Annotated in this window: 46 protein-coding genes (1 of these 46 running past the window's edge); 43 read left to right on the plus strand and 3 right to left on the minus strand. The window is 40.2% G+C overall.

Annotation, left to right across the window (positions count from 1 at the left end; genetic code table 11):
• The 10 genes from BUA88_RS10745 to BUA88_RS10790 form a co-directional block, all read left to right on the plus strand.
• On the plus strand, window positions 1-861 hold an 861-nt coding region (locus tag BUA88_RS10745; protein WP_072917666.1), incomplete at its 5' end, for a polysaccharide biosynthesis protein.
• A gap of 45 nt (window positions 862-906) precedes the next feature.
• Window positions 907-1,305, plus strand: a complete 399-nt coding sequence (locus BUA88_RS10750; protein ID WP_072917670.1) for a DMT family transporter — start codon at window positions 907-909, stop codon at window positions 1,303-1,305.
• Window positions 1,298-1,639 (plus strand): EamA family transporter, encoded by a 342-nt coding sequence (locus BUA88_RS10755; protein ID WP_072917675.1) that lies wholly within the window; start codon window positions 1,298-1,300, stop codon window positions 1,637-1,639. Before BUA88_RS10750 ends, BUA88_RS10755 begins: the two co-directional genes overlap by 8 nt.
• Window positions 1,640-1,665: 26 nt before the next feature.
• The gene (locus BUA88_RS10760; RefSeq protein WP_072917680.1) at window positions 1,666-2,286 is read left to right on the plus strand and encodes an acetyltransferase; all 621 of its coding nucleotides are present in this window, start codon (window positions 1,666-1,668) and stop codon (window positions 2,284-2,286) included.
• Between the two features lie 137 nt (window positions 2,287-2,423).
• Entirely contained in the window at window positions 2,424-3,698 is a 1,275-nt protein-coding gene (locus tag BUA88_RS10765) for an O-acetylhomoserine aminocarboxypropyltransferase/cysteine synthase family protein (RefSeq protein ID WP_072917684.1), read from the plus strand.
• A 192-nt stretch (window positions 3,699-3,890) separates the two neighbouring features.
• Window positions 3,891-5,300 (plus strand): MBOAT family O-acyltransferase, encoded by a 1,410-nt coding sequence (locus BUA88_RS10770; protein ID WP_242939610.1) that lies wholly within the window; start codon window positions 3,891-3,893, stop codon window positions 5,298-5,300.
• Between the two features lie 14 nt (window positions 5,301-5,314).
• Window positions 5,315-6,382, plus strand: a complete 1,068-nt coding sequence (locus BUA88_RS10775; RefSeq protein WP_072917692.1) for a hypothetical protein — start codon at window positions 5,315-5,317, stop codon at window positions 6,380-6,382.
• Window positions 6,379-7,047 (plus strand): ABC transporter ATP-binding protein, encoded by a 669-nt coding sequence (locus tag BUA88_RS10780; RefSeq protein ID WP_072917696.1) that lies wholly within the window; start codon window positions 6,379-6,381, stop codon window positions 7,045-7,047. Before BUA88_RS10775 ends, BUA88_RS10780 begins: the two co-directional genes overlap by 4 nt.
• Complete coding sequence (locus BUA88_RS10785; RefSeq protein ID WP_072917701.1) at window positions 7,044-8,333, plus strand: ABC transporter permease; 1,290 nt, start codon at window positions 7,044-7,046, stop codon at window positions 8,331-8,333. Before BUA88_RS10780 ends, BUA88_RS10785 begins: the two co-directional genes overlap by 4 nt.
• Window positions 8,330-9,469 (plus strand): ABC transporter permease, encoded by a 1,140-nt coding sequence (locus tag BUA88_RS10790; RefSeq protein ID WP_072917706.1) that lies wholly within the window; start codon window positions 8,330-8,332, stop codon window positions 9,467-9,469. The genes BUA88_RS10785 and BUA88_RS10790 overlap by 4 nt, the downstream gene beginning before the upstream one ends.
• Here BUA88_RS10790 and BUA88_RS10795 read toward each other — a convergent pair.
• Window positions 9,374-10,246: an AraC family transcriptional regulator gene (locus tag BUA88_RS10795; protein WP_083572492.1), complete on the minus strand. Its 873-nt coding sequence runs from the start codon at window positions 10,244-10,246 to the stop codon at window positions 9,374-9,376. The genes BUA88_RS10790 and BUA88_RS10795 overlap by 96 nt on opposite strands.
• A gap of 251 nt (window positions 10,247-10,497) precedes the next feature.
• On the opposite strand from BUA88_RS10795, the gene BUA88_RS10800 reads away from it, so the two are divergent.
• The 13 genes from BUA88_RS10800 (at window position 10,498) to BUA88_RS10860 (ending at window position 30,468) form a co-directional block, all read left to right on the plus strand.
• Window positions 10,498-12,747, plus strand: coding sequence for a glycogen/starch/alpha-glucan phosphorylase (locus BUA88_RS10800; protein ID WP_072917710.1), 2,250 nt, complete (start codon window positions 10,498-10,500; stop codon window positions 12,745-12,747).
• A 162-nt stretch (window positions 12,748-12,909) separates the two neighbouring features.
• On the plus strand, window positions 12,910-13,389 hold the full coding sequence (locus BUA88_RS10805) for a hypothetical protein (protein WP_072917714.1): 480 nt from the start codon (window positions 12,910-12,912) through the stop codon (window positions 13,387-13,389).
• Window positions 13,390-13,509: 120 nt separating this feature from the next.
• The gene (locus tag BUA88_RS10810; RefSeq protein WP_072917719.1) at window positions 13,510-14,361 is read left to right on the plus strand and encodes a VanW family protein; all 852 of its coding nucleotides are present in this window, start codon (window positions 13,510-13,512) and stop codon (window positions 14,359-14,361) included.
• Window positions 14,362-14,441: 80 nt separating this feature from the next.
• On the plus strand, window positions 14,442-16,064 hold the full coding sequence (locus BUA88_RS10815; RefSeq protein ID WP_072917723.1) for a GGDEF domain-containing protein: 1,623 nt from the start codon (window positions 14,442-14,444) through the stop codon (window positions 16,062-16,064).
• A 77-nt stretch (window positions 16,065-16,141) separates the two neighbouring features.
• Window positions 16,142-16,708 carry a thymidine kinase gene (locus BUA88_RS10820; protein ID WP_072917727.1) on the plus strand — a complete coding sequence of 189 codons (567 nt, stop codon included), beginning with the start codon at window positions 16,142-16,144 and terminating at the stop codon, window positions 16,706-16,708.
• A 101-nt stretch (window positions 16,709-16,809) separates the two neighbouring features.
• Window positions 16,810-18,777 carry a hypothetical protein gene (locus BUA88_RS10825; RefSeq protein ID WP_072917731.1) on the plus strand — a complete coding sequence of 656 codons (1,968 nt, stop codon included), beginning with the start codon at window positions 16,810-16,812 and terminating at the stop codon, window positions 18,775-18,777.
• Complete coding sequence (locus BUA88_RS10830) at window positions 18,770-19,585, plus strand: ABC transporter permease (protein ID WP_072917734.1); 816 nt, start codon at window positions 18,770-18,772, stop codon at window positions 19,583-19,585. Before BUA88_RS10825 ends, BUA88_RS10830 begins: the two co-directional genes overlap by 8 nt.
• A gap of 237 nt (window positions 19,586-19,822) precedes the next feature.
• Entirely contained in the window at window positions 19,823-20,638 is an 816-nt protein-coding gene (locus tag BUA88_RS10835) for a glycerophosphodiester phosphodiesterase (protein WP_072917738.1), read from the plus strand.
• Between the two features lie 179 nt (window positions 20,639-20,817).
• Window positions 20,818-22,125, plus strand: coding sequence for an ABC transporter ATP-binding protein (locus tag BUA88_RS10840; RefSeq protein ID WP_072917740.1), 1,308 nt, complete (start codon window positions 20,818-20,820; stop codon window positions 22,123-22,125).
• A gap of 16 nt (window positions 22,126-22,141) precedes the next feature.
• Entirely contained in the window at window positions 22,142-22,630 is a 489-nt protein-coding gene (locus tag BUA88_RS10845) for a hypothetical protein (protein WP_072917743.1), read from the plus strand.
• Window positions 22,631-22,633: 3 nt separating this feature from the next.
• On the plus strand, window positions 22,634-26,164 hold the full coding sequence (locus BUA88_RS10850) for a rhamnan synthesis F family protein (RefSeq protein WP_072917746.1): 3,531 nt from the start codon (window positions 22,634-22,636) through the stop codon (window positions 26,162-26,164).
• Complete coding sequence (locus BUA88_RS10855; protein WP_072917749.1) at window positions 26,164-28,611, plus strand: glycosyltransferase family 2 protein; 2,448 nt, start codon at window positions 26,164-26,166, stop codon at window positions 28,609-28,611. Before BUA88_RS10850 ends, BUA88_RS10855 begins: the two co-directional genes overlap by 1 nt.
• Before the next feature lie 192 nt (window positions 28,612-28,803).
• Complete coding sequence (locus BUA88_RS10860) at window positions 28,804-30,468, plus strand: methyl-accepting chemotaxis protein (protein ID WP_072917753.1); 1,665 nt, start codon at window positions 28,804-28,806, stop codon at window positions 30,466-30,468.
• A 54-nt stretch (window positions 30,469-30,522) separates the two neighbouring features.
• Here BUA88_RS10860 and BUA88_RS10865 read toward each other — a convergent pair whose 3' ends face one another.
• Window positions 30,523-32,136, minus strand: coding sequence for an LTA synthase family protein (locus tag BUA88_RS10865; RefSeq protein WP_083572494.1), 1,614 nt, complete (start codon window positions 32,134-32,136; stop codon window positions 30,523-30,525).
• Window positions 32,133-33,206 (minus strand): acyltransferase family protein, encoded by a 1,074-nt coding sequence (locus tag BUA88_RS10870; RefSeq protein WP_072917757.1) that lies wholly within the window; start codon window positions 33,204-33,206, stop codon window positions 32,133-32,135. The genes BUA88_RS10865 and BUA88_RS10870 overlap by 4 nt, the downstream gene beginning before the upstream one ends.
• A 154-nt stretch (window positions 33,207-33,360) precedes the next feature.
• Here BUA88_RS10870 and BUA88_RS10875 point away from each other — a divergent pair, with 154 nt between their 5' ends.
• The 20 genes from BUA88_RS10875 to BUA88_RS10965 form a co-directional block, all read left to right on the plus strand.
• A complete protein-coding gene (locus tag BUA88_RS10875; protein WP_072917761.1) occupies window positions 33,361-34,434 on the plus strand; it encodes an acyltransferase family protein in 1,074 nt (357 codons plus the stop codon).
• Window positions 34,435-34,442: 8 nt separating this feature from the next.
• Entirely contained in the window at window positions 34,443-36,284 is a 1,842-nt protein-coding gene (locus BUA88_RS10880; protein WP_072917766.1) for a glycosyltransferase family 2 protein, read from the plus strand.
• Between the two features lie 90 nt (window positions 36,285-36,374).
• Entirely contained in the window at window positions 36,375-37,799 is a 1,425-nt protein-coding gene (locus BUA88_RS10885) for a sugar transferase (protein WP_072917770.1), read from the plus strand.
• Window positions 37,799-39,196, plus strand: a complete 1,398-nt coding sequence (locus BUA88_RS10890) for a glycosyltransferase family 2 protein (RefSeq protein WP_072917774.1) — start codon at window positions 37,799-37,801, stop codon at window positions 39,194-39,196. Before BUA88_RS10885 ends, BUA88_RS10890 begins: the two co-directional genes overlap by 1 nt.
• A gap of 137 nt (window positions 39,197-39,333) precedes the next feature.
• Window positions 39,334-40,881, plus strand: coding sequence for an LCP family protein (locus BUA88_RS10895; protein WP_083572495.1), 1,548 nt, complete (start codon window positions 39,334-39,336; stop codon window positions 40,879-40,881).
• Window positions 40,882-40,908: 27 nt separating this feature from the next.
• Window positions 40,909-42,741, plus strand: a complete 1,833-nt coding sequence (glmS, locus tag BUA88_RS10900; protein ID WP_072917779.1) for a glutamine--fructose-6-phosphate transaminase (isomerizing) — start codon at window positions 40,909-40,911, stop codon at window positions 42,739-42,741.
• Between the two features lie 113 nt (window positions 42,742-42,854).
• Window positions 42,855-44,231 carry a S1C family serine protease gene (locus tag BUA88_RS10905; protein ID WP_072917783.1) on the plus strand — a complete coding sequence of 459 codons (1,377 nt, stop codon included), beginning with the start codon at window positions 42,855-42,857 and terminating at the stop codon, window positions 44,229-44,231.
• A gap of 279 nt (window positions 44,232-44,510) precedes the next feature.
• Window positions 44,511-46,697: a coiled-coil domain-containing protein gene (locus BUA88_RS10910; protein WP_072917787.1), complete on the plus strand. Its 2,187-nt coding sequence runs from the start codon at window positions 44,511-44,513 to the stop codon at window positions 46,695-46,697.
• Between the two features lie 13 nt (window positions 46,698-46,710).
• Window positions 46,711-48,576, plus strand: a complete 1,866-nt coding sequence (locus BUA88_RS10915; RefSeq protein ID WP_072917791.1) for a hypothetical protein — start codon at window positions 46,711-46,713, stop codon at window positions 48,574-48,576.
• A 22-nt stretch (window positions 48,577-48,598) separates the two neighbouring features.
• Window positions 48,599-49,474 (plus strand): hypothetical protein, encoded by an 876-nt coding sequence (locus BUA88_RS10920; protein ID WP_072917796.1) that lies wholly within the window; start codon window positions 48,599-48,601, stop codon window positions 49,472-49,474.
• Between the two features lie 68 nt (window positions 49,475-49,542).
• A complete protein-coding gene (locus tag BUA88_RS10925; protein WP_072917800.1) occupies window positions 49,543-49,980 on the plus strand; it encodes a VanZ family protein in 438 nt (145 codons plus the stop codon).
• Window positions 49,981-50,059: 79 nt separating this feature from the next.
• A complete protein-coding gene (gene arcC, locus BUA88_RS10930; RefSeq protein ID WP_072917803.1) occupies window positions 50,060-50,992 on the plus strand; it encodes a carbamate kinase in 933 nt (310 codons plus the stop codon).
• A gap of 95 nt (window positions 50,993-51,087) precedes the next feature.
• Complete coding sequence (locus BUA88_RS10935) at window positions 51,088-52,176, plus strand: glycosyltransferase family 2 protein (protein WP_072917806.1); 1,089 nt, start codon at window positions 51,088-51,090, stop codon at window positions 52,174-52,176.
• Window positions 52,177-52,239: 63 nt separating this feature from the next.
• The gene (locus tag BUA88_RS16355; protein WP_015550308.1) at window positions 52,240-52,377 is read left to right on the plus strand and encodes a hypothetical protein; all 138 of its coding nucleotides are present in this window, start codon (window positions 52,240-52,242) and stop codon (window positions 52,375-52,377) included.
• 67 nt (window positions 52,378-52,444) lie between these two features.
• Entirely contained in the window at window positions 52,445-53,272 is an 828-nt protein-coding gene (locus BUA88_RS10940; protein WP_072917810.1) for a DUF4422 domain-containing protein, read from the plus strand.
• Between the two features lie 58 nt (window positions 53,273-53,330).
• On the plus strand, window positions 53,331-54,167 hold the full coding sequence (locus tag BUA88_RS10945; protein WP_083572496.1) for a metallophosphoesterase: 837 nt from the start codon (window positions 53,331-53,333) through the stop codon (window positions 54,165-54,167).
• Window positions 54,168-54,187: 20 nt separating this feature from the next.
• A complete protein-coding gene (gene rfbD / locus BUA88_RS10950; protein WP_072917813.1) occupies window positions 54,188-55,048 on the plus strand; it encodes a dTDP-4-dehydrorhamnose reductase in 861 nt (286 codons plus the stop codon).
• A 22-nt stretch (window positions 55,049-55,070) separates the two neighbouring features.
• Window positions 55,071-55,949: a glucose-1-phosphate thymidylyltransferase RfbA gene (gene rfbA, locus BUA88_RS10955; RefSeq protein WP_072917816.1), complete on the plus strand. Its 879-nt coding sequence runs from the start codon at window positions 55,071-55,073 to the stop codon at window positions 55,947-55,949.
• A 21-nt stretch (window positions 55,950-55,970) separates the two neighbouring features.
• Window positions 55,971-56,546: a dTDP-4-dehydrorhamnose 3,5-epimerase gene (gene rfbC / locus BUA88_RS10960; protein WP_072917821.1), complete on the plus strand. Its 576-nt coding sequence runs from the start codon at window positions 55,971-55,973 to the stop codon at window positions 56,544-56,546.
• Between the two features lies 1 nt (window position 56,547).
• Window positions 56,548-57,671, plus strand: the 5' portion of a protein-coding gene (locus BUA88_RS10965) for a nucleotide sugar dehydrogenase (RefSeq protein WP_072917824.1). The gene runs 115 nt beyond the window's last position; the window shows 1,124 of its 1,239 coding nt (coding positions 1-1,124); it begins with the start codon at window positions 56,548-56,550; the stop codon falls past the right edge of the window.

Here is a 57,671-nt window from a genome sequence, read left to right on the forward strand (position 1 = left end):
TCAAAGGTAAAGTTCTACATTGGTAACGTCCGCGATATGCGCTCTGTTCAGGATGCTATGCCAGGCGTAGATTTCATTTTCCATGCAGCAGCACTTAAGCAGGTTCCATCTTGTGAGTTCTTCCCAATGGAAGCTGTTCGTACAAACGTAGAGGGTACTGATAATGTACTTCACGCAGCTGTAGAGGCTGGCGTTCAGCGTGTTGTTTGTCTTTCAACTGACAAGGCTGCTTACCCAATCAATGCTATGGGTATTTCAAAGGCTATGATGGAAAAGGTAATCGGCGCAAACGCTCGTGTAGCTGCAGGCAAGACTACAATCTGTACAACACGTTACGGCAACGTTATGTGCTCTCGTGGTTCGGTTATTCCTCTTTTCATCGACCAGATTAAGGCAGGAAATCCAATCACAATCACAGATCCAAACATGACTCGTTTCCTTATGAACCTTGATGAGGCAGTTGCTCTTGTTATGTTCGCATTTGAGCACGGCGAGCCAGGTGATCTTTTCGTTCAGAAGTCTGATGCTTCTACAATCGGAGATCTTGCAAAGGCTGTTCAGCAGCTCTTCGGCGATACAGGCACAAAGATTATCGGTACTCGTCACGGCGAGAAGCTCTTCGAGACACTTATGACAAATGAGGAGTGTGTTCGTTCAGTAGATATGGGCAACTACTACCGAGTTCTTCCAGATGGTCGTGATCTTAACTACGACAAGTTCTTTGTTAACGGCGAGGTTCACACAATGGCCTCTGATGCATACACATCACACAACACACAGAGACTCGATGTACAGGGCACTGTAGACAAGATTATGACTACAGACTATGTTCGTGAGATGTTGGCAAACTGGAATAAATAGCCTTCCCCTTGAGGGGAAGGTGCCCGAAGGGCGGATGAGGTGTAAATGAAAAAAGAAAATATTAAATGGTTTATCATTCTTCATATAATTATTGTTATCATTTCAGCCAGCAGTATTATTGCTAAGGCTGCAGGAAAGTATCCATTTCTTAGTTTTAAGTGGATTCTGCTTTACGGCTGTGTTGTTGCTATCCTTGGATTTTACGCAATCGCATGGCAGCAGGTAATCAAGCATCTACCTCTGATTGTGGCCTACGCCAACAAGGCTGTTACTACAATCTGGGGACTTGTGTGGGGATTAATGATTACACATGAGCAGATTACTTTACAGAAGGTCATCGGCGCAGCTATTGTAATCGTCGGAGTATATTTTGTAGTATCTGGCGACGAAGATGTGTCAGGTAAATCTGAAGAAAAGATTGAGGAGGTAAAGAATAATGCTTAAGTATGCACTTGTTATGCTTACAGGCACATTCATTGCTTCCTGTTCGCAGATTATTTTAAAGAAGGCAGCTGAGAAGGAGTATCCTAGCAAGATCGCTGAATACATGAATCCAATGGTTATCGGTGCATATTTCTTCTTTTTTGGCGCATCACTATGTTCAGTACTTGGTTACAAGGTTGTTCCACTTTCAATCGGACCAATCCTTGAGGCAACAGGTTACATTTGGGTAGCTATTTTAGGAAAGATTTTCCTTAGCGAGAAGATTAGCAAGAAGAAGGCTCTTGGCCTTGTGATTATTATTGTAGGTATTATCGTGGCAGCTATGGGAGCTTAAACTCCGGTAGATGAGGTGTAAATAGTATGAAGAGTATCGCAATTATGGGTGCCAGCGGGCACTGTAAAGTACTTGCAGACATGGCGCTTCTAAATGGTTATGATGACATTGTTTTCATCGACAAGAATCCAGAAATCGATATGCTTGCTGAATATCCAGTGGCAGATGAGGACACCGATTTAGATTATTACATCGAGCATCACTATGATTTTATAGTGGGTATCGGTGATGGCAAAATCAGACGAAAAGTTCAGGAGATGCTTGAGGAGAGAGGCGCTGATATTGTAAGCCTCATTCATCCATCAGCTGTAGTTGCCTATGATGTGAAAATTGGTGAGGGCACAGCAGTTATGGCTGGCGCAGTCATCAATCCAAGCACGGTAATTGGTAAGGGCTGCATTATCAACACATCTGCCTCTGTAGATCACGACAATGTGATTGGAGATTATGTTCATGTTTCTGTAGGTGCTCACACAGCAGGCACTGTCACAGTAGGAGACAACAGCTGGCTAGGAATCGGCACCATTGTCAGCAACAACATCGACATCTGCGCTGACACCTTTATCTGCGCCGGTGGAGTAGTAGTAAAGAATCTCACAAAGCCTGGCAAGTACGCGGGTGTACCAGTTAGGTTTGTGCCGATTTAATAGGGGAGAGCCTGTAGGAATAGAAATATGGTAGATAACTAAGTTTTTGTAGTTTTAATTTATTCTTTAATGTGCTAAAGTATAAGGAGCTTACGTATATTCGTAGGCTCCTTATTTATGTATAGGAGGATAATGAAATGAGTAACGGAATTGGAACAAAATGTGTGCAGGCTGGATATACTCCAGGAAATGGCGAGCCTCGTCAGATTCCTATCGTACAGTCTACAACATTTAAATATGATACAAGTGAAGACATGGGTAAGCTTTTTGATTTAGAGGCTAGTGGATATTTCTACACACGTCTTCAGAACCCTACAAATGATTATGTAGCTGCAAAGATTGCAGAGCTTGAGGGTGGTGTGGCAGCAATGCTTACTTCATCTGGTCAGGCTGCAAACTTCTTTGCACTTTTCAATATTTGCGAGTGCGGTAGCCACATCGTAGCATCTTCATCAATCTATGGTGGTACTTTTAATCTTATTGCTGTTACTATGAAGAAAATGGGAGTAGATGTGACATTCGTTTCTCCAAAAGCTACAGAGGAAGAGCTTAATGCTGCTTTTCAGGATAATACTCGTGCGGTATTTGGCGAGACAATCGCTAACCCAGCTCTTACAGTTTTAGACATTGAGAAATTTGCCAAGGCAGCTCATGCGCATGGTGTTCCACTTATCGTAGATAACACATTCCCTACACCTGTAAACTGCCGTCCAATCGAGTGGGGTGCAGATATTGTTACACACTCTACTACAAAGTACATGGATGGACACGGTGCTGCAGTAGGTGGATGTATTGTTGATTCTGGAAAGTTTGACTGGATGGCTCACGCTGATAAGTTCCCAGGTCTTTGTACTCCAGATGACAGCTACCACGGCATCACATACGCTGAGAAGTTTGGCAAGGAAGGTGCTTTTATCACAAAGTGTACAGCTCAGCTTATGAGAGACTTTGGATGCATCCAATCTCCACAGCATGCTTTCATCTTAAATCTTGGTCTTGAGTCACTTCATGTACGTATGCCTCGCCACGTTGAGAACGGTCTTGCTGTTGCTAAGTTCTTATCTGAGCAGCCAGAGGTTAAGAAGGTTACATATCCAGGTCTTGAAGGTGATGAGTATTATGAGATTGCACAGAAGTATCTTCCAAAGGGAGGTTGTGGTGTAGTTTCATTCGAGCTTGAAGGTGGCAGAAAAGCTGCTGAGAGCTTTATGAAGAAGCTTAAACTTATCGCTATTGAGACTCATGTAGCTGATGCTAGAAGCTGCTGCTTAAACCCAGCAACATCTACACATCGTCAGATGACAGACGAGCAGCTTGAGGCAGCAGGCATCCCAGCAGGCCTTATCAGAGTTTCATGTGGTCTTGAGGATAGCGCTGATTTGATTGCTGATATTGCACAGGCTTTGAAATAGAAAACATTTGATGTAAAATATAATACGTAGAATTACAAGGAAGGTAGTATTACCTTCCTTGATTTTTTGAGGTGAAAAATGCTTTTCAATTCTTATATATTCATTTTTCTATTTTTGCCAATATGCATAATCGGGTATTTTCTTATCAATAAGACAGGAAGGTACCGCCTGGGGCATGCCTTTTTGCTGGGGATGTCACTGTGGTTCTATGGCTATTTCAACCCAGCGTATCTGCTGATTATTATCGCAAGTGTATGCATCAATTTCACATTCTACACGCTGATGAAGCGCATGCAGAAGCAGACTATGCTTGAAGCAGTTACGGAAAATGATGAGCTTCAGAATCTGGCAAGTGCGTCAATTGGTCACCTGAAGAAGTGTAAGCCAGTGATGGTGTTGGCTGTGGTTGTGAATCTTGGAATCATTGGATATTTCAAATACATGGATTTCTTCATTGAAAATGTGAATGCCATTGTAAAGACTGACTGGCCACTTATGCACATTGTGCTACCTCTTGGTATCAGCTTTTTCACATTCCAACAGATTTCCTTCGTGGTGGACACCTACAGAGGCGAGGTGCCAACTTACGATTTCCTAACATATGCCTGCTATGTTACCTTCTTCCCACAGCTGGTGGCAGGTCCTATTGTTACACATGATGAGATGATTCCGCAGCTGATGAATCCAGCTAAGAAGCACGTAGATTGGAACAACATGGCCATGGGATTTTACATGTTTGCCATGGGTTTGGCAAAGAAGATTTTGATAGCCGATGTATTTGGAGTGGCTGTTAACTGGGGCTATGAGAATGTGCCTGAGCTTAAGGCTACAAATGCTATTCTTATCGCTATCGCCTATTACTTCCAGATTTACTTTGATTTCAGTGGATACTGCGATATGGCTATCGGACTGGGCAAAATGCTGAACATTGAGCTACCAGTAAACTTTGACAGCCCATATAAATCTCTTTCTATTGTAGAGTTTTGGAAGAGATGGCATAAGACTCTTACAAGATTCTTCACCCGCTACGTTTACATCCCACTTGGTGGAAATCGTAAGGGGAAAGTGCTGACACTTGTGAATATCTTCATCGTATTTTTCTTGAGTGGATTGTGGCACGGCGCTGCCTGGACTTTTGTGCTCTGGGGCGTGATGAATGGAATCTTTGTCATCATCAATAGAATCTTTAAGAAGCAGTTTGATGCAATGCACCCAGCACTTGGGTGGATTATCACACAGACATTTACCTGCCTTGCTTGGGTATTTTTCAGGGCTGAGACTATCAGTGATGCAATCATGGTGATTAAGCAGATGCTTTATGTGGATTTCACAAACATCGATGTGAATATCTTATATGCCTTCCAGACATCACCACTTAAATATCTGTTTGATGGTACGTCAGTGACACACTCACTACCATTTATATATGTTGGAATCTACTATTTCCTTGCATTGATACTGGTGCTTGGATTTAGGAATTCTCATGAGAGAATGATGACGTTTAAGCCAAACGTGAAGAACATGCTGTGGACGGCAGTACTGATGGCGGCAAGCGTACTATCGTTTAGCGGAATAAGTACGTTTTTGTATTTTAACTTTTAGGAGATTTGACAGAATTGAAATCTAGAAACTGGATAATAGGTTTGCTTCTTGCAGTGGCGCTGATTTTAGGCGCGGTAGCTTCCGTGATCATATATGTGGATCCATATTTTCACTATCACGGCCCACAGGCAAATCTTTACTATGAACTAAATAACGAGCGTAGCCAGAATGATGGTATCATCCGCCATTTTAAATATGATGGGATGATTATCGGCACATCTATGGCTGAGAATTTCAAGACCAGCGAAGCAGAGGAGCTTTGGGGCACGGACTTCATTAAAGTGACTTTCGCCGGTGGTACCTACAAGGAACAGAATGATAACATAGCAAAAGCTATCAAATATAATCCTGATTTAAGAACTGTTATACGCTCACTGGATTACGCATATCTTATGGATGGTGCCGATAAAGTGAGAGATGATTTAGGAGACTATCCTGAGTATTTATATGACGAGAATCCATTTAATGATGTGAACTACATCTTTAATAAGGACATCTTTTATAAGATCTGCCTGCCTATGTTGGATGATGCAAGACACGGAAAGCCTGCAGGTATCACATCCTTTGATGACTACGCAAACTGGATGGAGGGTAAGGAGTTTGGGCCTGAGGCTGCACTTATTGGGAGAACAGAATACAAGGAACCAGCTCAGAAGCAGCCATTTGTTGATGAAGTAAAGGAGATGGTGAAGGCTAACATTACTCAGAATGTGACAGACCTAGCCAAGGCAAATCCTGATGTAGACTTTTATTATTACATCACTCCATATTCAGTGGCATGGTGGGGTTCTCAGAAGGAACTGGGAGTGATGGAGCGATGGTTTGCTGTTGAGCAATATGCCATCGAGCTTATGCTTGAGTATGACAACATCCACCTCTACTCATTTAATAATGAGTTCGACATAACAACAAACCTTGATAACTACAATGATGAGTGTCATCATGGTGATTGGATAAACTCACAGATTCTTGGCTGGCTTTACAGCGGTACAGACCAGCTGACAAAGGATAATTACAAGGATTATATTGCAGTGGAAAAGGATTTCTATACTACATTCGATTACGAGGGGCTTTTAAAATGATTGAAATCAAGGGAGTAACTAAGAATTATGGAAAGCATCAGGTTCTGCAGGGCGTAAGCTTTACTGTGAAGCCTGGAGAGATAATAGGAATATTGGGAGCAAATGGCAGCGGTAAAAGTACGCTGCTGTCCATTCTTGCGGGATTAGAGCAGCCAAATGGCGGCTTTTTTTGTATTGATGGGAAAGATTTACTGAAGGATTCCAAGCTAAGAAATAGGACGCTGGCATATGTTCCCCAGGAAAATCCTTTGATAGAGGAGCTTAATGCCTGGGACAACCTTAGAATGTGGTATAGCAGAGGGGAGCTTGATAAGGAGCTGAAGAATGGAATGTTGAAGCTTCTTAGAATAGATGAATTTCTGAAGGTTCCTGTCAGCAAGATGTCTGGTGGCATGAAGAAGCGTCTTACTATAGGTTGTGCTATGAAGGGCGGTCCTAAGCTTATGCTTTTGGATGAGCCTACATCGGCTCTTGATATGGTGTGTAGAAATGAAATCTACGACTATTTTGAAAACTTTAGAAGCAGTGGCGGTTCCATGATTATTTCCACACACGAGCTTCAGGAAATCGAGCTTTGTAATAAGTGCTATATTTTAAAAAATGGGGTGCTTCACCCATATATTTATGATGGTGACATACAGCATTTGATTGGGATACTGGAATGATTAGATTTGGGGATTATTTTATCGTACAACTGAAAAGAGTGCTGAAGCTATTGCCTGGAATTCTGATTATGACAGTAGTGGTGGGGCTTGTTGTGGGTGCTATCGGATACGCTGTGGTTAATAGTGATAGCTACAAGGATCAGCAGATGAGATATAAGCTTGGCATTGTTGGGGATAATCAGGATGACATGCTTACTATGTGCGTGAATCTTCTTGAGAACAATGATGACAGCAGATTCATGCTAGATATCATTCAGTTTGATGATGAGGAACTTGCCAGGGCTGCGCTTCGCAACGGAGAGGTTTCAGCATATGTATTGATAACCGACAAATTCGTAAATTCGTTGAATGCATTATCAAATGATATAAGTTTAGAATATTTTGCCACATCTGGCCAAAGAGGGATAACTGGCGTAATGATGGATGAACTAGCTGATATTGCGTCTGAATTGGTTGTAAGTTCAGAAAAAGGATTATTAGCGCTTGAGGAAGAGATGAGAAATGCAGGATTTCCTTCAGAGGCTATAAACCCTCAAATTGACCAGCTTTTACTGCTATATGTAGGGGCTATGTTGGCCAGAGGAGATATGGCAGAGTTTTCTGAATTAGGTCTTGCCAACGGTCTTACAACGCCAGAATATTACAGCATTTCGTTGAGTTTATTTTTCTTGCTTTTAATGTCATTTTGTAGTGTCAGTTTCTTCCTTGGCAAGAAAAAAGCTACCTATCAATTTATCACTGCTAAGGGGCTTGGAGCAGCCTGGCAAATCCTGGCAGAATTTCTTGCCTACTTTTTAATGAATCTTTTTTGCGTGGAATTGATTCTATTTTTTGTAAGAAGACTTTCAAAAATGAGAATTATCCCTTCACAAAATGGCAAAATAATAGGGGATACAGCGATAATTAAATCAGAGATTAATATTATTGCGGTAGCGATTTTGTTCTCAGCCATGGGATTTTTCATTTTTGAACTGGTTACAGGGGTTATAAACAAGTTTTTGGCGGCATTTATTCTCTATATTGGCATGGCGTATATTTCAGGATATTTTTATCCAAAGTCATTTTTCCCAGATATGCTCCAAAGGATTGGAAGGATTCTTCCGACAGGTGTGGCATTCACATACATGGAAGGACTACATCGTGAATCATTTTCATCCCTGGTTTCAAGCAAGATGATAGCAGGGGAATATATCAGTATTCCAAAATACATTTTCATAATTGCCATTTATGTGGCGGTTTTTGTATCAGGTTCAATTTATATTAGGGGACGAAAAATCAGGAAATGAGATATCTACTTTTGCTGAAAAGGTTTTTCAGAAAGAAAAGTTACATATTGATGCTTCTTTTGGTGCCACTCATGGTATTTCTTCTGAAGACAGTGGGGCATGGACAGAATAGTGTCATGTCCATTGGAGTCTTTATACCAGGAGAAGATGCCAGCTCTCAGGCATTAAGAGAAAAGCTTGAACATGAAACTGGTGCTATTCAATACTTTTTTTATGATTCTAAAGAAGAGTTGCAAACTGATGTGGCAAATCAGACGCTCACAGAAGGCTGGCTCGTGCCGGAAGATTTAGATTTAATGGTGCAGCAGCTGGCATCAAATCAATTTCCGTCAGAGCGTGTGCAGGTGATAATACGAGAATCGGGACTTTCTCACCTGCTTGGAAAAGAGATTATCTGCAGCAGAATCTATCCATCAGTGGCAAAGCAGCTTCTGATTAACTATGTACGTTCTAGCTTTTCGCAAGGACAGCTTTCTGCGGATGAGCTAGCAAAATTAGAAAAGAGTTTCGATGCTTATGGTCTTTCTGGCAGCCTTTTTAAAGCAAGCTATATGGATTCTTCTGAGATGAATGATACTCCAGTAATCCTAATGCCACTTCGAGGAATTCTTGCTATGTGGCTGATGCTTTGCGGAATAGCTACCTCTATGTACTATCTGGAGGATCAGGAGAACGGTCTTTTCATCTGGTGGCATACGAAGATTAGATTTTTCAGAGACCTTGGCTATTATGCTGTGGCTTTTTTTGCTCCATCTATTATTACTGTAATCAGCCTTATCTATAGTGGTAGCTTTACAACCTTGGCAAAAGAGCTTCCTGCCTTGGTTTTATATGCATTGTCAACTATTTTTTTCTCTATGGCTTTACGTCTAATTGGACCTGGCAAGAAGTTTTTAGGAATGTTAACTCCAGTTTTAATTATACTATCTACATTGCTATCGCCAGTGTTTGTAGACCTTAAGCAACTAAGGCAAATTCAAAAATGCTGCCCGGCATTTCATTACCTGAGCAGCATTCATGATTCGTATTATTTAGTTACCTTACTTATTTATACGATACTCCTTGGGGGTCTTGTTGTACTTCTCCTTAAATTTTCTATTAAAGTGCGACAGGTTCTCAAAGCCGACCTGCTGTGAAATATCAAGAATATTATCTTCTGTAGACAGAAGCAGGCGGGCAGCCATGGATAATCTGTAATCATTTAAATAAGTAATAAAGCTGACACCGAAGGTATCTTTGAAAAATCTCATAAAGTGGGATTCTGAGAAGCCGGCCCTGTCAGCCATTTCAGCTACAGTCATTTGCTCACTATAGTGAAGCTCTACATATTTAATAACAGGCTTCAGCTTGTCGATTCTGCGGATGCTTGAGGCATCCCTTTTTTCTTCATATAAAGTAACTAGATCAAAAAGCATTAGATAAAGGTTTCCCTTTATGGCTAAACCCCAGGCGCCCTCACGGTGGCCGGAAATATTGTCATTGCTATCTAAATACTTTCGTACACTCTCGTAGCCAGGGACTCCCTGCTTAAAAATCTTAGGAACTTGTACTGCATTTTCAAAAAACGGAAGCAGAAAAGTATCATAGAAGTCATCCATAGAAGAGGAGAAAATCTTTCCATCGAAAAGAATATTCTCATATTCCATGGAATCATCTTTGTTCTGAAAGATGCCATGAACGATGCCAGGAATAATAAATGCAATATCCCCACTGTTCACTGTATGTTCATCTCCATCGATTACAATAACCCCTGAACCCTTCTTTATATAAATGAATTCCACATCCTCGTGCCAGTGAAGTGGCACACTTTCAAAGTCTAGTGGGATGGTACAAGGGTAAGTGTTATACGCTATGTTGTAGTCAAAGTGACTAACGTTTTCATGTATGGCTTGATACTCGTTTATATTAATCATAGCAGAATAGTATCACTTTTTAGCAGTATTACGCAAGAATAATCGTAAGAAACCGCAGTATACTCTTAGTGAATTAAGATTGAGAAACAGAGATGCACTTATAATCTTGGCAAGCGCGAGCAAGGGGGCACCATACAGTACATGGGATGGGGCCCACGCCGGCGGGGGGACCCATGTGCTGATATGGGGGATGCCTTGCGGGAGCATGTAAAACTAGGAGGTGCATCTCATGATTAACAAGGAGGATAAAAATGACAGCAAATGAGTACATCAAGGTAAGATTTGGTCGCCACATGGACCAGTGTACAAATGAGGAGATTTACATCGGTCTTTTGGAGTATGTAAAGGATAAGGCCAAGGACAGAGAAATTAAGGGCGGAAAGAAGAAGCTCTACTACATCAGTGCAGAGTTCCTTATCGGAAAGCTTCTTTCAAACAACTTAATTAACCTTGGTCTTTATGATGAGGTTAAGGCAGAGCTTGAAGCTTGCGGAAAGTCACTTGCAGAGATTGAGGAAATCGAGGTTGAGCCTTCACTTGGTAACGGTGGTCTTGGAAGACTTGCAGCTTGCTTCCTTGATTCAATCGCAACACTTGGTCTTAATGGTGATGGCGTAGGTCTTGCATATCACATGGGCCTTTTCAAGCAGGTGTTTGAGAACAATCTTCAGAACGAGGTTCCAAACCCATGGATGTCTGAACACAGCTGGATGACAAAGACAGACAAGACATACAAGGTAGATTTCGGCGGATTCAATGTTCAGTCAAGAATGTACGATATCGACGTAACAGGTTACGATTCAGTATCTACAAAGCTTCACCTTTTCGATGTTGAAACAGTAGATGAGAGCATTATTAAGGATGGAATCAACTTCGATAAGGGTGAGTTCACAAAGAACCTTACACTTTTCCTTTATCCAGATGATTCAGATGATAATGGTAGATTACTTCGTGTATATCAGCAGTATTTCATGGTAAGTAACGCAGCTCAGCTCATCTTAGATGAGGCAGTTGAAAAGGGTTCAAACCTCTACGACCTTGCTGATTACGCAGTTATTCAGATAAATGATACACATCCATCAATGGTTATCCCTGAGCTTATTCGACTCCTTCAGATTCGTGGGCTTACAATGGACGAGGCTATTGATGTGGTTTCTAAGTGTACTGCTTATACAAACCACACAATCCTCGCAGAAGCTCTCGAAAAGTGGCCAATCCACTTCATGATGAAGGCTGTTCCACAGCTCATGCCTATAATTCGCGAGCTCCACAACAGAATCGCAAAGAAAGTAAGTGACCCAGACGTAGCCATTATCAAGGACGACCTTGTACACATGGCACACATGGATATCCACTATGGTATCTCAATCAACGGTGTTGCTGCACTTCACACAGAGATTCTTAAGGAGACAGAGCTTAACAAGTTCTACAAGCTCTACCCAGAGAAGTTCAACAACAAGACAAACGGTATCACATTCCGCCGTTGGTTATTATATTGCAACCCAGAGCTTGCAAAGCTTATCGAGGAGCTTATCGGACCAGGCTTCAAGAAGGACGCTACAGAGCTTAAGAAGCTTGAGCAGTTTATGAATGATGATGCAGTTGTTCAGAAGTTCCTTGATGTAAAGAACACAAGAAAGACAGTTCTCAAGAACTACCTTGCAAAGACACAGGGAATCGAAATCGACGACAACTCTGTTTACGATATTCAGATTAAGAGACTTCATGAGTACAAGCGTCAGCAGATGAATGCACTCTACGTAATTAATAAGTACTTTGAGATTAAGGAAGGCAAGAAGCCAGCTCGTCCAATCACTGTAATCTTTGGTGCAAAGGCAGCTCCAGCTTACGTTATCGCAAAGGATATCATTCACCTTATCCTCTGCTTACAGGAAATCATCGCAAAGGATCCAGAGGTAAGCCCATACCTTAAGGTTGTTATGGTAGAAAACTACAACGTAACACTTGCTGAGAAGCTTATCCCAGCTTGCGATATTCACGAGCAGATTTCACTTGCATCTAAGGAGGCATCTGGTACTTCTAATATGAAGTTCATGCTTAACGGTGCAGTTGCTATCGGTACAATGGATGGTGCAAACGTAGAGATGCACGATTTTGTAGGTGATGATAACATCTACATCTTCGGCGAGGATTCAGACACAGTAATCAAGCGCTATGCAGACGCATCTTATGTATCACGCGACTATTATGAGAAGGATGCTAACCTTAAGAAGTGCGTAGACTTTATCGTATCTGACAAGCTTATGGAAGTAGGTCAGAAGGAGAACCTTGAGCGTCTTTATAATGAGCTCCTTAACAAGGACTGGTTCATGACATTCCCAGATTTCAAGGATTACTGCGAGACAAAAGAAAAGGCTTACAAGGAATTCGAGAACCGCACAGAGTGGGGCCGCAAGATGATTAAGAACATCGCCAACGCAGGATTCTTCTCAAGCGACCGTACAATTGCTCAGTACAACGAAGATATCTGGAAATTATAAATAGCTAGTAGCTATCAAGCTCTGTGTATTGCACAAGGAGCCAATCTCGCGACGGTGCAATATCCAGGCTTGAGAGCGTAACTAGCGGTTGAAATAGTACTGGAGACATGTTAAAATACCACTTAGTGTGGCCCTAGTGGGCTTAGGTAGGAGGATATTTTAATGAGCACAGGAATTATCGTTTTGCTTGTAATCCTGGTAGTAATGATTGCAGCATTGGTTGCTCTTTACTTCATGGGTAAGAAGGCACAGACACGTCAGGAAGAGCAGAGAGCTCAGATGGAAGCTGTAGCACAGCAGGTGTCTATGCTTATCATTGATAAGAAGCGCTTAAAAATGAAGGATTCAGGTCTCCCAGAGGCAGTTATCTCAGCTACACCATGGTATGCTAAGAATTCTAAGATACCAGTTGTTAAGGCTAAGGTTGGCCCACAGATGATGACACTCATCTGCGATGCAGAGATTTTCGACGAGATGCCAATTAAGAAGGAAGTAAAGGCTACAGTTTCTGGTCTTTACATCACAAAGGTTCGTGGTCTTCGAGGTGGAAACGCACCAGTTGATACTAAGAAGAAAAAGGGCCTCAGAGCATGGGCATTAAACAAGCGCAAAGAGCTTGAAGCTGAAAGCAAAAAGAAGTAAAATTTAATTTGATATTTGAATCTTTAGAAAAGTGTGTCTTTTATGTGACACACTTTTTTATTTTAGTGAAAAATGTTAGACTATTCTTGATATTTGTTGGCAATTAAGGGGGAAAAGAGAATGAAGAAAATACAATTGCGAGTTGTCTTGTCCGTTATGGTTTTCGGCGCTGTGCTGGCACTGTCTCCCAAGCTAACTGCAAAGGCGGCTTATAATGATGAACTTTTGGCATGTTCTAAGATTTTTGATGCTGATTATTATGCAACCATGTATCCAGATGTTGGGGCGGCATCTAACGGTAACAAGCTATGGCTTTTAAACCATTATTTGCGCTGTGGAATATATGAGGGAAGAAATGCATCTGCAACCTTCAATGCCACAGATTACAAGAATAAGAATGCTGATTTGGTAGCGATTTATGGAGATTATCTGCCAGGCTATGTATTCCATTATGCTAATGCTGGATTCGCAGAGGGCAGAGATGGAACACCAGCTACAGGTACTGAATTAGAAGTTCCAGCAACCTATAAATTGCTGGGCACATACGCCACAGAATATGATCCTGAGGCAGCCCGTGGTACAAACATCCAGATTGCAGCATCACATGTAAATGGAACTGTTGTGGCTCCAGGCCAGACCTTCTCAGCAAATAAGGCAATCGGCCCTAGAACCTATGCAAACGGATTTGTTGATGCTCCAGTATTCATTAATAAGGAACATGCAATTGGAGTCGGCGGAGGTGTTTGTCAGGTATCATCAACAATTTATGCTGCTATGAAGGTAGCAGGAATTAACGCTACAGAAAGACACCCGCATTCTCTCCCAGTGTATTATTTACCAGAGGGATGGGATGCGACAATTTCAGGAAACTCTTTAGATTTAAAATTTAAAAATACATATGGCAAAAATGTCGTAGTTTACGAAATTGCAGGTGGTGGCATACTTACTGCGGCGTTATATTTAGAAAACTAATTCAAAAATGTGGTGGAAATATAACTTAGTCTATGGTATACTATCCGAGTTATTTGGATTTATACGCGAGGATGATAGTTTTGAATGATGTTTTATTAAGCAAAAAATCACCAGAAGTGGTGGAGCTTATTAAACAGATGGAGGCTGTTCGCAAGAAAGATAACGAGAAATATGTTGATCTTGCGTGCGATTTGTTTGATATGGCTCAAGAGGAGGGCAACGAAGATTTGCGTAATTTTGCCAGTTGTACACTTGGCGATGCGCTTTGTCAGAATAACGAGTTCTCTCAGGCAGTTTATTATCTTTCTGCAGGATTGCAGGGTATAATAAACACTGATGAATATCGTTTGATTTGTCGTTGCTACAATGAAATGGGAATCATTATGCGGAGTGAGGGCCATTTCATTACAAGTCAGGAAAATTACATAAACAGTATAGATATGGCCAGAGCCCATCGTATGTATTTTCAGGAAGCAATAGCTTGTGGTAACTTTGCTTCTCTTTGTGAGGAAATGGGTGCGAGAAATGAGGCTCTTGAATATCATTACAGAGCAATTGAATGTTGCCAGTTTATTGAGGATGAGAATTTAAAAAATGTTCTTTTAGTAGCTGAGTATGCTCAGCTTACAAAGCTTTATATTTACAAGGGCGACCTAATACAGGCCAAGACCATTCTTGACGAGATGAATCGACTTGATAGGGAATATCCAGATGAGGATAATTTCTTTGCGGCATCCTTAGCCAGATGGTATTATTACGATTCTATAAAGGAACGTGAGCTTTCAGAAAAATACAAGGATGACTGCGTTAGGGCATTTTATGCACTTAAAGATGTGGTTGTATTCTTTGATGAAATTGAAGCGCTTGTACTTCTTTTATTAGAAAAAAGAGCATATGTAGAGCTTGAAAAAATCTTCGAGCATATTGATTTGAAGGCAGCGGAAGATGAGGTAGTCAATATCAGACTGCGCTTAGAAAGCTGGAAAATCAAAATGTACGAAGCTATTGATGATAGGGTTAAGATAGCACAGAGCTGTTATAACTACTATAGATATGATTCAATTAAGAGCCGTACAAACAGAAAGTCCTTCACAACAACACTTCGACTTAAGACTGAGCTGGTTCAGCAGAAGACAAAGAATCTGTTCCTTTCAGCCCAGGCAGAGACTGATTCACTTACAGGTCTTGCCAACAGAATGAAGCTCAATAACGTTATCGATGAGCTTTTCATGATGGCGTCAGAAAAGGGTCAGAAGCTCGGTGTTGAGATGATGGACGTGGATTTCTTTAAGCAGGTTAACGATAACTACGGTCATGCTAAGGGTGATCAGCTTTTAGCGGCAATGGGGCGTGGATTTAGAGAGATTAACGACGAGTTCGAAAAAGTCTTCGTTGCCCGTTACGGTGGTGACGAGTTCATCCTGTACTATTACGATATGGAAGATGATGAGATTATTGTGGTGTCTGACAGAATCCGTGATATGGTTGCCAAGATTGGTAAGGAGCTTGAAATTGATAAGATTTCCGTTTCGCAGGGAATAGTAAACAGAGTTCCAGAGCCAGCTAACAGAGCGTGGGATTATCTTAATGCGGCAGATTTTGCTCTTTACTATGTAAAGGAAAATGGAAAGAATAATGTGAAGCTTATTCACAATGTTTATGAGCTGGAAAACTATTTTGACAGCGTGTTCAAGAAAGATTAAAATATGTAATTAATTAGACAGAAGGTAGTTTACTTGCCTTCTGTCAATTTATGTAAGGGGAAAAGGGAAATAATTTTATGGCAAAGCTCTATTTTTACTATGGTGCAATGGGATCTTCTAAGACAGCCAATGCGCTTATGACACACTTTAATTATGAAGAGGTAGGACAGAACGCACTTCTTGTGAAGCCAGCAGTGGACACAAGAGATGGCGAGCGAATCGTTCACTCCAGAATTGGTCTTGAGCACGAGTGTGTATTTCTTGAGGATTTAGTTGAGATGTCTGAGGAGGAGATTAAGAAGTATGATTGTATTATCGTAGATGAGGTGCAGTTTGCTACTCCTGAGCAGATAGATTATCTTTCAGATATAGTTGATTTTATGGACGTTCCAGTGGTCGCTTATGGACTTCGTGCGGATTTCCAGAATGAGCTGTTTCCAGGCTCAAAGAGACTTATTGCAATCGCAGATGTGATTCATGAGGTTAAGACAGTATGCTGGTGTGGTCGAAAAGCTACCTGCAACTGCCGTTACAATGAAAACGGCGTGGTTCGCTCTGGCCCACAGGTTATGCTTGGAGCCAACGATTCATATGTGGCGTTATGTAGAAAGCATTTTAAGCTTGGACAGCTTAAGGATAATTAAGAAAATAGCTAGTAACTAACAAGTTCTAGTATTTCTGAAAGGAACATCTAGTGACTGGAAGAAATCATTAGACTTGTTAGTGGAACTAGCGGAGGGATTAAATGACTTTTAGTTTAGGCATTACATTTGTCTTCCTGCTTTACTGCATCTTCTGGATAGAGATTCCGGGAATGCTGTTTTCTACCATGCTTTTGCAGCGAAGATTCAAATTTTCTACAAGATTACTGGCTGGATTTTTTATCGGCTTCACATATATGGCGGCCCTGTATTTGATAGAGTCGCTGACGGGCATTAATGGCATTATTATGTCTGCCGGCCCTGTTACTTCAGCTATTGGTATTTTTTGTTATTTCAAAAATGACAGACCTTCGATTTATAATGCGTCGGAGCATTTTAGATGGACTTATGTGATTATCTTCGGATTTATTTATCTGGTTTCCATGCTGAATTTCCAGTTTAAATACCTGTTTGCTCTTTCTGGAGCATCCACTCAGGTCTATCATGATGTGCTGTTTCACACAGGAAACATAGTGTCTCTTAGCCACTCGTTCCCAAATACTGATATTAGAATTGAAGGACTTACATTCTATTATCACTATTTCTATGAGCTGATTTTTGCTATGAGTAAGCACATTTTCAGAATTGATGCTTTCAGACTTTATCTCAACGGAAATGCTATAATTTGTGCCTTTCCACTGACTATGGCAATGGTTACTCTTGGAGAACGAATCCGAGGGGTAAAAGAGGTGACACCTCTAAGATATTTCTTTTACTGTTCAGGGCTCCTTGCTTCAGGAATTGCCATGCTTCCACTTGTGGTTGTAGGCGGAAGATTGCCGGTATCATGGCTTGGTAATCATATTTTCAGCAATATTAATGCCATGGGATTGGCACTGTCATTGACCATGCTTGTAATTGATGTACTGGCGGAGATTTGGTACGATAAGCTGGTTTTCAAAAATCTTATTTTGTTGTTTATTCTTTCTGTTGCAGCCACAGGTTTTAAGGGTACTACAGCTACCATGCTGGTAGGTATTACCTGGGCAGTTTTTGTTATAGAATGGATTATTACCAAGAATTTTCACCTGCAAAAGCTTTTATATAATGTAGCTTTAACTTTGGGATTTATCCTGACATACATCACTGTTACTGTTGGATTGAATCCATCAGGAGCCAACAACCGAGCAATGGTTGTTACGGCAGAAGGAACACTTGAGGCAGGTCGTGTAGGTCAGCTCTTCACTAAGCTTGGTCTAGATTATATGGCATTCCCTTGGGTTGTTATCGCAGTGATTTTATCAATCATTTGCATCTTAGGTCCATGCGTGATTACATTTGTGGCCTTTACTGTAGAGAAATTTACTACCCTCATTAAAGAGGGGGTTATTGGGGATATTTTCGATTGGTTTGCCATCGGTATGGTTCTGATGGGCGTTATCGGCTTTTCTGCTGTAAGTGTACCTGGTCTTTCACAGGGCTATTTTGTTCTTACCAGTGCAGGATTATTGTTCTATTGCTCAGTGAGATACATGATTGGTCACCGCATGGATTTCTTCTATAAGGTGATGCACTTCTGGTTTGCAGTAGGAACTGTGCTTCTTGCGGTGGATGTGGTATATTTCTGCTACGCAGATGTTAAGCAGAATGCTGTTTATAAGCAGGAAGCTGGAGATAGGGCGGATATGGTTTCTGCAGAGACTATGGAGGCTTATCTTTGGATTAGAGATAACACTCCAGAGGATTCTGTTATTGCTGTTGACAGATTATCTGAAAAGCAGGAGAACGATTACAGAAGCATCTACTTCTATGCCAGTGCTTTTGCTGAGCGCCAGTGCTATCTGGAGGGCTATGATTATTCTGATGTAGCTGCAGATCAGGTAGAGGCGAAGCTTTCCATGAATGAGAAGTTTTACAGCGAGGATTTCTATGAGGCTGATGCGGCTCTCGAAGTAGCAGGAGTGGATTATCTTGTGGTTACAAAGCAGGAACATCCTGATTATAAAGCAGCTAGTAGTAATCTTAAATTAGTATTTAATAATTCAGAGGTAATGATTTACAAGTATGATTAAAGACATTATCACAAACAGAAAATTAATAACAAAGCTTGCAAAGAACGATTTTAAGCAGAAGTTTGCAGGATCTACTCTTGGAGTAATCTGGGCTTTTGTACAGCCGGTTATCACAGTCCTGGTTTACTGGATAGTGTTTGATAAGGCACTGAGCCAGGGCACTCAGGGTACAAAGGGAGGCATTGACGCGCCATTTGTACTTTGGCTCTCAGCCGGTATAGTATCATGGTTCTATTTCAGCGAGGTGCTTTCAGCTGGAACGGTGGTGCTTCACGAATACAATTATCTTGTGAAAAAGGTTGTATTTCCAATTAATGTGTTGCCTATCGTAAAGGCTGTTTCATCCCTGATTGTCCACGGCTTTTTCGTTGTATTCACATTGCTGGTAGCATTTCTTTATGGATTTGGATTTACACCATATATCTTCCAGTGTATTTATTATTCCTTCGCCATGATGGTGCTTGTTATTGGTTTGATTTATCTTACCAGTGCGCTTTGTGTATTCTTTAAGGACATGGCACAGCTCATAAATATCTTCCTACAGGTAGGTATCTGGGCTACACCAATCATGTGGAACTTTGATTATATGGTGCAGAAGGGTTCGATTCCTCTTTGGCTCAACTATGTGCTTAAGCTGAACCCAATGTTCTACATCACAAGCGGATATCGCGACAGCATTATTGGACAGACTGGATTTTGGACAAGACCAGTAATGACAGCATATTTTTGGGTGGTTACGCTCATCGTATTTATATTAGGCACACATGTATTCAAGAAATTACAGTCCCAATTTGCGGATGTTTTATAATGCGGCTAGTAGTCTTGGCAAGCGCGAGCAAGAGGGCCCCGCTCAGGTTCTTTGACATCTAGTCAAAGGTTCTGAGATGGGAGATGGCTTGCGGGAGCTTGGAAAAATTGGAGGCCGCATAATAGAATTGTGCATAAAAAATGCCCGATGATTTCGGGCATTTTTTTGTGCTCATATTTGAGTTGAATTTGCCCCGATATGATAAAATATAACTAGCTAGAGAAGGGGGGCTTGCGTATGAGGGGTAAGTTATTTTCTAGAGTAGGTAGAACCGTAGCTATCAGCATGGTCGCCTTGCTTTGTTCTTTTGCATTCTGCAATGAATTCAATTATTTACCAGCTGATGCTGATGAAGATATTGTAGTTCAGGTGGTGGCTCACAGAGGATACTCGGGAGCCTATCCGGAGAATACCCTTAGTGCTTTTGCGGGGGCTTATGCACACGGGGCAAAGACGGTAGAATTTGATGTTAGAAAGACAAAAGACGGAGAACTTGTAATCTACCATGATGATACATTAGAGAAGGTTGACGGAGGAGAAACAACAATTGCAGACCATACCTATGAAGAGCTTTTAGAGCTTGACGCAGGTGCATGGTATGACAAGGAATATGCTAAGGAGCGTATTCCTACACTGGATCAGGTTTTAAGCCTGTTACAGTCTACAAATATGCGTATATTCTGCGAATTAAAGGATATCGGAGAAGATCCAGCATTTGCAGGTCAGGTATATGAGAAAGTTCAGCAACACGGACTTTTGGACAAGGTAGTATTTTTATCATTTAATTATGACTATCTGTCAGGAATTAAGGAGATTAATCCAAATCAGCCAATCATGAAGCTGGCATCATTTGGAAAATCTACACTTCCTACCAAATACCCAGCTGAGTACTATGGAATTAATATGAAGACTCTTACACCTAGAACAGTAAGAGCCATTCATGAGGCGGGGGGTAAGGTTTATTCTTATGCACCAGAGACAAAGGGACAGATGTTATCCCTTCAACGTCTTGGTGTGGACGGCGTAATCACTGATTATCTGGAAATCAACTAATATCAGTGAAAGCGCTAGCTTACGAATCATGAGGCTTTAAAGTTGCCATGATTATAAAGCTAAATTTTCACCCATCTCAGGTGTTGGGGTCACCTGAGATAAAGAGGGCATCGGGAAACCGGTGTCCTTTTTTTTGAAATTATGGTAGAATTGACTCATATAGCAACATAGGAGACGATATGAGCGATTACGTTATAGAAGTTAATCATGTAGACAAGGTCTACAAGCTTTTCGATAGTAACAAGGCCAGAGTAGCTGATACCCTTGGCCTCACAAGAAAGAAAAATTATAAGGAGCATTATGCTCTTAAAGATATGTCCTTTGCGGTAAAGCAGGGAGAATGTGTGGGACTTATCGGTACTAATGGTTCTGGAAAGTCCACTATTTTAAAGATTATTACAGGCGTACTTTCACCAACAAAAGGTAATGTACACGTAGATGGTAGAATATCAGCTTTGCTTGAGCTTGGAGCCGGTTTTAATCAGGAATACACAGGAATTGAAAATATATATTTGAACGGCACTATGCTTGGCTACAGCAAGGAAGAAATCGATGCTAAGCTTGATGATATCCTTAACTTTGCAGATATTGGAGACTTCGTTTTCCAGCCAGTTAAAACATACTCTTCAGGTATGTTTGTCCGTTTAGCATTTGCAGTAGCAATTAACATCGATCCAGAAATTCTCATCGTAGATGAGGCGCTTTCTGTAGGTGATGTTTTTTTTCAGGCAAAGTGCTACAAGAAGTTCGAGGAGTTCAAGGCGGCAGGAAAGACAATCCTTTTCGTATCCCACGATTTGGGAGCTATCAGCAAATACTGCGACAGAGCAGTTCTCATCAACAAGGGTGACAAGGTGGCAGAGGGCACACCAAAGGATATGATTGATATCTATAAAAAGATTCTTGTTGGTCAGGAGCCAGTCCTTTCTAGCAAGGTGGATTTGGCAGATGCTTTTAATACTGATGGTGCAGATGGTAGCCAGCCAAAGCAGGCAGGCGCTACAAACTGGAAATCAAACTACCAGCTTAACCCAAATGTTAATGAGTACGGCGATGGCAGAGCCAGCATCGTTGATTTTGCAGTTATCGATGACAATGGTAATTATACCAACGCCATTATGAAGGGCAGCACCTTTACAGTTAAGTCAAAGGTGCACTTCAATACAGATATTGAAAATCCAATCTTTACACTTACATTCAAGACTCTTAAGGGAATCGATGTAACAGGCACAAACACCATGTACGAGAAATGCGACGTGGGCCTTTGCAAGGAGGGCAGCGAATATGTGGCTACCTTCACACAGAAGATGGATATGCAGGGAGGAGAGTACCTGATGTCTATCAGCTGCACGGGCTATGATGGTGTGGATTTCGTGGCATATCACAGACTTTACGACGTAATGAATATCACAGTAGTTAGCACTAAAAACACTGTTGGATATTACGATATGAATTCAAAGGTTACGGTAACAAAAGTTAAAGATTGATTTAAGGAGTGAGCCTATGATACAAGAAAAGTATAATAGACAAATCTTTGAAGCAGGAACCATTGATGCTATTGAGAATCTTAGCCATATGCGAAGCAACGTGCTCTCCCCTGTGGGTATCACAAAAGGAGACAGCGTGCTTATCATAGAACCAGACTGTGAGTCGCTAGTTGAGTGGCTTCAGGAACAGGCTGCCCATGTTACTGTGGCAATGGAGGATTCTATAGAAGATGTTAAAGAAAGATTTAATATCATAATTAATCTGGGACATCTTTCAGAGACGCCTTCCACCTTAAAGAAACACCTGTCAGAGGGCGGCAGACTTGTCTATGCATTCGCAGAAAAGGACAGGCTTTCAAGTTTTGTTAAGAACCTTTTGAAGGAAGCGGGCTTCAATGACATCACTACATTCAGAGTGAGCCCTGATTATCTATTCACTACAGAAATATATGCAGAGGATTATTTAGGGGGAGGAGCAGGCGATTACCTGCTCATTGCTAAATAAAAAATGGAACGATTACTATACGAGAAGCTCTCCAATGAGAGAAACCCAAAATACAACATCATCACAGATATTGTGGAGCGTGACGGCACAAAGGTTGTTGTGAAAAGGCCCTACGACTCAGAGGCTGTGGGACATATTCATAGAGTATTTGATAGCTACAGAGGCTTGCAGGAATTGCTGCAGGGCTCTGATTTTTGCGTAAATGACAGTAAGCTTGTGGGGGATTCCATCGAAAGTGAATTCCTGGAGGGACAACATCTTACAGCTGCTGATGCAGAGGATTTTCTTGCAGCAGTAAAGAGCGCCTTTATACCAAAGGCTACTGAGTTTGTTAGTACTCCAGAGTTCGAGGAGGTATTCGGACAGGTGGATTTGCCTAGAGGAGTGCTTGCATGCAAATTCTTAGATATAGATTTAATTTTTGACAACATTATTAAAACCGATAAAGGTTGGCAGATTATTGATTACGAGTGGACTTTTGATTTTCCTGTGCCAATCAATTACATGCTTTATCGTGTGGTTAAATTCAGCGAGCTTCCTGGTAATCTTGTGGCTATCTCTGATGCTGAAAAGGCGGAGTACCAGAAGATGGAGAATCACTTCCAGAGCAAATACTGTTTCAAGAATGTGAAGAACCTCAAGGAGCTTAGAGAACACGCCGAGGGACGTAGCAAGACAAGTACAGATTTCGCCCTTGCCAGTCGTGATTATCAGATAAAGCAGCTACAGGAGCTTATAGCTGCTAAGGATGTTCATATTAGAAATATCGAGGCTGTAAACGAGCAGCTTCGCACAATATATGACAACACAGTTAATACTAGAGGATATAAGACTTTGGAGAGCATTCGTGCTTTCAAGGCATTTTTAACAGGCAAGCCAAGCCCTGAAAGAGATGCTAAGAAGGCTGAGAAGGAAGCCAAGAAGGCAGCTAAGCTTGCAGCAAAGGAAGCTAAAAAGGCTGCAGCAAGAGGAGAAGAAGCACCTTCTGTTGCTGTGCATCTTCATCTGTTCTATGTGGATTTGCTTCCAGAGTTTGTAAGCTATTTTTCAAATATTCCATTTCGCTTCGATCTTTATATTTCATGTCAGCCAGATGCTGATGTAAATGTGATTAAGGCGGGGCTGAAGGATCTTAAAATGGCTAATAAGATAGTGGTTCGACCTCTTCAGAACAGAGGAAGAGATCTTGCACCACTTTATGTAGCCTTTGCTGAGGAGATAAAGCAGCACGATTATTTCCTTCATGTGCACAGTAAGAAGTCACTTTACTCAGGACAAGAAAAAGGGGGCTGGAGACAGTTCTCGTTAGAGATTTTATTAGGCTCTCCCGAGAAAGTTAATTCTATATTTGATTTATTTAAGAATAAAAATGCAGGTTTGGTATACCCAGATATTCATGAAGAGGTACCTATGATTGCCTACTCATGGCTTGCAAATGCAGGCTTGGGACAGCAGCTTTTTGCAGAATATAACCTAGGTGATATGCCTTCTGTATTCAACTACCCAGCAGGTTCATTCTTCTGGGCTCGCACAGATGCTTTGAAGCCAATCTTCGACCACGGCTATACCTACGAGGATTTTCCAGAGGAAGCGGGCCAGACAGATGGCACACTTGCTCATGCATTAGAACGTATCCTTCCATTCATTTCAAGAAAGCAGGGATATGATGATTTCATCCTTTATTTAGAGGATAAGGATACACAGGTTAATAAGAGTCTTCGTCCATTCTTCAATACTTTCAAGGTGGATAAGGAGCTTCTTATTATGAAGCTTTCTGCATACGAGACTATTTCATTTGATATTTTCGATACACTTATCACCAGAACGGTTTATGAGCCTGATGATGTGTTTAGAATCGTGGAAAAGACCATCTACAATAAATATGGTAAGCAGGTGGATTTTGTGAAGCTGAGAAAGTCAGCTGAGGCAGCTGCTACAGCTATGTATGGCGCTCTTACCACTATCGACAAGATTTACGTGGAGGTTTCTAAGGACAAGATCATCGGCGATATCGCCATGGATATAAAGAAGCTTGAAATTGATGTGGAGACAGCAGTGTGCATCCCTCGAAAGGACATGGTGGAGATTTACAACGCCCTCAAATCCATGGGTAAGCGTGTAATCCTTGTTAGCGATATGTATCTTAACCGCGTGGAAGTTGTGGGATTATTACACAAATGCGGCATAGCATATTATGATGAGCTGTTGATTTCATGTGAGGTAGGAGCCCGTAAGGATGACGGTTCTATGTGGAATCTTGTGCTTGCTAACGTGCCTGCAAACACTTTTATTCATGTGGGAGATAATTTCCGTTCAGATTCCCAGATTCTCATGGATAGACATGTGGCTACACACATTGTGCTGAATCCTAGAGATTTACTGGCACTTTCTGATTTTGCTTACTTTGATAAGCTTGCAAAGAGAAGCCTGGCTGATTCTGTAGTGGTAGGACAGGCGGTAAACGGAGGTATTTTCAATTCTCCATTTGCTTTTGATACTCAGGGACAGCTTCACTTCAAGAACATGTATGACATGGGCTACACCACCATGGGACCGCTTATGGCCCGCTTCGTGGAGTGGATAGTCGATGAAAATAAAAAGAGCGGCGAGAGATTGCTTCTATTGGCTCGCGAGGGCTATATGCTTGAACAGCTTATCCGCGGCTACTGTCAGGGAAAGGGCATAGAGGTTCCAGATATTCACTATTTCCTTACATCCCGTAGAGCCTGTGCTGTGCCAGCTCTTGAAAATGATGAGGATATAAGAGAGCTTATTTCTCAGAAATATCAGGGAAGCTTAAGCAATCTTCTTGTAGAGCGCTTCGGACTTAAGCTTCATGCTGATGATGCTGACCGTGAGTTTGATTATGAGACAAAGCCTGAGGATTTGATGGCAGCATTAGAGCCATATAAGGCAGAGATTTTTGCAAAGGCGGCGACAGAAAAGACTGCATATTTGAACTATGCAGGCGATTTCATTGCCACATCTAATGATATAGCAGTTGTTGATGTGGGATTTTCAGGTACAATCCAGTATTTCCTGATGAAGCTCACAGGACGTGACATCAGAGGACACTACCTGGCTCTTCATTCAAACAAGCCAGAGCGAATCGGTGGTAAGGCAGATGCAATCTTTGAAATCAAGGATAAACGTCTTATCGACGACAGCAAGCTAATGAGATACCAGCTGTTCCTTGAAAATGCATTATCTGCACCATTTGGACAGCTTATTAATTTCACCATGGAAAATGGCAAACCAAAGCCTAGCTTCAAGGGAGACGAATTCGTAAGTGAGGATGTTAAGCAGCTCCAGAAGGGCATTTTGGATTATGTAATCCAGTATGCCATCTCAACAAAGCACATGGCTGGCCAGCAGGTGACAGATTCGGCACTTGTAGAAGATTTATTCTATGATATAATTGCAGCTGGCACATTGACACCTGAGATAGCAGAATGCCTCACTGTGGAGGATGGCTACTCACGTGGTGGAGTGCAGAGATTTGATGTAGAAACCGGTACATGGAAGGTTGATTAATGAGAGATACATTTAATGTGGTATTTATCAGATACCATCTAACAAAGAAAAATACATTATTGTTCCAGGGCTTTTACCCTTTCGACAACCCTAAGGGCTATGACCTTGTGGCCCAGATGAACGGAAAGCCTTACAAGATGGACATTACTATCAACGAAGGTAATGAGGTTCGCCGCCGCTACATTGCAGCTCACAAGAGTGTTTCAAAGGAATATGTGGGTGAGATTGCGCTTCCTGATAATTTAAAGGACGTGAAGTCTTTACAGCTCATTTGTGTTCTTGGTGATACAAGAAGTGTTGTTTACAAGGCTACAGGCCGCGACCTTGAAAAGCTTAAGAAGGAATATGAGTACAATCTTGAGCGCGCAGCGGTTACAGATGACAAGATTCAGATTCTCGGCTGGGCAATCGGAAACGTTCCAGAGGAGTTCCATCTTTACGATGGCAATACAGAGATTCCAATTTCTGTAAAGCGTATGTTCCGCAAGGATGTTTACGGTGTTTACCCTGAGCTTACAGAAAAGTGCGATTCAGGTCTTGAAATCGTTTTTGATAAAGGTAATTATAAGAAGCTTCGCCTTACAATCACTGCAAATGGGCAGGTTTACGATTGCAAGGTAGATACAGCTCACGTACTTACAGGTGGAAATCTTCTCCCAAAGAAGACTTTGTGGGAGCGTATCGAGCTTTACCGTCAGGACAACGGACTTAGCGCTACTATCAAGCATGCAATTGATAAATTTAAGAATGCTGATGCGCCAAAGTACACATATATGGATTTCCTTACAAGCTTCGGCCCTACAGAGGTTGAGCTTCAGCGTCAGCGTGATGAGAAGTTTGAGTACAATCCACTTATGAGTATTGTGGTTCCAATGTATCAGACTCCAGAGAAGTTCCTTGTGGAGCTTGTGGATTCTATCGTTGCCCAGACTTACGCTAACTGGGAGCTTTGTCTTGCAGACGGAAGCCCTGATGACAGCATCGGCAAATTTATTGAAAAGAAGTACGGCGACGACAGCCGTATCAAATACACACACCTTAAGGCAAACCTTGGTATTTCAGATAATACAAACGCTGCTATTGCTCTTGCTGCAGGTGATTATATCGTGCTTTCAGATCATGATGATACTCTTGCTCCAAATGCAATGTACGAGTGCGTTGCTGCAATCAATAAGGACCGCAGCATCGACGTTATCTACACTGATGAGGACAAGATTTCAATGGACTCAAAGGAATACTTTGAGCCAGTGTTCAAGCCAGATTACAACTTAGATTTACTTTGCTCAGTAAATTATATCTGTCATCTTTTCATCTTCAGAAGAGATATTTATGAGAAGGTGGGAGCATTTAATAAAGAATATGATGGTGCTCAGGATCACGATTTCATTCTCCGCTGCTGCGAGGCTGCTGGAAATGTTTATCACGTTCCAAAGGCTCTCTATCACTGGAGAAGCCACGCTGCATCCACAGCTATGTCAGCAGAGAGCAAGCTTTACGCTTTTGATGCAGGTGTACGTGCAGTTCAGGCACACTATGACAGACTTGGTATCCCAGCCAAGGTCGAGCAGGATACATTCTACGGATGTTATCGCACAATCTATCAGTGGGATAAGGAACCACTTGTTTCAATCATCATTCCTAACAAGGATCACACTGATGATTTGGATAAGTGTATCAAGTCAATCGATGCAAAGAGCAACTATAAGAATATTGAATACATTATTGTAGAGAATAATTCTACTGAGCCAGAGACTTTCGAGTACTACAAGTCAATCGAAGGTCGCCCAGATGTTAAGATTGTTCGCTACGAGACACCAGGCTTCAATTTCTCTGCAATCAACAACTGCGGAGCAAAGGCAGCTAGCGGTGAGATGTATCTTCTATTAAATAATGATACAGAGATTATCAATGAGGGCTGTATCAGAGAGATGGTAGATGTTTGTCTTCGTCCAGACGTAGGTATCTGCGGAGCGCTCCTTTACTATCCTGACAACACAGTGCAGCATGCCGGTGTTGTAATGGGAATCGGCGGAATCGCAGGACATACCTTTGTAGGACTTGAGAGAAGCGAGCCAGGTTACATGTTCCGTGCAGTTACCACTCAGGATCTTTCAGCTGTTACAGCTGCCTGCCTGATGGTTCGCAAAGAAGTATTTGATGAGGTTGGCGGTCTTACAGAAGACTTGGCCGTTGCCTTTAATGATGTGGACTTTTGTATGAAGGTTCGCGATAAGGGATATCTTGTTGTTTACAATCCACATGCAGAGCTTTACCACTATGAGTCAAAGTCACGTGGATATGAGGACACAGGAGAGAAGGTTGCCAGATTTAATTCTGAGGTAGAGAAGCTTGAGAAGAGATGGCCAGATATCCTTGAAAAGGGTGACCCTTACTACAATCCAAACCTTTCAATACTTGACGGATGGTTCAGACTAAAAGAAGAATAAGGCTTCCCCTTGAGGTGAAAAATTAAATATATGCTAAGAGTAAAAAGTTATAGATTGAGTATCGATAATAAAATTGCATGCAATCTATAACTTTTTGTATATTTTTACTATAGTATATTGTGACGAAACTGTGTATATTACCTTTTGTTGTGTATTAACTATTAATTTAGACAAAACTTGAAAGGTAATATCATGAAGAAAGTTTCAGTAAAATCGGTTAAAGTAGTACTAATTGGCATGGTAATATTTACACTTGGTACTCTTGAATTAATCAATTTGTTTTTTGGTGGACAGAATTTGAGTAATGGTCTTGAGTACCAGACTATGCAGGGACTCAAGGCTGCATCTCTTACATATAAGCAGGTGCTAAATATAACAGAGCATAATGCAAACGTAGATAACTCTACTCTTGAGAAGGAGTTACATGACTCTACCGGATATGAGTACACATTCTTTCTTGGAAACAAGGTTGAGCGTACAACAATAGAAGGTGGTGAAGGCGGTGTCATTGAAGGTGAAATCGCCGATGCAGTTTTAAGTGAATATCAGACATATACTGATGCAAATACTGAGATTAATGGCGTAGATTACATGGTAGTTTACCAGCCACTTATTTATAACGATGTATGTTATGGAATGGCTTTTGTAGGTATGCCAAGGACTACACTTCTTTCATACATCAATAGCATGATGTTAAAGACATTAATAACAGGTCTTGTTGCAATGGCAATTGTTATTTCAATAGCTATATATGCAGCAGTTAAGCTTTCAAATGCTATTAAGGCAAATGTTGAGGCTATTAATCAGCTTTCTACAGGTGATTTATCAGTAAGAATTAATGAGAAGATTGTACGTAGACGTGATGAGCTTGGTCAGACAGCAAGAGCTATTATTTCTCTTGCAGATAAGCTTGGAGATGTAATTGGTAGTGCTAAGAATTCATCTTCAGAGCTTGATACATCAGCAGAGTACCTTTCAACTACAGCTGAGGCAATTTCTATGACAGCTGAGAACGTAACAAGTGCCGTAGATAATGTTGCTTATGGTGCTTCAAATCAGGCTGATTCATTACAGGATGCAGTCGCAAGTGTTGAAGAAATCAATGATGCTATCCAGAACATCACTGACAACACAAATCACATGAACAAGATTGCAGGTTACATGCAGGATAATTCTCAGACAAGCTCAGCTGCTTTACAGGAGCTTCAGGCTTCTACTGAGGAGACAATCAACGCAATCGAGGATATCGTAACTAAGATTGACAAGACAAATAAGGCTGTTGAGTCTGTAGTAGAGGCTGTTGCAATTATTGACTCTATCGCAGCTCAGACAAACCTTCTTTCACTTAATGCTAGTATCGAGGCAGCAAGAGCTGGTGATGCTGGTAGAGGCTTTGCAGTAGTTGCCAACGAAATTCGTGATCTTGCTGAGCAGTCAGCTACAGCTGCAAAGAATATTGAGGAAATCATGGGTGTTCTTTCTGCTGATTCACAGGCGACTATGACAAATGCTGGTCAGGTACAGGTATCAGTTGAGAAGCAGGGTGAGGTTCTTAACAGAACAATCGATGTTGTAAATGCTATGATTGGAAACATCGACGAGTCACTTGTTGTAACAAAGAAGATTGTTGAAAGCGTAGACCAGTCTGATAAGGCTACAAAGGTATTTGCTGATACAATCAATTCACTTTCGGCTATCTCACAGGAGAACGCAGCTAGCACAGAGGAAACTCGTGCTTCAATGCTTGAGCTTGCAGAGACAGTAAGCAAGCTTTCCGAGAAGGCAAACAACCTCAACGATATCTCTAAGATTCTTGAGAGAGAAATGTCTTACTTCAACGAGAAGCAGAGCGCGTAATATAGATAATAAAAAAAGAAGAACTTGCAGATTGCAGGTTCTTCTTTTTTATGTTTATCGTTCCGCTTCTAATGCGCTGAAGTATGCCAGTACTTGGCTTAGGAATTCTTCTTTTTCCAGTTCTTCAAGGTACCTGATTTTTCCATCCTCAGTGCTGATGAGATATGATGCATCGTAAAACATTCTGTCAAATGAACTGCTGGCATTTTTGTCGAAAAGACTGGTGCCAAGGAAATAGTTCTCCGTGTTGATGTCGAGATAATCTAAAACAGTAGGAGCGAAGCAAAGGGAGTTACGTCCATTTACGTTAATCTCCTGAGGCTTGATATCCTTGTGGTAAATGAATAGCGGCATCTCATCCAAATCAGTGCATTCGCGCTTGTGGTCTGGGAACAAATCTGTGTAGGACTGGTCCGCATAAGTGGAATGATCTGTTGTAAAAATAAGGATGGTGTTATCTGCTAGCTTAGAAGATTTAAAATCCTCCAAGAAGTAGTTAAACATCTGGTCGCAGTTGTAAAACTTATTTAAAAATCCGTTAGCGCCGTCGCCATACTGATACTCCTTTGAGTTGAAGGAAACGTGGGTACCAAAGGTGTAAATTCCAAGTAAGAAAGGCTCGTCGCTATCTTCCAGCTCGTGAGTTGTCTGCATGAGAAGTCTGTAGGCTTCGCCGTCTGTCATTCCTTCTGCAAGTCCGGTAACATTATCTTTATCTTCGATAATTTCATCAAAGCCAAGATTGTTCAAGTAAAGAGTAAACTCTTCGTTAAATGGTTCCGTATTTACGAATTTGGTTTTATATCCCTGCTCCTTTAAAACACTTTGAAGGGATACGAGATTGTTTGCTTTGTTGTCATCATCAAGCTTATAACCACTGTACAGCTGTCCCTGAACACCGCGGAGTGTAGGGAAGGTGTGGTTGTAATAGTTCTTGAATGAAATGCAGGATTTTTCGAATTCCTTCACACTTGGCATGATATTCCTGTCATCTTCAATGATGTTTGAGCTGAGGCCTTCTGTGAATATTATGATAATGTTCGGTTTTCCTGGTAAACGCTCTGGTTTGTTAACGCCATCCTCGAGAGAGTCTTTGTGGAACGTATTAAGTGCAACCTTAGGATCTGAGGCAGCTCGTTTTACGTGCTGGTAGCGAATTTGGTCAACAAAAATAGTAGCAAAGCTCTGAACAGGACTGAATCTTTTGTACTCGATATTGACTGCAACTTCTGCAATAAGAAGAGCGGTGATTATGTAAAGGATAATTCTCTTATTAAGCTTTACTACAGATTTTCCTGGAAGGAAAATGATGGCAAGTGCCAAAACTGTTCCTAAGATGTAAGCAACTGCGCGACCGCCTAAATCCTGCAGGAACTTAACATTTTTAAGCATGGTCAGTGTAACGTAGCTGTTACCAAAATAAAGCACTGTCATCTGTCCTACATAGATGAAGAACAAAATGCATGCAATGGCGCGGTACCATTTGTTTTTGTCGATTATTAGATTGTAAATAAAGAAAATCAGTGTCAGCTCAGCCAACCCAACGATGCAGTAAGTGATAATGTGGGTAGTGGAGTAGGTCATGAAAGAGAGGACAGTGGCCAATACAAATTTTATTATGGTAAAAAAACTTCTTCTAAAGTCTTTATCTTTCATTCGAGAAATCAATTCAGGAACTCCTTTGTCTTGTTAATAAGTGGCTGTTCCACGTATGTATAGATTGCCATGGACATGGCTAGTGAAAGCAGATAAACCACAAGGAAAACTCTGTAAGCTGAAAGCTGTGTGAAATGAAGCATCAGCATGAAATGAAGCAGGTACATAGAGAAGCTTACATTTCCGATAAGAGTGAAAAGCCTGTTGCCCAAAAATCGGCGCAGGATATTGTCCTCTGAAAGAAGGCACAAAATCATAATGGCACCCCCTGCCATATATGTGATGAGTACAGGATACTCCCAGCCAACGTGGAAGCCTGTGAATTTAGAATCCAGAAGGGACAAAACCTGGTCTGAGCTAATAATAGTAAGTGCCAGGCAGATAACTACATAGATGGAGCCAACCCATTCAAGAGTGTGTGATGCGCCATCTGAAACTGTTGGTGCAATCAGCTTCACAATCCTAAGCAGGTAAGCGAAAGCCATACCTACAATAAAGAGCCAGAGCCTCAGTGGAGATGGATATCCATTTCCAGAAAGGAACAGGGCTGGTGCCATAGGTAAAAGCTGGTAGCTTACGAATACAAGCAGATTAAGTAATACAAAAACTGCCACATTCATCTGAAGTGCATTTAGCTGGAGCTTGCCAAGAAGCTTTTTGAATACTGCGATAATCAAAATCACAAATGGTGCAACCAGATAGAAAAATATTTCCTGCTGGAGGAACCAAAGGTGGTTTTTACTCTTAATGAAAAACATATTTAGTAGCAGACTGTTGTCTGAACGGAAATCTCTGAAATCGAAAAATGCTAATCCCCAAGTGGCGAAAAACATACATAGCCAGCAGGCTGGAATGATGCGAACCAGGCGCTTGATATAGTAACGGCCAAATTCCTTTGGAGCGAAATATCTGAATTCATAATCATCCTGTATAAAAGGCTGACAAACAAAAAATCCGCTCATGGCAAAGAAAATGTTATTTCCTAGTCCGCCCTGAGACAAAAAGCCGCAATGGGAAAGGATGATGAGGGTAATTGCCCAAAATCTGAGTCCCTGAATTGCGTTGTTTTTGGACTGTTTCATTTATATAATTCCCTTCAAAATATAGTGGTAAAAATCAAAATTATTTCATTGTGATTATACTATAGTGAGTACCGAAAAAATAGGTAAATTTGTATGTACTCTGGGTATATGATAAAATGACTCCGTTAAAATGAATATAATAAGGAACTAATTGATGAATAATAAATGTACGTTAGATTCCCTATCTCAGGGAACTGATAACAATTTGAATCTAGTGAGATTGGTTGCTGCTATGCTGGTTATGTACATGCATTCCTTTGCACTTTGTCAGGCTAATCTGGAGTCAGATTTGATGTACACCCTCACTTTCCACAAGGCGCTTTCGGGCCAGGTGGGAGTGGATATATTCTTTGTTATCAGCGGATTTTTGATTTATAGAAGCTATGACCGTAGCAATAAAATTGGTAAATATTTAAAGGCTCGTTTTCTTAGAATATGGCCACTTTTGGCACTGTTTGTTCTTTCTACGGCCTTTATTTTTGGCCCTATGTTTACCACCCTTTCAAAAAAGGAATACTATGCTGGAGATATAAAAGGGTATTTGATGAATCTGGTATTTATATCATCTCAGACAAGACTTCCGGGGGTGTTTGCAAATCACATTAATCAAAGTTCAAACGGAAGTATCTGGACTCTTCAGTATGAAGTGATTTGTTATCTGCTGGTCCTTTTGATGGTGCCACTTTTAAGAAAATTTAAAAAGCTGATTTTTGTGATAATCGGCGTGTCAGCGGCAATATATTTATTCTTTAGCTATGGCTGTACTACCGATACTTTTCTTGGTATTTCAAAGACTCCATTTATAAACTTTGGACGTCTTACAATGCAGTTTGAAGTAGGCGTGCTTTACTACGTTTATAGAAAAAAAATTACCATGTCTCGCAAGAAGTTTTTGATAGCTGTTGCAGGACTTATTGCGGGCTCATATATCATGGATTATGAAATCGTATTTGCGATATTTGGAGCTTATATAGTTTTATATTTAGGCTTCAATTATTACAGCATTTCGAAGCTCTACAATAAGGTTGGAGACATCAGCTACGGTGTCTATATCATGTCGTTCTTCGTTCAGCAGCGTGTTATAGAGTGGCTGGGAGAAATACCTTATGGCTACCGCGCTTATTACATGGATACCTACACTAACTTTTGGGTGTCTGTATTGATTGTTGTACCACTGGCGCTGATTAGCTGGCATTGTTTTGAAAAACAATTATTAAAACTTAAATAGGGATAATTATGAACAAGATAAAAGAGTACAAAGAACCAACAAATAAAATTGAAAAGGGACTGATGTATCTTCAGCACTACGGTGTTCGTAGAACTGTTACTAAGACCTTCTTAAAGGCTATTGGCCATGATCAGGAGCACTATAGCTATCGCAAGTTTTTGAAGGCTCATCCTGTTACTGAAGAGGAGCTTGATAAGCAGCGTCATACCGTATTTACGTATAATCCTGTCATTAGTATCGTAATTCCTCTTTATAATACACCGGAAAATTTTCTCATAGAGCTTATCCAGTCATTTACGGCTCAGACCTACCCAAACTGGCAGCTTTGCCTTGGTGACGGCAGCCCAAAGGATGGATTGAAGGATATCATTTTAAAAGCTACCGGTGGGCAGTGGGATGACAGAATTGTGTACAAGAAGCTGGAGGGTAACACAGGTATCGCCGGCAACACAAATGCAGCAATGGAGCTTGCTACAGGTTCCTTCATCGGCTTTACAGACCATGATGATCTCATCACACCTGATGCAATGTTTTATATTGCAAAGGCTCTTAATGAGGATAGCACTATTGAGGCTATCTATTCGGATGAGGACAAAATCGACATGGAGGGCAAGGAATATTTTCTTCCTCACTTTAAGTCAGATTTCAATCTTGACCTTTTGTGCTCACATAATTACATCACTCATCTTTTCGTTGCAAGAGCTGACTTGGTAAAGGCCAGTGGCGGCATCAAGTCAGAGTTCGATGGGGCACAGGACCACGATTTTGATTTAAGAATTCTTGAGCAGTGCAAGAATATTTACCATATTCCAAGAGTGCTTTATCACTGGAGAACTCACCCACTTTCTACAGCGGATCACCCAGAGGCAAAGATGTATGCCTATGAGAATGGTCGTCGTGCAGTGGAGGAGCACTACAAGAGAATTGGCGTGCCAGCCCGTGTGGAGCTTGATACTCATTTGGGTTATTACCGCACAATCTATGAGTGGCCAGACACACCACTTTTATCGATTGTAATTCCTAATATGAATCACTGCAGAGATTTGCAGCAGTGTATCGACAGCATCACTGAACACACTGATTACAAGAATATTCAGTTTGTAATCGTTGAAAATAATTCTGATGAGCCAGAGCTTTTTGATTATTATAAGGAGCTTGAAATCAGAACAGATATCAATGCCAAGGTGGTTGATTTCACAAAGGATTATCCTGAGACAAAGGGAGATTTCAACTTCTCGAAGCTTGTGAATTATGGTGTCAGCCATTCAGATGGAGAGTACATTCTCCTTCTCAATAACGACACTCGTATGATAAATGAAAATGCCATTTCAGAGATGATGGGATTTGTCAGAAGAAATGATGTTGGTGCGGTTGGCGCCAGATTATATTACGGCAACAACACTGTGCAGCATGCCGGATTGATTTTAGGGCTCGGTGGAGTAGCTAATTCTCAGTTCCATGGAAGTGGAAGAGAGCAGGTAGGATATTTCTATAGAAGCACATGCGTGCAGGATTTATCTGCCGTTACAGGAGCCTGCCTCCTTACAAGCAAGGCTGATTTTGAAAGTGTCGGCGGATTTGATGAGACATTGGCAGTGGCATTTAATGATGTGGATTACTGTCTGAAGCTTAGAGCAAAGGATTTACTTTGTGTCTATACACCATTTTCAGAGTGGTATCATTTGGAGTCTATAAGCCGCGGCTTAGACCACGATGATCCTGCTAAGAAGGCTCGCATGGACAAGGAGACAGAGTATTTCATGTCAAAGTGGAAGGATGTGTATGAGAAGGGGGATCCATACTACAATCCAAATCTTTCACTTACAAAATTTGACTACTCATTTGAGTAGATAATGAGGTCAATAACATTTATAATATAAGATAATAACTTACTTGGGGAAGTAATCGGGTTTTACTATAAATGTATTGGGAGAATTGCCTTGTACAAGAAAAAGAAGCGCTCGTGGGTAAAGCATCTTGACTTTATTCTGCTGGACATGTTGGCTGCAGAAATTGCACTGTTCGTGGGTGTTTTTGTTAAATTCGAAGGTGCAATTATTTTTGTCAGCAGATTTGACCATTATCCTTTATATGAAGATATGGCCATGCTGTTGCCATTTATAGATTTGGCAGGAGTTCTTTTTACAGAGACTTACACGGGTATTTTACGACGAACAAAATATCAGGAAGCTATTTCTACCATTGGTCATTGCCTTGTAAATATACTTGGGATTTTGTTATACATGCAGGCAATGCAGACCACATTCTTCTACTCAAGATATGCTCTTGCTGTAGCAGGTGTGGCAATGGTAATCATTTCCTATATATTTAGATGCGGATGGAAGCGTGTTATCCGCAAAAGAATGCTGCAGGATGTCAATAAGACATCCCTTATTGTGGTGGCTGAATCTACCACTGTGGATGCCTGCCTGGAGGATCTTGCCCACAGTCCATATTACGAATTTAAGGTAAATGGTGTGGCTGTGGTTGATAAGGATATGACAGGCCAAGAGATTCAGGGAATTCCTGTTGTGGCTTCTGCAGACACTTTATTTGAATATCTTAGAACCAACGTTGTGGACGAGGTTTTCCTTGATGGCAATACAAGAGCTAGCGAGGAGACTTTAGCAGGACGTTTGGTTGAGCAGGGACTGACAGTTCATGTATCCCTTATTCACACAGACAATCTTATGCCAAACAGAATAATGGAGACCTACGGGCATTATGTTGTGCTCACAACCAGCATGCATATCGCAAACAATCGACAGGCATTTTGTAAGAGACTTGGCGATATTTTAGGTTCAATAATTGGACTGGTTTTCGTGGCAATTGCTTTCATCATTTTTGCTCCTATTATAAAATATCAGTCGAAGGGGCCAGTATTTTTCAGCCAGACTCGAATTGGTAAGAACGGACGAAAGTTCAAATTTTATAAATTCAGAACCATGTATATGGATGCTGAGGAGCGAAAAAAAGAGCTGATGGAGCAGAATGAAATTAGTGGAAATATGTTTAAGATGGAAAATGATCCTCGAATTATACCTATTGGAAAATTTATGAGAAAGTATTCAATCGATGAGCTGCCTCAGTTCTGGAATGTTTTGAAAGGGGACATGGCAATTGTTGGAACCCGTCCACCTCTTGAAGATGAGTATGAAAATTATGCACTTCATCATAAAGCACGACTTTCAATTAAGCCGGGGCTCACAGGAATGTGGCAGGTCAGCGGACGAAGTGACATCACTGATTTTGAGGATGTGGTGGCACTGGATACCCAGTACATTTCCAACTGGTCGCTGATGCTGGATTTGAAGATATTGATTAAAACTGTTGCTGTTGTACTTGGAGGAAAGGGGTCGAAATAATGAGCGACGCTTATTTTTCTCTGGTTGTATGGACTAACGATACTGACATGGACCAGTTTAAGGATATGCTGGAGTCCATCGACCAACAGGATTATCGTGAATTCGAATTGTATATCTTGGATAATAACCCAAGCAACGAGCTGGAAGTGACTATAAAGGAGTTTTTCCCAGATATCGTTGATAAGGTTCATTATCGCCGTCTGAAAAAGAAGAATGGTGGAGCATATTCCTATAATATAGGGATTCATTTTGCTGAAGGCTCGCATCTGGTTTTTCTGGGGCAGCATGATCGACTGAGCGGTAATACCCTGAGCTCTTTTAATGAAAAAATACAGACCATGGAGAGCGATGCCTACATTATATACAGTGATCATGATGAGCTGGTGGGACTGGACAGAATGAATCCACACTTTAAGAGTGATTTTAATAAGGAACTGTTTTTGCAGACAAATTATATAGGAGATTTTTTGTGTATATCAAAGGGACTTGTGAAACAGATTGGCGAGTTCAATGAGAAGGCGAAGTATTCCTATATATATGAATATATTTTAAGAGCGGCATTCAAGAAATTTGAAATCGCTCACGTACCATCTCTTCTTTATCATAAGAGAACATCTACGAAGGGAATGAATAGGGAAGAGAGAAAGGAAGCTGAATATTCTGCAAAGGAGCATTTGGCTTTAGCATTATCGTATTTACGTAATAATGGTGTGATATGTGATGGTCGAGTGGATCAGTCTTTTAAGAAGTGGCATATCGATTATGATGATACGAACTTTAGAAGATTCGGTAAGGACTACATGTTTTTACGTGAGGAGAATGTGCGCCTCTTTACAAGAAATAATGTTAAGAAGATGTATGGATATCTTTGTCAGCCAGATGTGGCTGTGGTAGGTGTGCGATTTTTAGGCAAAGGATTCACCTACGATAATGCGGGTTATATAATAGGAGAAGACGGAACTGAGTACCCTGCATTTCATGGTCAGCGAATCTTCAAAGATACATATGAAGGGCTTGGGAGTATGCCAAGAGATGTGGCGATGGTAGATGGTGGCTGTTGCCTCATTGATGCAAAGGTGTACAGAATGCTTCATGGTTTCGATAAGAATTTATCCGGACGTGATGCCATGCTTGATTTCTGCTTGAGAGCAAAAGCCAGGGGATACAGAACAGTGGTGGTGCCAAGAGTCATCGCCAGATATAAGGAGAAAAATAACGAGTCTACGCAGGAAAGCCATGAAAGACTTATGGAAAAACATGGTGATTACATTCAAAAGGGGGATGGGTTCTATAACAAGAATCTGCCAATTGGAGTAGAAAACTATATTCTTCCGGGTACTGAAACAGAAGAAGTGATAAAAGAAGAAACACAAGGAGACTTAAAAGAAGCAGAGTAATCTTTAAGAATTATTAAGAATTGGTGAGTTTCCTTGACAACCTATAAACCATTAGAGTAGACTAAACCATAATGCTGTCATGTAAAAATGGCAGCATAAAATTTTGGTAAAAATAAGAATGGAGAACATAAAGTAAGATGAGTAATTTTGATGATTACGATTTTGACTTGGATAGGGATTTCAATTCCCAGCGTGGAATTGATCTCGATGATGAATTAGATATGTACGATTATGATCCAGATGTTAGACGCAGACGTCCAGAGGGCAGCCGCCCATCAGGCGCTCGTCGTCCAGCAGGATCACGTCCTGCAGCTTCAAGAAGCAGCCAGCCACGTCAGGGCGCTCCAAGACGTCGCCCAGATGGAAGTCGTCCACAGCAGAGACGTCCAGAGGGCAGCCGCCCATCAGGCAGTCGCTCAGCCGGTTCGCGTTCAGGAAATGGCCGTCCTTCAGTGACACGTCCAGATGGCGGACGCGCATCTTCAAGAGCAACAGCTGACAGACGCAGCAGTCGCCCATCAAACAGCCGTCCAGCTGGAAGAAAGAATAGCAAGGCTGCACAGAAGAAAAAGAAAAGAAGAACAATTATTGTAGTCGAAATAGTTATCTTATTAATCCTTGCAATTGTTATTTTCTTATGGAGCAAATTTGGCAAGGTTAACTGGGACAACATCAATATGGAGCAGGTTAAGTCTAACGACCTTGATGCAGCTACAGAAGAGGTTCTTAGCAATTACAAGACCTTCGCTTTATTCGGTGTTGATAACCGTTCCAACGGAAATCTCGATACAGGTAACTCTGATGCTATCATTATTGTTTCTATTAATAATGATACAAAGGATGTTAAGATGCTTTCAGTACAGCGTGATACTTACCTTCAGGTTGAAAAGGATTTGTACCGCAAGTGTAATTATGCATACAATCATGGTGGTGTAGAGAGTGCTCTTGAGATGCTCAATACAAACCTTGATATCAAGATTGATGGATATGTATCAGTTGACTTCTATGCACTTGCAAAGATTGTTGATGATCTTGGTGGTCTTGATCTTGAGATTACACAGCGTATGATTACTACAGACAACGAAAAGACAGGTCAGAATGCTCTTGCAGGATACATCGCAGAGGTAGAAAATGTATTAAAGTATTATCCAGATGAAAAAGAATACTGGAAGTATTCAGACTGTTACTTTGATAAGCCAGGTACATATCACCTCAATGGTGCTCAGGTAGTTGGATACTGCCGTAACAGATATGCTGTAAATAATGACTACGGACGTGCAGAAAATCAGCGTAAAGTTATCAAGCTTATCGTAGAAAAAGCTAAGAAGGCAAACGTTAGTCAGCTTAATAAGATTGCTGATGACGTATTCCCTAAGATTTCTACAAGCCTTTCACTTTCACAGTGTGTAGGTATGGCTGCAGATGTCAGCAAGTACAATATGGCAGAGTCTTCAGGCTTCCCATTTGCACTTAAGACAAAGACAGTTAGCTCGAAGACAGGTAGTGTTGTAGTTCCATGTACACTTACATCAAACGTTGTTCAGCTTCATAAGTTCCTGTTTGAGCAGGAGGATTATGATCCTACTGAAGATGTTGATGCTATCAGTGACCACATCCAGTCTGAGACAGGATTTAGTGAATCAAGCGCTGAAATAAATCAAGCTATAGATGGTTCAGGTAACTAATCAATAGAAATATAAGAGGAATTAAATATGTGTGGAATAGTTGGATATGTAGGAAAGTCACAGGCAGCACCAATTTTGCTTGATGGACTTAGCAAGTTGGAGTACAGAGGTTATGATTCAGCTGGTATGGCTGTATATGATGGCTCAAAGATTGAGTACGAGAAGGCTAAAGGACGCTTAAAGCTTCTTAGCGAGAAGACTCATGATGGTGCTACTATGCAGGGTACTATTGGTATTGGTCATACACGTTGGGCTACACATGGTGAGCCTAGTGAGACAAATGCTCATCCACATCTTAATGAGGAAGAGACAATCGCTGTTGTTCACAACGGTATTATTGAGAACTACGCTAAGCTTAAGGAAAAGCTTATTAAGCGTGGATATACATTTAAGTCAGAGACAGATACAGAGGTAGTTGCACATCTTCTTGATTACTATTACAAGCAGGGCAATGATCCACTTACATCTGTAACAAAGGTTATGCACCGTGTTGAGGGTGCATACGCACTTGGTATTATTTTTGCAGATTTCCCAGATGAGATTTATTCAGTTCGTAAGGACAGCCCACTCATTGTTGGTCTTGGAAAAGATGGAAATCTTATTGCATCAGATGTACCTGCAGTTCTTAAGTATACTCGTGAGGTATACTTCATCGAGAACGAGGAAATTGCTAAGCTTACAGAGAACAGCATTGAGTTCTATGATGTAGATGGTCAGCCAATCGAAAAACAGTCTAAGACAATCGATTGGGATGTTGACGCAGCAGAAAAGGGTGGTTATGACCACTTCATGATTAAGGAAATCCACGAGGAGCCTAAGACTGTTCGTGATACACTTAATCCACGTATCAAGAATGATAAGGTAGATATTGAGGAGCTTGGTATGACAGACGAGGAGATTAAGGCAATCTCACGTATTCGTATCGTAGCTTGTGGTTCTGCTTATCATACTGGTGTTACAGCTAAGTATGTATTTGAGGAAATGGCTCGTATCCCTGTAGAGGTTGATATCGCATCAGAGTTCAGATATCGTAACCCTATCCTTCAGGACAATGAGCTTGTAATTGCAGTTTCACAGTCAGGTGAGACTGCTGATACAAAGGAAGCAGTTCGTATGGCTCGCGCAATGGGCAATATGACACTTGCTATCGTTAATGTAGTAGGTTCTTCTATCGCACGTGAGGCTGAAAAGGTTATGTACACATGGGCTGGTCCTGAGATTTCAGTTGCCACTACAAAGGCTTACTCAGCTCAGCTTATTGCGTTCTATCTTCTTGCTATGAAGTTTGCAGAGGTTAGAGGACTTCTTGGAGAGGACGAGATGAAGTCTCTGATCCAGGATTTAAAGAAGCTTCCAGAGCAGATTGAGATGCTTCTTGGAAATAAGGAGCGCATCCAGAAGTTTGCAAACAGATTCGTTGCAGCTAAGGACGTATTCTTCATCGGTCGAGGAATCGATTATGCGATTTCTCTCGAGGGCTCACTTAAGCTTAAAGAGATTTCATACATTCACTCTGAGGCATATGCTGCTGGCGAATTAAAGCACGGTACTATCTCTCTTATCGAGGATAATACTCTTGTTGCAGCGGTTGCTACTCAGGATAATGTTTACGCTAAGACAGTTTCAAATATTGTAGAGTGCAAGACTCGTGGTGCTTTCATCCTTGCAGTTACTACAATTGGTAATGAGGATATTGAAAAGGTTGCAGATTATGTAATGTACATTCCTCAGACTAACAGATACTTCACTAACTCACTTGCAATTATTCCATTGCAGCTCTTTGGTTACTATGTATCAGTTGGTAAGGGCTTTGATGTTGATCATCCTAGAAACTTGGCAAAATCAGTTACAGTAGAATAAACCGATTAATAAAGGTAGTAGTTTTTTCTGAAAAAGAACTACTACCTTTCACTTACTTATCACATAAGAGGTTTACACTACGGTTATGTAATTGAGAAAGGAAGGCGAGTACAATGAGCGATTTTTTTAACAACGACAATAGCTCAAATACAGAAGAGCAGAACAACTCAGGAACATATTCATATAAGAAGGACGAAATCAATCAAGGAGAATCTTTCTATCAGTGGTCACCATATGATGATGGCAATAGAGTAAAGAAAAAGAAGACAAGTACTCTTGGCAAGAAGATGGGAAATGCAGCAGCAATTGCAATTGTATTTGGTCTTGTGGCGGGGTTAGCATTCCAGTCAATCGTGGCTGTTACAAACAGACTTTGGGATTTAAATGATGCTAAGCAGCCAGCTATCGAATCTACAGCTGAAAAAGATGACACTGATAAAACAGTAGAATCTACCAGCACAGCTACAGGTACTACAACTTCAACAAAGATTACAACTGATGTATCTGAGATTGCACAGAATGTGCTTCCAGCAATTGTTCAGGTTACTAATGTAGGAATCAAAGAGTATCAGACATTCTTTGGTACAATGCAGCAGCCTACACAGTCAGCAGGCTCAGGTATCATTGTTTCTCAGGATGATGAGAATATCTACATCGCCACAAATAACCATGTTGTTAGCGGAGCAGAAACTCTCACTATCACATTTAATGATGATCAGGCAGTTGAGGGAACAATTAAGGGTACAGACTCATCTTGTGATCTTGCAGTTGTTTCAGTAGCAGTTAAGGATATTCCTTCTGAGACACTTTCAGCTATTAAGGTGGCAACACTTGGTGATTCAGATAATACTGTTGTTGGCGAGGCTGCTATCGTAATTGGTAACGCAATGGGCTACGGCACATCAGTAACAAATGGTATTATCTCAGCTATGAACCGTGAAGTTTCAGTACAGGATGAAGATGGAAACGTAGTTACTAATTCACTTATCCAGACTAATGCAGCAGTTAACCCTGGTAACTCTGGTGGTGCGCTCCTTAATGCAAAGGGCGAGGTCATTGGTATCGTATCAGTAAAGCTTGCTCAGGAAAATGTTGAGGGTATGGGCTATGCAATCCCAATTTCCTTTGCAACATCCATTATCCAGCAGATGGTAGACAATGATGTTGTTTCAGAGCTTGATGCTTCATATCTTGGTATCGCTGGTAAGGACATCACATCAGAGATGTCAGAGCAGTACAACGTTCCTGTTGGAGTTTATGTTGCGCAGGTAGTTTCTGGTTCAGGAGCAGATGAAGCAGGTATTGAAGTAGAAGATGTTATTACTGGCTTTAATGGACGTAAGGTTACTTCAGTAAACACACTTAACAACATCATGCAGTACATTGCAGCAGGCACAACAGTTGATGTAACGGTTGCAAGACATGATAAAGATTACGAAGAGGAAACAATTAAGGTTACCTTAACACGTAGAATTGATAAGGTTCAGTAGACAATAGAATAGAGATTACTGAGGATTAAAGTGGGAAGGCTCCAGATATTTGGAGTCTTCCTTTTTTGTTGCGTTAAATCAAATTGAGGGTAACTAAGTGAGAAATAAACCCCAAAAAGTGCGATTGCACTTCTAAAAATACAATTTCGTGACGAAACTGTGTTGTTGATTTTTGGTTTCCGTGTTATAGTTTATATGCTTTTAACAATGATAATAAGCGCGTATAACGTTTGAGATATAACAATGTAATGTATTATAGGATTTTTTAGGTGGAGCTAAATGAAAACATTAGAACAAATCAATATCGAGAATTTAGATGTAGAAGATATTGAAGAAATGAAGGACATGAAGAAGGATAAGATAAGAATAATGGCTATTATCATTATTACTATTTTATTCCTTCTTTTTTCAACCATTGCAGGAATTATGAAACTGCGTAAAACGGAGCTTGTAAGTGGATACCAGAAGGATTCCTTAGAATCATTTGTGAAGGACACATACGCTGACACAATCAATGAGAAGATTGGTGGCGATTCAAATCTTACTTTTGATGAGATTACTAGCATTATAGCTAGAATGATATCAGAGGAGCTGGATAAGACTAATTCATTTACAGGACCACAATTAAGTGCGGTGGAAAATCTCATCGAGGAGCGTATTTCACTTGCTGGTCCAGGAACTGCAGATCCACAGGTTATCAAAGAAATCACAACTGTTGTTGAAAAGCAGTATGAGACCAACTATGAAAATATGGTTGATTTACATAATCATATACAGACAGTGCTTAATGAAAGTACTAATCAGTCCGATGCTCGCTACAAAGAATTAAAGGAAGTAGATGAGAGAATCTTGAAGTGGATTGAGTCGTCAGGTTCAGATTTTGATGATAAATTTAGAAATCGAGATGGCGAAATCGATGAGCTTAAAAGAAATGTTGAAAACCTGAATAAATTATTGGAGGAGATGAAGAAGGCTGCGCCAAAGCAATCATCTGATAAAAATGAGAGTATAACTGAACTTCAAAATGAAATTAAGAATCTTCTGGGAGCGATAGAACAGCTTAAAGCTGCTGATGATTCAAAGGCAAATAGTACCTATGTTGACGAAAAATATGCAATATTGAAGACGGAGATTTCAACAGTAAACACAAATATAAAAAATCTCGAGCAGTATCTAGATGGAATAAAAGTGGATAAGTTGGCAATAGAAGAAATATCAGAGGCGATAAATAAGCTAAAAGGTGAGATGGGACAAAAGGCCGATAAATCTGAGCTGAGTGCCAAGGCAAATAAGGATGTTGTAGATAAATTAATTGTCCAGCACCAGAGAGATTTTGAAACACTTAAGAATCAATTGGCAGCTTTAAATACAGATATAACTGATTTGAAAGATTTTAAAGATAAAGCAGATAAAAAGTTCGCAACTAAAGATGAACTGAGAAATCTTTCAACACAGGTCGGTGCAATAGATGTTAAGTTTACTGAAGAATATAAGGAGCTTCAACAACTCATTCAGGAGCTTAATACAGCTCTTAAATCTAAAGCCGATTCAAATGATGTAAACAATAAACTGGCTGCAGTAGATGAAACATTACAGCATTTATCTGATAATGATTCAAATCTTATGGACAGGGTAAAGGCCCTTGAAGCTGCTGTCAAAGATACTAATAAAAATGATGGTGTAAACGTTGAACAAACAGACATTACGGTAATTAAAGAGGATTTACAGGCAATGCAGGAATCAGTTGATGAGTTGAAAAAGCTTGTAAACCAAAAGGCAAACCAAGCAGATTTTACAACGGCCATCAATTCACTTAATGAAAAGGATGAGACACTCGCTACAAGCATAAATGACAGAAAAGCTGAAATCATTGAATTATCAAGCAGGGTAGATAAAATTGAAAACCGTCTTCTGGCTGTAGAAGGGTACAGAAGTGATATCAATTCGCTTATAGAAGATGTTAATAGCATCAAAAAAGATTTTGATAACTACTACACCAAGGATGAAGTAAATATCAGTATACAGAATCAATTCAATAAAATTCAAAAGATTACAGATGAAATACAGAAACTTGATTCTGCCGCAATTCAAGATATATACAAGAAAATTGATGAATTAAAAGGAAAAGTAGATACAAAGGCAGATAAAGCTGATTTAGATTCAAAAGCCGATAAGAAGGCTTTAGATTCAAAGGCTGATATAAAGGACCTTGAAACTAAAGCAAGCAAAGATGATTTGGCTAAAAAGGCTAATATATCTGATCTCGAAAATAAAGCAGACAAGGATGATTTAAAAAACAAGGCCGATAAGTCAGATATAGAAGGTCTTGCAAAAGAAGAAGGAAATATTACAACTAACAATATTAACAATTATATTAATCAGGATGAAAAATACACTTATACAGTGTCTGATTATGTTGTAAATGGAGAAGTGGAACACAAGCTTATTATTACAGAAAATAGGTAGGAGTGAATATTCTATGAGAAGCAAACTGGCAAAAAAGTTTATAGTACTTATAGCATGCCTTTCTATTTTTAGTGTATTCGCATCAAATAGTGTGCATACTGCAGATGCTGAGGGCGCATCATATGTGGCTCTTGGAGCCGCACAAAGCGGTAATGGAGTGGGACTTACATGGACTCCCGAAGGGAATAATTATTATAGAATCCTCAGGGCTAATGATAAGGATGGGTATTCGAAATTCACTCCAGTAGCTTTTAATACACAAAATGGTGTAATGCCAATGAAGAACGAGGTTATTGATGTTTTGCCTATTGTGCCTACACGAGGAGCAGCAAATTTCCTTAAGATATGGCTTAGTGGTGTTGAGAATTTAAATATCAATATTATGAATCCTGTATCATTTGAAGATTTTAATGAAAACACAGATGATGGGCAAAATAAATATTTATACAAAAGCCATGGTGCTTCTGCTGATGTAGATATAATCTTTTTCGGTGCAGCTGATTCAAATGGCCAAAAGGATTTAAGTGAAAAAGCTCGTCAGTCAGTTAGATATTTTATAGAAAAAAATAATGGTGGAGTAATTTTTGCTCACGATACAATCGCTTTGGGGGAATCCCCAGCCAAATATAATAATACCTGGTCTAAATTCTGGGAGTTGTGCAAAGCAATAAAATTAATAGATTCCTATGATGGATATTATAAAAATAATGATGTTTATAATAATAATCAAAATAATAAATCAAACGAATCTAATAGAATCAAGATGACAAAGACGGGTTTGTTAACCTCATATCCGTACATTATAGGTCTTGAACCGGGAGAGGTATATGAAGTAGGTTTATCGCATAATGTAGGACAGGCTGTTTTTAATAATAATGATAAATGGTTTGAGTTTTACGAAAGTAAGAAGCCCTCGGACACAGAGGAAAGCAATTTTTTCCTGACGACACATGGGAAAACGGCCATGATACAAACAGGACATTCTTCTTATGTTACTGTAAAAGAAATGATGATTATTGCTAATTTGATTTACTACATAGGAAGTAATCAAAGTACAGATAGTTTTTATGATAGAGAAGCTACAGATATCACTAGTCCTACAGTAGCTGCAGAGTCAGTATCGGTAGCTAGTGGAAACATGGTATTAAAAATAACTACAGATGATGTTGGTACTAAATATACATATCTTATTAATGAGTACAAAAGAGATGCTGACATGGGTAAGGCAGCTAACAGAAGCGGCTATCAAAATTGTGAGGTGAAATCTGGCTTAAAAGAATGCTATTACCTTATAGATGGAAATGAGAATGTTAATCCTGAAAATTCAAAGTTTCAAAAATTAACATTGAAAAATTCTTCAAAAGGCTCTGTCAGTGAAATAAACTGTATTATTAAAAATAAGGATCAATATTTACACATAAAATCTATAGACAATGCAGGGAATAAAACTACTCAGACATATAGAATTTTAGGTGATAGTTCAAGTCCAATTATCAAGATAGGAGACGGTATAAAGGACGAGAATTCACCGGCAATTCATGAAGAAGATTTATCAGAAATTGAGGTTCATGATGTTCAAACCGATGGAGAAACAATGTCTGATGTAAAAGGCTATGCTTTATCAGAGGCAAATAAGTGCCCATCAGATAAGGAGTTTGTAAAGGATAAAAATGGGTTAGATTTAAAAAAATATGGCTCAGGCTATAAATGGCTTTGGGTAAAGGATTATGCGGGAAACACATCCAAAACAAAAATCTATATTCATTCGGATTTGATATTTAAGGATAAAGATGGCAATAGCGTAGAAATCAATAGTGTTGAATTCAACGGTGTGGAAATGAATAAATATTATTTTGGAGATAAGAAAATTTTTTATTAATATATTAAGGGGATAAATGATAATGTTAAAAAAGTATAGAAAAATACTTCTAGTTATGGTGGCAACAGTATTGCTTATTTCGAACAAGGCATTTGCCGAAGAAACTGAAGAAAAAGTAATAGAGGACACAACATATGCCACTGTTTCAGAGGATGTTGCATCTGATGAAAAGGAGAATATTGTTGATTCAAATCTTGAAAATGAAAAACAGGATGAGATAGAAAAAACTGATGAGAACGAAGCTGAAGATGCTGTTGCTGATGATTCTAAACTAGAAGAAGCTGATGCTTTGCAGCAGAAAGATGAGGATTTACTAGAAGAAGAGGATGAAGTCGAGCTGATAGAGCAGACCTTCACTGCAATTTTAGATGGTCATAAGATAGAAATAGTAGGCAATTTGCCGAAAGGAGCAGCTGTATCGGTAAATGAATTGACAGATGTTAGAGCTATAACATACAGAGTGCTAGAGGCCATTGATAATGGTAGTGGCTATTTTGAAAAAGAATCATTTGAGATTTATATGAGCTATGAGGAAGATGGAAAGACAAAAAACTTTGTTCCATCCGATTTTGATAAAGATTGCCAGATAACAGTTACAGGAATTGGTGGACAAAGAAATGTAGCTGCATTTGTTCTTGGTGATGAATGTGAAAAAATAAGTAACTCCTCTACTTTTACAATGACGAATGAGTCAAAATTTACTGTAGGAGAAATATTTGATACAGATACTTCTATTGTTGGGACTACAGCAAATGGGGAAAAAAACTGTAAGATATACGCCAAAGGTGATGGGGTAGAATACAGTGCAGATGTAAATAAAGACGGTTGGTATTTATTTACTGACGTTGATTATTCAATGGCCCATTTTGGATGTTCATTTGAAATCACAACTGAATAGTTTAAATTTTCGGCAGGACTTTGTTCCTGCCGATTGTTTTATGTGAATGATATGGTACAATAACACCTATGAAAAAGAGTAAGATTATTTTAGGAATTTTGATTGTGGCATGGCTTGGCGTTATTTGGGGACACAGTATGCAGCCGGCAGTAGTTTCAGATGGAGAAAGTGGTAAGTGGCTGGAAGTACTTTCGAAGATTTTTCCTTTTCTAAGAGGAGAAAATGGAATGTATTATGTCAGAAAGGCAGCACACTTTACAGAATATGCAATCCTTGGAGTGTTGTTGGCACTTGAGCTTTCACACTTCGTAAAAGGATGGCTTAGAAGATTCTTTGAACCACTTGCTTTTGCTCTTTCAGCATCATTTATTGATGAGACAATCCAATTATTTGTGGAAGGTCGTTCAGGACAGGTTTCAGATATGTGGATTGATACAGCAGGAGCAGCACTTGGAATTTTAATCACACTTGCGATTATCGGAAATCGCAGAGGTAAAAGATATTAATAGTGTCTACTGGGTATTGTTATGGTAGAATTATTACATAATTTATAATAGTTAAAGGCAAACAATTCGGAGGCATCATATGAGCAAAAAGAGAATAGTTATTGCACTTGGTCATGACGCACTTGGCACAACTGTGCTGGAGCAGTGGAACGCTACAAAGCGTACAGCGGTAGCAGTGGCAGAATTTATCGGGCAGGATTATCAGGTGGTCATCACCCATAGCAATGGCCCACAGGTAGGTATGATTCACACAGCACTTTCAGAGTTCTATCAGAATCATCCTGATTACACACCTACACCTATGTCGGTTTGTTCGGCAATGAGTCAAGGCTACATTGGCTACGATTTGCAGCAGGCTATTCGTTCTGAGCTTGTAGGACGTGGAATTTACAAGCCAGTATCTACAGTACTTACACAGGTTACTGTAGACCCATATGATGAAGCTTTTTATAAGCCAACAAAAATCATCGGAAGAATCCTTACAGAAGAAGAGGCCGAGGCTGAGGAGGCTAAGGGAAATCACACAGTTAAGGTTGAGGGCGGATTCCGTAGAATCGTGGCAGCTCCAAAGCCAATGGAGATAGTAGAGATTGATGCTATCAAGGCACTTTGTGATGCAGATCAGGTGGTTATTGCAGCAGGCGGTGGCGGCATTCCAGTCCTCACTCAGGATAATAAATTAAAGGGTGCTTCTGCAGTAGTTGAGAAGGATACAGCGGCAGGTCTTCTTGCTTCTGAGCTTGATGCAGATATGCTTGTTATCCTTACATCGGTTACAAAGGTTTGTAAGAATTTTGGTCAGGCTGATGAGGAGCCACTTGATTACATTTCAGTGGCTGAGGCAAAGAAGATGCTTGCAGCAGGAGAATTTGGTGCGACAGATATGGCTCCAAAGATTCAGGCAGCTATTGATTACATTGGCGATTCAGCTATTCGTAAGGTGCTTATTACAAAGCTTTCAGATGCTGGTAATGCGGTAGGCGGCCAGACAGGAACAATGATTGGAAAGTAATACTAGATTGGACATCCTTGGGATGTCCAATTTTTTGGATATGAGCAAGCCCCTAGGTCTTTGACAGCCCAGGGGTTTTTGGTTATTATGTCAATATGAGCGAAGAAATAAAATTTTCCGTGATAATGCCTACATACGGAGTGGGCGAATATATTGGTGATGCTTTAGGCTGTCTCATGATGCAATCCTACGACAACTTCGAAGTTATTATTGTGGATGATTGTTCACCTGATAATAGTGCAGATATTGCTCGTAGTTTTATTAATCGTGACGACAGATTTTTGTATATAAAACATCCTGAAAATCAAGGCGTATCAGCTGCAAGAAATACAGGTATTGAACATGCTACAGGGGATTATATTCTCTTTTTGGATCCGGATGATTTATATGAGAAAAATCTATTGAGAGTGTGTGCTGCAGCATTGGAACGAAATCCCGTTGATCTTTTAGTCTATAGTCACACAGAAGATTATCGTAATTACGAATCAGGAAAAATTGATTATATGAAAGCAATCACCTTGGAATTGCTGGATTATGATGATGATATGCTTACCACAAATGATCCTGTCACAATCCATAGATTAGCAATGCAGATGGAAGAAATAACAATGCTTGGCTATCCATGGAATAAGTGTTACAAAGCAAGTGTAATTAAGGATAATAATCTTCGATTTGAAAAGATAAAGCATGTTGAGGATATTCTTTTTAACTGTGATGTGCTTGATTTTACAGAGTCACTTACTATATTAAACGATGTTCTTTATCACTATAGAAATCAGGGGCAGATGCGCCTGACTGGTGGTGATATTGATGATTATTTTGAACTTCAAAAAATACGTGTTAAGAGAATTTTTGACCAACAGCAGAAATGGAAGACCTGTGATTTTGAGGCTCTTGGTATTTTGTCGAAGGAATACTTTAGAAGTTTTCAGTCTGCTATGGTTCGTCAGTTGGAGACAAAGACAAAAACAGATGAGATTTTAAAGTGGTGTAAAAATGAAGCTCAGACTCCTATTTACCAGGAGATGAGGAAATATCTTCCAGATAATTCTCGTACCATAAAGATGCTTTACAAGCCTTTGGCAGAGGGTATGTTTGGGACTGCACTCAAACGCGCACGCCTTATGGAGTATACAAAACACTACTTCCCAGGAGTGTTCAATAGAGCTAAGCAGCTGCGATAGTCGACAGGTTTGCTTTTAGTTTTGAAAAGTTTTATAATAGTAGCGTGAGAAGGAGGGTTTACCATGACTGAGGGCGGTTTTTTAATTTTCTTTTTTGCATTAATATTGTTAGTTGTCATTGTTGCAGTTATTGCAGTGGTATCTGCGGTTTCAGGTGCTGCGGCAGCAATTGTAGACGAAGAGGACGGCGAAGAGGATTAGTAAATCCGATTATGATTACAAAAGGCGTCTATGGGTATAGGCGTCTTTTTTTATGGGAGACTAGAGCTTGGATATCAAAATATTTATAGCTACACATAAGCCTTGTCAGCTGCCAGAACAATCATGTTACATACCTATTCAGGTTGGCGCCCAAGGGAAAGATCCAATTTCATACAGTCAGGTTGGTATTTCGGACAAAACAGGCAACATCACTCGTGATGATGAAGGAGAGAATATATCTCAGAAAAATCCGTTTTATTGTGAGCTGACAGCCACTTATTATATATGGAAAAATATCACAGCTGATGTAGTGGGGCTTTGCCATTACAGACGCTACTTTGCTAGTAAAAAGAATCTTGGTACAGATACAGCACCTTTTGAAAATGTTCTGACTGAGGCAGAAATCGAAAGACTGATGGCGGAGTCGGATGTTATTATTCCAAAGCGAAATAAATACTTCATAGAGACGCTTTACAGTCATTACGCCCACACTATGGATGGAATGCATCTGGATGTGGCCAGAGAAGTGATGGCTCAAGTATGCCCTGAGGATTTGAAGTACATGGATGCTATTTTTTCTAGAACTAATGGTAGTATGTACAATATGTGTATCATGAAAAAAGATATATTCGACCAGTATAGCCAGTGGCTTTTTGCGCTATTAGCAGGTGTTGAAGAACGAGTTGATTTGACGGGGCTTACGGATTTTCAGGCCCGTCTTTTTGGACGCGTTAGTGAAATACTTATGAATGTATGGATTCTTAAAATTCAATCAGAAGGGAAGGTTGTCACAGAAGTGACGGCGGCTTATTCTGAAAAGATTAACTGGATTAAGAAAGGTTATTGGTTCCTTCAAGCAAAGTTTTTTGGAAAGAAATACACAAAGAGTGCATAAATTCATGCTAAACTTAGTACGTGTGGGATATGCACTTTTTAGAATGAAGGAATGATTTATGAAGGTGAAAATAAAGAAAAGAACAGGGCTAAAGATATTTTTAGCTGTTCTTATCTTGTTATCATTAGGATTTGTTAGCCCTTTAAAAGTAACAAAATACGATTTGTATCTTTCTACATTACCGGAAGAATTTGATGGATATAAGATTGTCCAGATAAGTGATTTTCATTGCAGGGAATTTGGAGATAAAGAAGAAAATCTAATCAGGGTTGTTAAGAAACAAAAGCCTGATTTGATTGTTCTTACAGGCGATATTGTAGATGAGGAGCATACCATAGAAGAAGCTGATTTCCTATTGGCAGGGTTATCCGGTGTTGCTCCTATGTATTATGTTACGGGGAATCATGAATATTATACGAATGGTCCATTGGGCGGTGCGCCTTATGAACAGTTCAGAGAGTTATGCTATGAGTATGGGATTAAGATTCTTGATAATGAAAAATGCCCTATAGAAAAAGATGGGGCAAAGATTTATATTAGTGGATTGGATTGGAGAAATTCGTCTGCTAATATGCGTGATGTTTTAGGATATGCTGATTTGGATTATTTTAATATTCTATTATGTCACGATGCCTCAAAGTTTAATTTTCTATCTGAGTACGGTTATGATATAGTGTTTACTGGTCATATTCATGGCGGGCTTGTACGTATTCCTTTTAAGGGAGGAGTATTTGCTTCCGATTACACATTCTTTCCTAAATATGACCACGGTGTATATATAGAAAAGAACTCCACTATGGTGTGCAGTTCTGGACTGGGTGATGCCAGAATACCTCGCTGGAATAATCCAAGAGAGGTTGTTTTTGTGAAATTACATAAGGATAAAATCCAATAGTTATAAAGAAGGAAATTTATATGAGAAAAATTTTGGTTACAGGTTGCAATGGACAGCTTGGCCGTGCAATCCAGAATGAGTATAAGGATGAGGTAGAGTTTATCCTTACAGATGTTGTTGAGGGTGAGAAGATTTCACCACTTAACATTATGGATTTAGAAGAGGTGCTTAGCTTTATTGAGGCTAAGAAGCCAGATGTAATTATTAACTGTGCAGCAGCTACTAATGTAGATGGCTGTGAAAAGGACTGGGATTTTGCTTACAAGCTTAATGCTCTTGGCCCTAGAAATCTTGCTATTGCAGCTTCAAAAGTTGGAGCAAAGCTTGTGCATGTAAGTACAGATTATGTATTCCCAGGAAATGCTACAAAGCCTATCACAGAGTTTGACCAGCCAGCGCCTATCAGTGCTTATGGAAAGACTAAGTATGAGGGTGAGAAATTTGTTCAGCAGTTTGCAGATAAATGGTTTATCGTTCGTACAGCATGGCTTTATGGAGATGGAAAGAATTTTGTTAAGACTATGCTTAGCTTAGCAGAGACTCATGACGAGCTTTCAGTAGTTTGTGATCAGCTTGGTTCACCAACATCAGCAGTTGAGCTTGCCCGTATGATTCATCATCTCGAGCCTACAGAGAATTATGGAATCTTCCATGGTACATGTGAAGGTGATACAAACTGGGCAGATTTTACAGAAGAAATTTTTAAGCTCAAGGGTATTAACGTAAAGGTTAATCATGTTACAAGTGAGGAGTACAAGAAGATGAATCCTGCAAGTGCAGACAGACCTCACTATTCAATTTTAGATAACTATATGCTTCGCCTTACAAGCGGCTACAAGATGGCTGATTGGAAGGACGCATTAAAAGAATATTTAAACTAACCGGAAGGAGCGAAAGCTTATAATGAAAGGTATTATTTTAGCAGGTGGTTCGGGAACAAGACTTTACCCATTGACAAAGGCTATTAGTAAGCAGATTATGCCTATCTATGATAAGCCAATGATTTATTATCCATTATCTACACTTATGTTGGCAGGTATTCGCGAGGTACTTATTATTTCTACACCAAGAGATCTTCCTGTTTTTAAGGAGCTTTTAGGTGATGGAAAGCAGCTTGGAATGGATATCCAGTATGCAGTTCAGGAGGCTCCAAACGGTCTTGCTGAGGCATTTATTATTGGTGCAGATTTTATCGGAAGCGATGCAGTTGCACTTGTACTTGGTGATAATATTTTCTATGGTCAGTCATTCTCTAAGGTGCTTCTTTCTGCAGCTGAAAGAACTGAGTCTGAGCCTGGTGCTACAATCTTTGGATACTATGTACGTGATCCAAGAGAGTACGGTGTAGTAGAGTTTGATGAGAATGGCGTTGCTATTTCCATCGAGGAAAAGCCAGAGAAGCCAAAGAGCAATTATGCTGTTCCAGGACTTTATTTCTATGATAATTCGGTTGTTGAGATTGCTAAGACAATCACTCCTTCAGCAAGAGGAGAGCTTGAAATTACAGCTGTTAACAACGCATATTTACAAAGAGGAAATCTCCATGTAGAAACACTTGGACGTGGATTTGCATGGCTTGATACAGGAAATCACGATATGCTTCTTCAGGCAGCTGAGTTTGTCAGCACATTCCAGAAGAGACAAGGAATGTATGTATCTTGCATCGAGGAGATTGCATACAAGCGCGGCTTCATTAATAAGGAGCAGCTTCTTAAGCTTGCCGAACCTCTTATGAAGACAGACTACGGTAAGTATCTCGTAGATGTATCTAATGGACTATAAAATGGTAAGGAAGATTTAACAATGGCAATTACAGTAGAGAAAAATGTTAATGGTATAGAAGGCTTATGTGTTATCACTCCAAAGGTATTCGGTGATGACCGTGGGTATTTTATTGAGACATATAGTCAGAGAGATATGGAGGCTGAGGGACTTAATTATACATTCGTTCAGGACAATCAGTCTGCCAGCAAGAAAGGTGTTCTTCGTGGACTTCACTTCCAGAAGGAGTACGCACAGGATAAGCTTGTTCGCGTAATTTCTGGTGAGGTTTATGATGTGGCAGTTGATCTTCGCCCAGGTTCACCTACATTTGGTAAGCACTATGGAATTCTTCTTTCAGCTGAGAATAAAAAGCAGTTCCTTGTTCCAAAGGGATTTGCTCATGGATTCTTAGTAGTTAGTGATTTCGCAGAGTTCTGCTATAAGGTTACAGATTTTTATCATCCAAATGATGAGGGGGGACTCGCATTTGATGATCCAGATATTAATGTTCAGTGGCCAATACCAGAAGGAATGACAAAGGCTGATTTGATTCTTTCTGATAAGGACAAGATTAACCCAAGCTTTAAGGAATATTGCGCAGAGAGAGGACTGTAAAATGAAAATTGCGGTAGCAGGTACAGGCTATGTAGGACTATCGATTGCTACATTGTTGGCACAGCATCATGAGGTTCACGCTGTAGATGTTATTCCTGAAAAGGTAGAAAAGATTAATAAGAAGATTTCTCCAATTCAGGATGAGTATATCGAAAAGTATCTTGCTGAAAAGGAATTAAATTTAGTGGCGACACTGGATGCTGAGGAAGCATATACGGATGCAGAATTTGTTGTTATTGCAGCACCTACAAATTATGATTCTCAGACACAGTATTTTGATACATCGGCAGTAGAGAAAGTTATCGAGCTGGTAATCAAATACAATCCAAATGCGATTATGGTTATCAAGTCTACAATTCCTGTAGGCTATACAAAATCAATTAGAGAAAAGTTCAATTCAAAGAACATCATGTTCAGCCCGGAGTTTCTTCGTGAAAGCAAGGCATTATATGATAACTTGTATCCTTCAAGAATCATTGTTGGTACAGATTTAGAGGATGAGAGATTAGTTAAGGCAGCTCATACATTTGCAGGGCTTCTTCAGGAAGGTGCCATAAAAGAGGATATCGATACTCTTTACATGGGATTCACCGAGGCTGAGGCAGTAAAGCTTTTTGCTAATACATATCTTGCTCTTAGAGTTTCATATTTCAATGAGCTTGATACCTATGCTGAGATGAAAGGACTTAATACAGAGCAGATTATCAACGGCGTTTGCCTTGATCCTCGTATTGGTTCTCATTATAATAATCCATCTTTTGGCTACGGCGGATATTGCTTACCAAAGGATACAAAGCAGCTCCTTGCAAACTATAAGGATGTGCCACAGGATATGATGTCAGCTATCGTGGAGAGTAATAAGACTCGTAAGGATTTCATCGCCGACAGAGTTCTCCAAAAGGCTGGATATTATGGATATTCAGAGGGCAACACATGGAATGCTGCAAGTGAGAAGCAGGTAACAGTTGGTGTGTACCGCCTCACTATGAAGTCTAATTCAGATAATTTCCGTCAGAGTTCAATTCAGGGAATTATGAAGCGTATTAAGGCTAAGGGAGCTACAGTTGTTATTTATGAGCCATCACTTAATGATGGTGACACATTCTTCGGAAGTGTTGTAGTAAA

Source organism: Pseudobutyrivibrio xylanivorans DSM 14809 (genome assembly GCF_900141825.1).
GTDB lineage: Bacteria > Bacillota > Clostridia > Lachnospirales > Lachnospiraceae > Pseudobutyrivibrio > Pseudobutyrivibrio xylanivorans.

Bases quoted from the DNA above. Each gene is read 5' to 3' on its own strand.
- BUA88_RS10840 (WP_072917740.1), top strand. From the start codon at position 20,818: ATGAGCGATTACGTTATAGAAGTTAATCATGTAGACAAGGTCTACAAG.
- BUA88_RS10875 (WP_072917761.1), top strand. From the start codon at position 33,361: ATGAATAATAAATGTACGTTAGATTCCCTATCTCAGGGAACTGATAAC.
- BUA88_RS10895 (WP_083572495.1), top strand. From the start codon at position 39,334: ATGAGTAATTTTGATGATTACGATTTTGACTTGGATAGGGATTTCAAT.
- BUA88_RS10770 (WP_242939610.1), top strand. From the start codon at position 3,891: ATGTCACTGTGGTTCTATGGCTATTTCAACCCAGCGTATCTGCTGATT.
- BUA88_RS10845 (WP_072917743.1), top strand. From the start codon at position 22,142: ATGATACAAGAAAAGTATAATAGACAAATCTTTGAAGCAGGAACCATT.
- arcC (WP_072917803.1), top strand. From the start codon at position 50,060: ATGAGCAAAAAGAGAATAGTTATTGCACTTGGTCATGACGCACTTGGC.
- BUA88_RS10780 (WP_072917696.1), top strand. From the start codon at position 6,379: ATGATTGAAATCAAGGGAGTAACTAAGAATTATGGAAAGCATCAGGTT.
- BUA88_RS10920 (WP_072917796.1), top strand. From the start codon at position 48,599: ATGTTAAAAAAGTATAGAAAAATACTTCTAGTTATGGTGGCAACAGTA.
- BUA88_RS10810 (WP_072917719.1), top strand. From the start codon at position 13,510: ATGAAGAAAATACAATTGCGAGTTGTCTTGTCCGTTATGGTTTTCGGC.
- rfbD (WP_072917813.1), top strand. From the start codon at position 54,188: ATGAGAAAAATTTTGGTTACAGGTTGCAATGGACAGCTTGGCCGTGCA.
- BUA88_RS10805 (WP_072917714.1), top strand. From the start codon at position 12,910: ATGAGCACAGGAATTATCGTTTTGCTTGTAATCCTGGTAGTAATGATT.
- BUA88_RS10855 (WP_072917749.1), top strand. From the start codon at position 26,164: ATGAGAGATACATTTAATGTGGTATTTATCAGATACCATCTAACAAAG.
- BUA88_RS10750 (WP_072917670.1), top strand. From the start codon at position 907: ATGAAAAAAGAAAATATTAAATGGTTTATCATTCTTCATATAATTATT.
- BUA88_RS10935 (WP_072917806.1), top strand. From the start codon at position 51,088: ATGAGCGAAGAAATAAAATTTTCCGTGATAATGCCTACATACGGAGTG.
- rfbA (WP_072917816.1), top strand. From the start codon at position 55,071: ATGAAAGGTATTATTTTAGCAGGTGGTTCGGGAACAAGACTTTACCCA.
- BUA88_RS10890 (WP_072917774.1), top strand. From the start codon at position 37,799: ATGAGCGACGCTTATTTTTCTCTGGTTGTATGGACTAACGATACTGAC.
- BUA88_RS10910 (WP_072917787.1), top strand. From the start codon at position 44,511: ATGAAAACATTAGAACAAATCAATATCGAGAATTTAGATGTAGAAGAT.
- BUA88_RS10860 (WP_072917753.1), top strand. From the start codon at position 28,804: ATGAAGAAAGTTTCAGTAAAATCGGTTAAAGTAGTACTAATTGGCATG.
- BUA88_RS10880 (WP_072917766.1), top strand. From the start codon at position 34,443: ATGAACAAGATAAAAGAGTACAAAGAACCAACAAATAAAATTGAAAAG.
- rfbC (WP_072917821.1), top strand. From the start codon at position 55,971: ATGGCAATTACAGTAGAGAAAAATGTTAATGGTATAGAAGGCTTATGT.
- BUA88_RS10825 (WP_072917731.1), top strand. From the start codon at position 16,810: ATGACTTTTAGTTTAGGCATTACATTTGTCTTCCTGCTTTACTGCATC.
- BUA88_RS10850 (WP_072917746.1), top strand. From the start codon at position 22,634: ATGGAACGATTACTATACGAGAAGCTCTCCAATGAGAGAAACCCAAAA.
- BUA88_RS10915 (WP_072917791.1), top strand. From the start codon at position 46,711: ATGAGAAGCAAACTGGCAAAAAAGTTTATAGTACTTATAGCATGCCTT.
- BUA88_RS10755 (WP_072917675.1), top strand. From the start codon at position 1,298: ATGCTTAAGTATGCACTTGTTATGCTTACAGGCACATTCATTGCTTCC.
- BUA88_RS10830 (WP_072917734.1), top strand. From the start codon at position 18,770: ATGATTAAAGACATTATCACAAACAGAAAATTAATAACAAAGCTTGCA.
- BUA88_RS10945 (WP_083572496.1), top strand. From the start codon at position 53,331: ATGAAGGTGAAAATAAAGAAAAGAACAGGGCTAAAGATATTTTTAGCT.
- BUA88_RS10765 (WP_072917684.1), top strand. From the start codon at position 2,424: ATGAGTAACGGAATTGGAACAAAATGTGTGCAGGCTGGATATACTCCA.
- glmS (WP_072917779.1), top strand. From the start codon at position 40,909: ATGTGTGGAATAGTTGGATATGTAGGAAAGTCACAGGCAGCACCAATT.
- BUA88_RS10790 (WP_072917706.1), top strand. From the start codon at position 8,330: ATGAGATATCTACTTTTGCTGAAAAGGTTTTTCAGAAAGAAAAGTTAC.
- BUA88_RS10760 (WP_072917680.1), top strand. From the start codon at position 1,666: ATGAAGAGTATCGCAATTATGGGTGCCAGCGGGCACTGTAAAGTACTT.
- BUA88_RS10800 (WP_072917710.1), top strand. From the start codon at position 10,498: ATGACAGCAAATGAGTACATCAAGGTAAGATTTGGTCGCCACATGGAC.
- BUA88_RS10925 (WP_072917800.1), top strand. From the start codon at position 49,543: ATGAAAAAGAGTAAGATTATTTTAGGAATTTTGATTGTGGCATGGCTT.
- BUA88_RS16355 (WP_015550308.1), top strand. From the start codon at position 52,240: ATGACTGAGGGCGGTTTTTTAATTTTCTTTTTTGCATTAATATTGTTA.
- BUA88_RS10835 (WP_072917738.1), top strand. From the start codon at position 19,823: ATGAGGGGTAAGTTATTTTCTAGAGTAGGTAGAACCGTAGCTATCAGC.
- BUA88_RS10870 (WP_072917757.1), bottom strand. From the start codon at position 33,206: ATGAAACAGTCCAAAAACAACGCAATTCAGGGACTCAGATTTTGGGCA.
- BUA88_RS10905 (WP_072917783.1), top strand. From the start codon at position 42,855: ATGAGCGATTTTTTTAACAACGACAATAGCTCAAATACAGAAGAGCAG.
- BUA88_RS10785 (WP_072917701.1), top strand. From the start codon at position 7,044: ATGATTAGATTTGGGGATTATTTTATCGTACAACTGAAAAGAGTGCTG.
- BUA88_RS10820 (WP_072917727.1), top strand. From the start codon at position 16,142: ATGGCAAAGCTCTATTTTTACTATGGTGCAATGGGATCTTCTAAGACA.
- BUA88_RS10795 (WP_083572492.1), bottom strand. From the start codon at position 10,246: ATGATTAATATAAACGAGTATCAAGCCATACATGAAAACGTTAGTCAC.